Source organism: Roseivirga ehrenbergii (assembly GCF_001593005.1).
GTDB classification, from domain to species: domain Bacteria; phylum Bacteroidota; class Bacteroidia; order Cytophagales; family Cyclobacteriaceae; genus Roseivirga; species Roseivirga ehrenbergii.
Genome location: NZ_LQZQ01000023.1, coordinates 1 through 57671, shown reverse-complemented (window position 1 = coordinate 57671; position 57671 = coordinate 1). Strand labels below are relative to the sequence as shown.

General features: G+C 39.3%; 46 protein-coding genes and 1 tRNA gene (1 of these 47 running past the window's edge). 21 read left to right on the top strand and 26 right to left on the bottom strand.

Annotated elements, in window-relative coordinates; all coding sequences use genetic code 11:
- Positions 1-1207, top strand: partial view of a capsule assembly Wzi family protein gene (locus tag MB14_RS09365; protein ID WP_157716565.1) — the 3' portion only. It extends 212 nt beyond the left edge of the window; only the last 1207 of its 1419 coding nucleotides appear in the window; its start codon lies off the left edge, out of view; it ends in the stop codon at positions 1205-1207.
- A gap of 94 nt (positions 1208-1301) precedes the next feature.
- Positions 1302-2678, top strand: a complete 1377-nt coding sequence (locus MB14_RS09360) for an exopolysaccharide biosynthesis polyprenyl glycosylphosphotransferase (protein ID WP_132644135.1) — start codon at positions 1302-1304, stop codon at positions 2676-2678.
- A gap of 2 nt (positions 2679-2680) precedes the next feature.
- Here the strand turns inward: MB14_RS09360 and MB14_RS09355 are convergent, their stop codons facing one another.
- The 4 genes from MB14_RS09355 to galE form a co-directional block, all read right to left on the bottom strand.
- A complete protein-coding gene (locus MB14_RS09355; RefSeq protein ID WP_157716564.1) occupies positions 2681-4063 on the bottom strand; it encodes a capsule assembly Wzi family protein in 1383 nt (460 codons plus the stop codon).
- A gap of 44 nt (positions 4064-4107) precedes the next feature.
- Entirely contained in the window at positions 4108-5091 is a 984-nt protein-coding gene (locus MB14_RS09350; protein ID WP_062591296.1) for a UDP-glucuronic acid decarboxylase family protein, read from the bottom strand.
- A gap of 2 nt (positions 5092-5093) precedes the next feature.
- Complete coding sequence (locus tag MB14_RS09345; protein ID WP_062591295.1) at positions 5094-6407, bottom strand: UDP-glucose dehydrogenase family protein; 1314 nt, start codon at positions 6405-6407, stop codon at positions 5094-5096.
- A 107-nt stretch (positions 6408-6514) separates the two neighbouring features.
- Positions 6515-7534 (bottom strand): UDP-glucose 4-epimerase GalE, encoded by a 1020-nt coding sequence (gene galE / locus MB14_RS09340; RefSeq protein ID WP_062591294.1) that lies wholly within the window; start codon positions 7532-7534, stop codon positions 6515-6517.
- Positions 7535-7606: 72 nt separating this feature from the next.
- On the opposite strand from galE, the gene pheS reads away from it, so the two are divergent.
- Positions 7607-8626 carry a phenylalanine--tRNA ligase subunit alpha gene (gene pheS / locus MB14_RS09335; RefSeq protein WP_062591293.1) on the top strand — a complete coding sequence of 340 codons (1020 nt, stop codon included), beginning with the start codon at positions 7607-7609 and terminating at the stop codon, positions 8624-8626.
- Positions 8623-9486, top strand: coding sequence for a 3-hydroxyacyl-CoA dehydrogenase NAD-binding domain-containing protein (locus tag MB14_RS09330; protein WP_311316240.1), 864 nt, complete (start codon positions 8623-8625; stop codon positions 9484-9486). Before pheS ends, MB14_RS09330 begins: the two co-directional genes overlap by 4 nt.
- Here MB14_RS09330 and MB14_RS09325 read toward each other — a convergent pair.
- The 8 genes from MB14_RS09325 to aspS all read right to left on the bottom strand — a co-directional run bounded on the left by MB14_RS09325 (position 9483) and on the right by aspS (position 19222).
- Entirely contained in the window at positions 9483-10448 is a 966-nt protein-coding gene (locus MB14_RS09325; RefSeq protein WP_062591292.1) for an AAA family ATPase, read from the bottom strand. The two genes, MB14_RS09330 and MB14_RS09325, sit on opposite strands and share 4 nt — an antisense overlap.
- Before the next feature lie 5 nt (positions 10449-10453).
- Positions 10454-11797 carry a peptidylprolyl isomerase gene (locus MB14_RS09320; protein WP_165899498.1) on the bottom strand — a complete coding sequence of 448 codons (1344 nt, stop codon included), beginning with the start codon at positions 11795-11797 and terminating at the stop codon, positions 10454-10456.
- The gene (locus MB14_RS09315; protein ID WP_062591290.1) at positions 11772-12647 is read right to left on the bottom strand and encodes a peptidylprolyl isomerase; all 876 of its coding nucleotides are present in this window, start codon (positions 12645-12647) and stop codon (positions 11772-11774) included. The genes MB14_RS09320 and MB14_RS09315 overlap by 26 nt, the downstream gene beginning before the upstream one ends.
- Complete coding sequence (locus tag MB14_RS09310; RefSeq protein ID WP_084376031.1) at positions 12634-14550, bottom strand: peptidylprolyl isomerase; 1917 nt, start codon at positions 14548-14550, stop codon at positions 12634-12636. Before MB14_RS09310 ends, MB14_RS09315 begins: the two co-directional genes overlap by 14 nt.
- A 7-nt stretch (positions 14551-14557) precedes the next feature.
- Positions 14558-14977: an ATP-binding protein gene (locus MB14_RS09305; RefSeq protein ID WP_071387068.1), complete on the bottom strand. Its 420-nt coding sequence runs from the start codon at positions 14975-14977 to the stop codon at positions 14558-14560.
- Positions 14967-15311 (bottom strand): STAS domain-containing protein, encoded by a 345-nt coding sequence (locus tag MB14_RS09300; protein ID WP_062591288.1) that lies wholly within the window; start codon positions 15309-15311, stop codon positions 14967-14969. The genes MB14_RS09305 and MB14_RS09300 overlap by 11 nt, the downstream gene beginning before the upstream one ends.
- A gap of 17 nt (positions 15312-15328) precedes the next feature.
- Positions 15329-17371, bottom strand: coding sequence for a GAF domain-containing SpoIIE family protein phosphatase (locus MB14_RS09295; protein WP_260310656.1), 2043 nt, complete (start codon positions 17369-17371; stop codon positions 15329-15331).
- Between the two features lie 105 nt (positions 17372-17476).
- Positions 17477-19222: an aspartate--tRNA ligase gene (gene aspS, locus MB14_RS09290; RefSeq protein WP_062591286.1), complete on the bottom strand. Its 1746-nt coding sequence runs from the start codon at positions 19220-19222 to the stop codon at positions 17477-17479.
- Between the two features lie 155 nt (positions 19223-19377).
- Between aspS and MB14_RS09285 the strand changes: the two genes are divergently transcribed.
- The 4 genes from MB14_RS09285 (at position 19378) to MB14_RS09270 (ending at position 24493) form a co-directional block, all read left to right on the top strand.
- Positions 19378-19827 (top strand): nucleoside deaminase, encoded by a 450-nt coding sequence (locus MB14_RS09285; protein WP_246032650.1) that lies wholly within the window; start codon positions 19378-19380, stop codon positions 19825-19827.
- A gap of 29 nt (positions 19828-19856) precedes the next feature.
- Positions 19857-20462, top strand: coding sequence for a superoxide dismutase (locus MB14_RS09280; protein ID WP_062591284.1), 606 nt, complete (start codon positions 19857-19859; stop codon positions 20460-20462).
- A 206-nt stretch (positions 20463-20668) separates the two neighbouring features.
- Positions 20669-22582, top strand: coding sequence for a DUF3858 domain-containing protein (locus MB14_RS09275; protein ID WP_084376030.1), 1914 nt, complete (start codon positions 20669-20671; stop codon positions 22580-22582).
- A gap of 6 nt (positions 22583-22588) precedes the next feature.
- Positions 22589-24493 (top strand): transglutaminase family protein, encoded by a 1905-nt coding sequence (locus MB14_RS09270; protein WP_084376029.1) that lies wholly within the window; start codon positions 22589-22591, stop codon positions 24491-24493.
- Between the two features lie 81 nt (positions 24494-24574).
- Here the strand turns inward: MB14_RS09270 and MB14_RS09265 are convergent, their stop codons facing one another.
- From MB14_RS09265 to rfbC, 11 genes are all read right to left on the bottom strand, one after another.
- Positions 24575-25810 carry an aminotransferase class V-fold PLP-dependent enzyme gene (locus tag MB14_RS09265; protein ID WP_062591281.1) on the bottom strand — a complete coding sequence of 412 codons (1236 nt, stop codon included), beginning with the start codon at positions 25808-25810 and terminating at the stop codon, positions 24575-24577.
- 180 nt (positions 25811-25990) lie between these two features.
- Positions 25991-27289, bottom strand: coding sequence for an ammonium transporter (locus MB14_RS09260; protein ID WP_062591280.1), 1299 nt, complete (start codon positions 27287-27289; stop codon positions 25991-25993).
- A 181-nt stretch (positions 27290-27470) separates the two neighbouring features.
- Positions 27471-28241, bottom strand: a complete 771-nt coding sequence (locus MB14_RS09255; RefSeq protein ID WP_053222177.1) for a hypothetical protein — start codon at positions 28239-28241, stop codon at positions 27471-27473.
- A gap of 97 nt (positions 28242-28338) precedes the next feature.
- Positions 28339-30360 carry an excinuclease ABC subunit UvrB gene (gene uvrB, locus MB14_RS09250; protein WP_062591279.1) on the bottom strand — a complete coding sequence of 674 codons (2022 nt, stop codon included), beginning with the start codon at positions 30358-30360 and terminating at the stop codon, positions 28339-28341.
- 94 nt (positions 30361-30454) lie between these two features.
- Entirely contained in the window at positions 30455-31222 is a 768-nt protein-coding gene (gene aroE / locus MB14_RS09245) for a shikimate dehydrogenase (protein ID WP_062591278.1), read from the bottom strand.
- The gene (locus tag MB14_RS09240) at positions 31223-32161 is read right to left on the bottom strand and encodes a polyprenyl-phosphate transporter (protein ID WP_062591277.1); all 939 of its coding nucleotides are present in this window, start codon (positions 32159-32161) and stop codon (positions 31223-31225) included. It abuts the gene before it with no gap.
- Positions 32162-32163: 2 nt separating this feature from the next.
- Entirely contained in the window at positions 32164-32925 is a 762-nt protein-coding gene (locus MB14_RS09235) for a phosphosulfolactate synthase (RefSeq protein ID WP_062591276.1), read from the bottom strand.
- The gene (locus MB14_RS09230) at positions 32926-34329 is read right to left on the bottom strand and encodes a tetratricopeptide repeat protein (protein ID WP_062591275.1); all 1404 of its coding nucleotides are present in this window, start codon (positions 34327-34329) and stop codon (positions 32926-32928) included.
- Between the two features lie 96 nt (positions 34330-34425).
- Positions 34426-35406, bottom strand: coding sequence for an SDR family NAD(P)-dependent oxidoreductase (locus MB14_RS09225; protein WP_062591274.1), 981 nt, complete (start codon positions 35404-35406; stop codon positions 34426-34428).
- A gap of 4 nt (positions 35407-35410) precedes the next feature.
- Positions 35411-36151, bottom strand: coding sequence for a tyrosine-protein phosphatase (locus MB14_RS09220; protein ID WP_084376028.1), 741 nt, complete (start codon positions 36149-36151; stop codon positions 35411-35413).
- Complete coding sequence (gene rfbC / locus MB14_RS09215; protein WP_062591273.1) at positions 36148-36693, bottom strand: dTDP-4-dehydrorhamnose 3,5-epimerase; 546 nt, start codon at positions 36691-36693, stop codon at positions 36148-36150. Before rfbC ends, MB14_RS09220 begins: the two co-directional genes overlap by 4 nt.
- A 167-nt stretch (positions 36694-36860) precedes the next feature.
- Between rfbC and hflX the strand changes: the two genes are divergently transcribed.
- Both hflX and MB14_RS09205 read left to right on the top strand, forming a co-directional pair.
- Positions 36861-38060 carry a GTPase HflX gene (gene hflX, locus MB14_RS09210; protein WP_062591272.1) on the top strand — a complete coding sequence of 400 codons (1200 nt, stop codon included), beginning with the start codon at positions 36861-36863 and terminating at the stop codon, positions 38058-38060.
- 27 nt (positions 38061-38087) lie between these two features.
- A tRNA-Arg gene (locus tag MB14_RS09205) sits at positions 38088-38159 on the top strand.
- A 330-nt stretch (positions 38160-38489) separates the two neighbouring features.
- Here the strand turns inward: MB14_RS09205 and MB14_RS09200 are convergent.
- Both MB14_RS09200 and MB14_RS09195 read right to left on the bottom strand, forming a co-directional pair.
- Positions 38490-39395: a nucleotidyl transferase AbiEii/AbiGii toxin family protein gene (locus tag MB14_RS09200; RefSeq protein WP_062591271.1), complete on the bottom strand. Its 906-nt coding sequence runs from the start codon at positions 39393-39395 to the stop codon at positions 38490-38492.
- Positions 39376-40158 carry a type IV toxin-antitoxin system AbiEi family antitoxin gene (locus tag MB14_RS09195; RefSeq protein ID WP_062591270.1) on the bottom strand — a complete coding sequence of 261 codons (783 nt, stop codon included), beginning with the start codon at positions 40156-40158 and terminating at the stop codon, positions 39376-39378. The genes MB14_RS09200 and MB14_RS09195 overlap by 20 nt, the downstream gene beginning before the upstream one ends.
- A 287-nt stretch (positions 40159-40445) precedes the next feature.
- On the opposite strand from MB14_RS09195, the gene dinB reads away from it, so the two are divergent.
- The 6 genes from dinB (at position 40446) to trhA (ending at position 49266) form a co-directional block, all read left to right on the top strand.
- Positions 40446-41657: a DNA polymerase IV gene (gene dinB, locus MB14_RS09190; protein WP_062591447.1), complete on the top strand. Its 1212-nt coding sequence runs from the start codon at positions 40446-40448 to the stop codon at positions 41655-41657.
- A 22-nt stretch (positions 41658-41679) separates the two neighbouring features.
- Positions 41680-44685 carry a DNA polymerase III subunit alpha gene (locus MB14_RS09185; protein WP_062591269.1) on the top strand — a complete coding sequence of 1002 codons (3006 nt, stop codon included), beginning with the start codon at positions 41680-41682 and terminating at the stop codon, positions 44683-44685.
- 189 nt (positions 44686-44874) lie between these two features.
- A complete protein-coding gene (locus tag MB14_RS09180) occupies positions 44875-46749 on the top strand; it encodes a CBS domain-containing protein (protein ID WP_062591268.1) in 1875 nt (624 codons plus the stop codon).
- 12 nt (positions 46750-46761) lie between these two features.
- Entirely contained in the window at positions 46762-47718 is a 957-nt protein-coding gene (locus MB14_RS09175; RefSeq protein ID WP_062591267.1) for a M14 family metallopeptidase, read from the top strand.
- Positions 47719-47798: 80 nt separating this feature from the next.
- On the top strand, positions 47799-48617 hold the full coding sequence (locus MB14_RS09170) for an ion transporter (RefSeq protein WP_062591266.1): 819 nt from the start codon (positions 47799-47801) through the stop codon (positions 48615-48617).
- On the top strand, positions 48607-49266 hold the full coding sequence (gene trhA / locus MB14_RS09165; RefSeq protein WP_062591265.1) for a PAQR family membrane homeostasis protein TrhA: 660 nt from the start codon (positions 48607-48609) through the stop codon (positions 49264-49266). Before MB14_RS09170 ends, trhA begins: the two co-directional genes overlap by 11 nt.
- Here the strand turns inward: trhA and MB14_RS09160 are convergent.
- Complete coding sequence (locus tag MB14_RS09160; RefSeq protein WP_062591264.1) at positions 49263-49805, bottom strand: 2'-5' RNA ligase family protein; 543 nt, start codon at positions 49803-49805, stop codon at positions 49263-49265. The two genes, trhA and MB14_RS09160, sit on opposite strands and share 4 nt — an antisense overlap.
- Positions 49806-49959: 154 nt before the next feature.
- On the opposite strand from MB14_RS09160, the gene MB14_RS09155 reads away from it, so the two are divergent.
- The 5 genes from MB14_RS09155 to MB14_RS09135 all read left to right on the top strand — a co-directional run.
- Entirely contained in the window at positions 49960-50457 is a 498-nt protein-coding gene (locus tag MB14_RS09155; protein ID WP_062591263.1) for a hypothetical protein, read from the top strand.
- Positions 50458-50526: 69 nt separating this feature from the next.
- Positions 50527-51726 (top strand): hypothetical protein, encoded by a 1200-nt coding sequence (locus MB14_RS09150; protein ID WP_062591262.1) that lies wholly within the window; start codon positions 50527-50529, stop codon positions 51724-51726.
- Positions 51727-51805: 79 nt separating this feature from the next.
- Positions 51806-54340: a M14 family metallopeptidase gene (locus tag MB14_RS09145; RefSeq protein WP_062591261.1), complete on the top strand. Its 2535-nt coding sequence runs from the start codon at positions 51806-51808 to the stop codon at positions 54338-54340.
- A gap of 441 nt (positions 54341-54781) precedes the next feature.
- The gene (locus tag MB14_RS09140) at positions 54782-55603 is read left to right on the top strand and encodes a helix-turn-helix domain-containing protein (protein ID WP_062591260.1); all 822 of its coding nucleotides are present in this window, start codon (positions 54782-54784) and stop codon (positions 55601-55603) included.
- 128 nt (positions 55604-55731) lie between these two features.
- On the top strand, positions 55732-57671 hold a 1940-nt coding region (locus MB14_RS09135), incomplete at its 3' end, for a hypothetical protein (protein WP_157716563.1).

Here is a 57671-nt window from a genome sequence, read left to right as displayed (position 1 = left end):
CAAATTCAAGGACTGGGAATTTACTGCAGGAAGAGCCAAGAGAATTTATGGTGGGTTGGACTCTGGGCTTTCTTCTGGCTCTTTAGCCATGAGCGAGAACGCATTACCTCTACCTATGCTCGAAATTAGCCTGAATGAATATAAGTCTGTTCCTTTTACCCATGGTTACTTGAAGTTTAGAGGCTCTTTGAGGCAGAGTTGGATGGAAGAAGATCGATACATTTCAAAGGCATTGCTACATGGAAAGACCTTTTATGGGATGGCGGATTTAGACGATTTGATTGGTCTACAAATTTCATCGGGTATTGTTCATTTTGCTCAATATGGTGGCATTTCACCTCAAGGAGATAAACAGCCGAGTAGTTTGAATGACTATTTTCGGGTGTTTATGGGTAGAGGTATTCATAACCCCGATGGCAGTAGTGCCGGTGAGGGGAATGCTATTGGTAATCACCTTGGTTTAACAGAATTTACCTTCAGAAAAAGGTTAGGCACACATACCTTAAGTTTAAATTATCAAAAACCCTTCGAAGACGCTGGCAGCATTCAGTTTATAAGTTTAAAAGATTTTTTAATTGGGTTGGAGTGGGATTTGCCGAATGATGAATACTTGGTGAATAAATTTTATGTGGAGGTTGTAAGAACAAAATGGCAAAGCGGACGTGGCTTGCCAGACCCTACGGATGATATTCAGACAGAAGAAGACAATAGGGGCAACGAGTTTGGCGAAAGAGATGATATCTATAATAACTATCTCTATCGTTCAGGTTGGACTTACTATGATCAGGTGATCGGAAACCCATTGATTTTGACTTATCAGCATACACTTAATTTTCTGGCTCCATACCCTGATTATGGTGTGGCCATTGCGAATAATAGATTAACGGCATTTCATCTTGGGCTTGAGGGTAATTTTAACTCCAAAATTACCTATAAAGGGTTATTTACTTACTCAAAAAACTTTGGTACTTATGCTGGATTATATGAGGGCAGGTTTAACTGGGGAGGGATTGATCGAGATCCTAATTTTGAGTACGTTTTTCGACCAGCAAGAAAACAGTGGTATACTTCAGTTGAAGTTAATTATAACAAAGCGTTTAATGTAGAGCCATTATCATTAAATATTAGGCTTGCGAGCGATTTTGGCCAGTTGTATAATGCCTCTGGTTTTGAACTGTCATTGTTATATAGATTGTCAAATTATTAATTCGAGAAAGTTCTGGCAAAAGATTTGACTTGTTTTAATATCTTTGTCTCGGCATAGTTTTTATGGTTTAATTAAAATTTTCAAGATTCAGGAAGTGGGAAAAAGGTTTAATAAATACTTTCCTTATTTATTCGTTATAGGAGAGATGATTGTTCTGACAGTCATCTTCTTTATTTCCATTTACATTGCAGAAGGTAGAATGGCTTTAGAGAAGCCCTATTTATTGCTTCTGTCTATCTATTTGGCTGTTTGGCCTCTTATTTCTTATCTCAATAGGGATTATAAAATTGGGAGGGCTGTTAGCTATTATAACACTTTTAAGAAGGCCTTCTTTAGCGTTTTTATTTTTATATCGGTAATTTCTATTATCTGGGTATTCTCAGAAGCTCAATCACTAGAGCGGCATTTTTTAACTACTTTGGTTCTACTTCTATTCCTTTGGTTAACCATATATAGGGTTTCGGTACATCTTGTATTAGACAAGTATAGAGAGTTTGGTGGTAATATTAGGTATGCAATAATACTCGGTAATGACGATTTGGGATCTAAATTATTTGACACCCTAAAAAAGAAAAGTCACTATGGGATTAGGTGTCTTGGTTTTTATGGTGATCAAGGTAGTAATAGTGGAACTCATCCTTATTTAGGTAGTTTCAGCGATTTTATAAAAGCCGATTTAGATAAGGTCGATCACATATATGTTAGCGAGAGAGCCCCAAAGCATGTACTAGAAAGAGCCATCGAAATAGGGGAGAATAGCTTAAAGCGGGTAAAGCTTTTACCTGAGTTTAAGACCGAGGCGATTAAGAATTTTGTGTTACGTAGGTATGATGCAATCCCTGTAATAGATGTAAACAATCTACCACTAGACGCTAAGGTGAATACTTTTGTGAAGAGGGCCTTCGATTTGGTTTTTGCCGCTATCGTGGTTGTATTTTTACTTAGCTGGATGTACCCTTTATTTGGCTTAATTATAAAACTAGAGTCAAAAGGACCAATATTATTTAAGCAGCTAAGACACGGGAAAGGAAATACTCCTTTTTATTGTTACAAGTTTAGAACAATGGTTGAAAATAGTGAGGCGGATTTTACTTGGGCAAGTAAAAATGACCCAAGAGTGACCAAGTTTGGGGCATTTCTTAGAAGAACGAGTTTAGACGAATTTCCTCAGTTTTTTAATGTACTAATTGGTAATATGTCTATTGTAGGGCCAAGACCTCATCCTCTTTCCCTCAATAAAACCTATGAAAGTAAGGTTGAAAAATATGCCAAACGTCATGCTTATAAACCAGGGGTGACAGGGCTTGCTCAGGCGATGGGTTATAGAGGTGAAATTACCGACTATTATCAAATGAGTTCTCGTGTCCGATTAGATCGTTTTTACCTGCAGAACTGGTCTTTTGTTTTAGATGTTAAGATTATATTTCTTACCGTATACGCCTTAATGAAAGGTCAAAAGCTAGCTTATTAGGCTTACCTCTTTAAAACAATCTCTTTCTGAAACTCAACCTTGAAGCCCCAATTCTTGGAAGAGTAGTTACCCCAGTTATATTCGGAGCCGACTAAGAGTTTATTATTCTTAATATTAATACCAGTGTTTAGCGCGATAGAGTTGTGCTCTGTCGGTGCCGGAAGAGGCTCGAACTTTGTTCCCGTGTTCACGAACTGCCTAAAGGACAATGTATATTGTAAGTTCTGAATACGACCCTGCGAATATAAGCTGAGGCCAGTGATTACATTATTAATTGTATTGCCTTGGGTGTTTTCTGGATTGAGAATTAGAAAAATTGGGCTTCCAATAACTTGATTGTGATAGGTCCATCCACTACGGTAAACACCATTATTAAGGAAGTTGTCTGGCCCAGAACCAATACCGTCAAGAGAGCCACCTTGATTTGTGGTATTCACTATTTCAACCCCTAGTTGATTGACAATACCCGATTTGTTAATCTGGTTTAACGAAAAACCATATACCCCAGCGTTCCAGTTTTTTGGTTTTAATCCAGAGCCATCTTCCCATAACCATTGAATGTAATTAGTTACACTCCAATTGTCGCTTATGCCTGCTTTTATTTGTAAATCCCAGGTTCCTAGGTGATTTCCAAGAGCATTGAGTTTATCTGTTTCCAAAGCCCCTTCCCCTCCTTTACTGGCTATCATGATACGCATGAAATCCTTAATTTCTGTTGGTTGTTTAAAACTACCGTTTCTGCCTCCCCATTGGGCATTATGTGTTATTCCAAAATTGAATTGAACAGGAACATTTTTAGGATGGAACTTAAAATGAAGGTATTTCTGATGAAGAAAAGAATTTCTTTGAAATCTATTGGCCTCCAACCAGCCGTGGGCTATGTAGCCCTTTATGCTAACAAATGATTTAATTAAAGGAAACCAATCTTGAGTTTGAATAGAGAACTTTGGAATTGGACGAGCATTATTCCCATTCACAAGGTTCCCAAACCCTAGGGTGGAATTGTAACCTATAAACTCTTCTTTTTGCCCTAAGGTAAAAAGAAGGCGAGAATAACTAACTCCAATATAATTTTGAATAAAACTTCCGTTGGATTTACCCGATAAGGTGCCTAGCCACTCGATTCCATAGAAATAATCTAGGGCTCCCCTTTTATTGGCATCTTTATTTAATAGAAGCCCACCATATATAAAGTTTGCATCTCTTTTTTTAAAACGGTTACTATTATTGCCTTCCATCCAAAAAGGTAACTCCCTGGAGGAAGTCGTAATCAAACCTTGGTTTAATTTGAGCGTGTGTGTTTTTTGAATTGAATCACTTGGAATTTGGAATCCGAATAATTCTTGGCCTAAAAATAAAGACAATAGAATTGGTAGTTTTCTCAATAGCATATAATTGAGACACTAATCTATTCGCTTAAGTTGTAACCTTATTTAATATAATGTTCGAAATTTTTATGATCCTTGTCGAACAGCTTTTCTTCTGGCAGCGACTTGAAGTAACCGTAGGTTATTTTTAAACCTTCGGCACGCGATACTTTTGGTTCCCAGCCAAGTATTTCCTTGGCTTTATCAATGTTGGGTTGTCTTTGCATAGGGTCATCTTTTGGCAATGGCTTGTAAATGACTTTCTGCTGAGTACCCGTTAGTTTGATAATTTCTTCCGCAAATTGAGAAATAGTAATTTCATCAGGATTACCAATATTGACTGGTTGAGCATAATCTGATAACAGAAGACGATAAATACCTTCTACTAAGTCATCGACATAGCAGAACGATCTTGTTTGTGAGCCGTCTCCAAAAACTGTTAAATCCTCTCCTCGTAATGCTTGGCCAATAAATGCAGGTAAAACGCGGCCATCATTGAGTCTCATTCTCGGTCCGTAGGTATTGAAAATTCTAACTATTCTAGTTTCTAAATTGTGATAGGTATGATAAGCCATGGTCATGGCCTCTTGAAACCTTTTTGCTTCATCATAAACTCCTCTCGGCCCTACAGGGTTTACGTTGCCGTAGTATTCTTCGGTTTGAGGGTGAACCATAGGGTCTCCGTATACTTCAGAAGTAGATGCAATAAGCATTCTAGCACCCTTGTTTAGTGCCAAACCTAAGAGGTTATGAGTGCCTAAAGACCCCACCTTAAGTGTTTGAATGGGGATCTTTAAGTAATCAATAGGGCTTGCCGGTGATGCAAAATGAAGTATGTAATCGAGTTTTCCGGCTACATGCACAAACTTGGAGACATCATGATGATGAAATTCAAACTGTTCTAAGGGCATTAGGTGCTCAATATTGGATAAGTGACCCGTTATCAGGTTATCCATGCCAATAACGTGGTATCCTTCTTTTATAAAGCGATCACACAAATGAGAACCTAAAAATCCTGCTGCGCCTGTAATTAAAACTCTTTTCATAATTAAATACCTATACCGTAGTAATCGAAACCAAGGTTTGTAACCTCTTGCTTGTCGTAAATATTTCTTCCATCAAAAATTACCTTTGACTTCATGAGTTTGCCAACTACTTCAAAGTTTGGCACCCTGAACTCTGGCCATTCCGTTACCAAAAGAAGCGCGTCTGCATCAATAAGGGTGTCATACTCATCTTTTGCATAAGTAATGGTGTCTTTTAAGTCGTGCTTGGCTTCTTCCATTGCAATTGGGTCGTATGCTTTCACTTTTGCTCCCATTTCTAATAGCGCATTGATAATTACTATTGATGGTGCTTCTCTCATATCGTCTGTTTTTGGTTTGAAAGAAAGTCCCCAAACTGCAAAGGTTTTACCCTTAAGATCGCTTCCAAAATGAGATTTTACCTTGGTTACCATTACAGATTTCTGACGTTCGTTTACTTCTTCAACAGCTTTCAAAACAGACATGGTATATCCATTATCTTCAGCCGTTTTAATCAAAGCTTTTACATCTTTAGGAAAACATGAGCCACCATAGCCAACACCGGGGTAAATAAATTTATTTCCTATTCTGTTATCACTGCCAATACCTTTACGCACCATGTTTACATCGGCACCCATGATTTCGCAAAGGTTGGCGATGTCGTTCATAAAGCTAATCTTTGTAGCAAGCATTGAGTTTGCTGCATATTTAGTCATCTCAGCAGAGGGTACATCCATGAAAATAGTTGGGTGTCCATTAAGTAGAAAAGGCTTATAAAGCTTTTTCATTATTTCTTCAGCTTTTTCAGACTCTACACCCACAACGATTCGGTCTGGCTTTAAGAAGTCGGCAATGGCTGCTCCTTCTTTTAAGAACTCAGGGTTCGAAGCCACATCAAAAGGAATGTCTACACCTCTCTTTTTCAAGGCTGCTGCCACTTCTTTCTTTACTTTTTGCGCTGTTCCTACCGGTACCGTACTTTTGGTTACTACTACCATGTAATTGTTCATATTTTCGCCAATCGACTTGGCTACAGCTAGAACGTATTTTAAGTCAGCACTTCCGTCTTCTCCAGGAGGGGTACCTACTGCAATAAATGCTGTTTCACAATCTTGAATGCTTTCTGCCAAATTGGTTGAAAAATGCAGACGCCCTTTTTCATAGTTCTTTTTAACCATGGTTTCCAAGCCAGGTTCGTATATGGGCATTATACCTTCTTTAAGGCCATCAATTTTCTTCTGATCAATGTCAATACAGGTTACATCAATACCTACTTCGGCAAAACATGTTCCTGTTACTAGGCCTACATAGCCGGTTCCTACTACTGCTATTTTCATTACTTAATTATTTTTTGACAAAGGTTTGATAAATAAGGGTTGTATTAATTGAAATTAGACGAACATACCAATCTTACAGATGAGTGATACTTTTTGAACGATCAGCATTAAATATCTTTCTTTAGCGTTTTTTGCCAGTTCCAAGAATCTTTTAAAGAATCTTTTAACGATTTCTCAGTCTTCCAACCTAAGGTTTCAGAAGACTTAGTAACATCCGCATAAATTTTTTCTATATCTCCACTTCTTCTTTCGCCTATTCTATAGTTCAGCTTCACTCCAGATATTTCTTCGAAGGTATTCACAATTTCTAAAACTGTATTGCCTTTTCCAGTTCCAATATTAAAAATGTCGAAAGACAAATTAGCGTGTTTGGTTAAATATTCTAAGCTTTTAACATGGGCTTTGGCTAAGTCCACTACGTGAATGTAGTCTCTAATACAAGAGCCGTCTTCGGTATCGTAGTTATCTCCAAAAACCGTTAGTTGTTCTCTCCAGCCTGCCGCAGTTTGAGTAATAAAGGGAACCAAGTTATTAGGAACTCCTAATGGTAGTTCTCCTATTTCCGAGGAAGGGTGTGCTCCTACTGGATTAAAGTAGCGCAAAGCAATGGCCCTAAAGGACTTGTCCGAAATAGAAGTGTCTTCAATAATCTCTTCACAAACCTGCTTAGTATTGCCATATGGTGACTCTGCCGTTTTCTTTGGGCTTTGTTCAGTTACAGGCAGTTGGTCGGGCTGACCATAAACCGTACAGGATGAAGAGAAAATCAATTTTTCAACACCTTCTTCCTTCATTAATCGAATGAGGGTCATTAATGAACCCACATTGTTTTCGTAATATTCTAAAGGTTTAGCTACTGACTCACCAACTGCTTTATATGCAGCGAAATGTATTACGCCCGAAATATCGTGTGATTTAAAAACTTGCCTAAATGCATTCCTATCATTACAGTCTATTTGATAAAAAGTAAAATCTTTGCCAGTGATATTCTTTAGCCCTGTTAAAACCGACTTTCTAGAATTAGACAGATTGTCTACGATTATTGGGTTATATCCAGCATTGTGGAGTTCAACCACGGTATGGGAACCTATATAACCAGCACCACCTGTAACTAGGATATTCTGCATAACACAAATTTAGAAGCTTAGAGGGATTAATTAATATCAAACCCTATTTTTGTACCGAAATACTAATGCAATATGTCGAATTCGATCGAAGAAATTAAGAAAGAGGTAGAAGCTTTTGTGGTAAGTTCTGAAGCGGAACTAGAAGCTTATAGAATGAGGTTCATTAGCCGAAAAAGTATCATTGGAGAGCTTTTCGGTAATATGAAGTCCGTTCCGGCTGAAGAAAGAAAGGCATATGGCCAAGATGTCAATGCTTTGAAGAACCTTGCTGAGGAACGCTTTCAGTTTCATATTGATAGTTTAAAATCTGGGTCGAAGAAGGCGGAAGATCACCCAGACCTTACTTTACCGCCAATTGAAAGTCAGTTTGGAACAATTCATCCATTAACCGCCACGCGCCAAAGGTTCATCGAAATTTTTGAAAGAATTGGTTTTAATGTTTCTTCTGGGCCTGAAATTGAAGATGATTGGCACAATTTTACTGCACTGAACTTCCCTGAAAACCACCCGGCTAGAGAAATGCAGGATACTTTCTTTTTAGAGAAAAACCCCGACATCGCTTTAAGAACACATACCTCTTCTGTTCAGATTAGAGTAATGGAAAATGAGAAGCCTCCTATCAGAACGCTTTCTCCAGGAAGGGTTTTTAGAAATGAGGCGATTTCTGCCAGAGCGCATTGTGTATTTCACCAAATGGAAGGTTTATATATAGATAAAGGTGTTTCTTTTGCCGATTTGAAACAAACGCTTTACCATTTCGCTAAGGAAATGTATACCAAAGATACTCAAGTGCGATTCAGGCCTTCATATTTCCCTTTTACAGAACCAAGTGCAGAGATTGATATCTCTTGTCAGATATGTCATGGCGAAGGATGCAATATTTGTAAATACAGTGGTTGGGTAGAAATTGGTGGTGCCGGAATGGTAGACCCAAATGTGCTAGAAAACTGCGGAATTGATTCTTCCGTGTATTCTGGATTTGCCTTTGGAATGGGAATAGAGCGTATTACTATGCTCCGTTATGGTATTAAAGACTTACGATTGTTTACGGAAAATGACATTCGCTTTTTAAAGCAGTTCAATTCATTATGATGCAATTAGAGGACATTAAGAAAATAGGTGTAGTTGGGGCTGGAACTATGGGGCAGGGAATTGCTCAGATTTCTGCCTTGGCGGGTTATAAAGTTATACTGTACGACCTTCAGTCTTCGGCTTTAGACACTGCTAAAAAGAATATTGGCAAAAATCTAGATAAGGGAATTGAGCGAGGTAAAGTTACTGCTGAAGAAAAAGATCAAGCACTTTCTAGCATTGCTTTCAGTACCGATTTTGAATTACTAAAGGCCGACATTATTATTGAAGCCATAGTAGAAAGGCTTGACGTGAAAAAAGAGCTGTTTGAAAAATTAGAAAATCAGAACTCTGAAAAAACCATTTTAGCTTCAAACACTTCTTCCATTCCTATTACAAGAATCGCAAGAGACTTGAGGCACCCAGAGCGTTTTGTAGGAATGCACTTTTTTAATCCTGCCCATATCATGAAACTGGTTGAGGTAATTTCTGGGGTAGCTACTTCAGACGATACTTCAAAAGTAGTTTATGAATTGGCTAAAGTATTAGGTAAAGTGCCTGTTATGGCTAAAGATGCCCCTGGCTTTATTGTTAACCGAGTAGCGCGTAACTTCTATGTTGAAGGACTAAAAGTACTAGAGGAAGGAGTTTCAGATGTAAAAGGAATCGATCGATTGGTAGAGGCTTCGGGTTTTAAAATGGGCCCTTTTAGGCTGATGGATCTGATTGGTGTGGATACTAATTTTTCAGTAACCACCTCAATGTTCAACGCATTTCATCAAGATCCAAAATTCAGGCCTTCTCGTATTCAAGAACAAAAGGTTGATGCTGGCCATCATGGCCGCAAGTCTGGAAAAGGATTTTATGATTACTCGGCTTAGAGTAACTCTTCAATCAATTTGTCGATAGTAATACCTTCGGCTTCTGCTTTAAAGTTTCTTACGATTCTATGACGCAGAATTGGTTTTGAAACAGCCTTTACATCTTCAATGTCGGGCGAATATTTATTATTCAGCAAGGCATTGCATTTGGCAGCAATAATTAGGTTTTGCGAAGCTCTTGGCCCTGCACCCCATTCTACATACTCTTTGGTAATGGCAGGAGCTCTTTCTGAATCAAATCTGGTTTTGTGAACGAGATTTACTGCGTATTCAATTACGTTATCGGCAACAGGCACTCTACGTACCAAATGTTGGTAAGCCAGTACCTCTTCGGCACCCAGTACTTTATTCACTATTTTTTGCTCATCGGTAGTTGTTCCTTTTACAATGTCTACTTCTGATGCAAATGATGGGTATGACAATTGAATGTTGAACAAGAAACGATCTAGCTGCGCTTCTGGTAGGGGATAGGTTCCTTCTTGCTCAATTGGGTTTTGAGTAGCCAGAACGAAAAAAGGCTTTTGTAATGGGAACGTTTGTCCTGCGACTGTAACCGCATATTCTTGCATGGCCTCTAATAAAGCCGCCTGTGTTTTAGGAGGGGTTCTGTTAATTTCATCTGCCAAAATAATGTTAGCGAAGATGGGGCCTTGAATAAATTTGAAGTTTCTGTCTTTATCTAAAGTTTCAGCCCCCAAAATATCTGAAGGCATTAAGTCTGGAGTAAACTGAATTCGGTTGAATTTTAGGTCTAAAGCGGAAGAAATTGTGCTAATTAGTAAAGTTTTAGCCAAGCCAGGAACACCTACCAAAAGGCTGTGGCCCTGACAAAAAATCGAAGTCAAAAGTAGGTTAACTACTTCATCTTGACCAATGATTACTTTTGAAATTTCCTTTTTAAGAATGTTGAAATCCTCAAAAAATTTATTTGCAAGGGCTACTTCCGACTTTACTTCTTCCATTCTTATTAGTTGTTCGTTATACCGCAACGATTGAATTCTGGGTCAACCATCACATACACTTCCTTCATTTTTTCTTTAATATACTCACTTCTTTTTTGATCTTTCTTCATACCCAAAGTAGCTGCTCTCAACTTTTCGTAGTCGTCAGTCATGTTGGCCCTATGTGGCCCTACTTTAGATTTGTAATATATGATTCTTGCCGCTTTTGAACCATCCATCATTTCAATGATTTCTGGCTTAGAAATATCGCCCTCTGACATTTCATCAATGATAAAAAACATGGTTGGGTCTAAGTTTTCGGCTGAAATTTTATTGGTTCCAAACTGACCAGTCAAAAATCCACCATTTACCTTTGTACCCTCATCGTCTGAAAATTGTTTCGCAGCCGAGGCAAAAGTTATACTATCGGATAATATAAGGGTTCTAAGGCTATCTAATTCATTAGAAGTTCTTTGAATATCTTGCTCGGTTGGTTTAGGAGTAATCAAAATATGTCTTGAATCGTACTCGTTTCCACGCTTTTCTATAAGCTGAATGAGGTGAATTCCGAATTGGGAAACTACTGGCATAGAGATTTCGCCTGGCTTTAGCGCTAAGGCACCCGCTTCGTAAGCAGGATCCATCTGCCCTCTTTTAGCAAGACCTAGATTTCCGCCATTGGGACCACTTGGGCCTTCAGAGTTTTCAATGGCTAAGATTTCAAAATTTTCTCCATTCATAGCCCTTTCCCTAATTTTCATCAACTGATCTTTTACCTTTTGTACTTCGGCTTCGTTTGGTACAGGTTTTTTAACAATTACACCAATTTCAAATTCGGTATTAAAAAGAGGTAAACTGTCTTTAGGAATATTATTGAAGAACTTACGAATTTCTGCTGGGGTAACCGTTACTGAACTCAAAATGTACTCTTCTTGTGCACTTACTCTTAGTTGTTCTTCAACGTTCGGTCTTAACTCCTCCATCAGTTGATCGATAGACTTTCCATAGGCTTCTTCAATAGCGCGTTCCGAACCCATCTGCTGAACTATATTCTGCATTCTCATTTGGAGTTCGTAATCTACCCTTCCTGCATCTACATCTACAGAATCTATCTCAGACATAGCAAGCATGAGTTTAGTTTCGATCATTTGCTCCAAAATTAAACAACGGGCATCTCCTGTGAAATTTGCAGCCTCGCCACTCGATAAAAATCCAGCGTAAGCTTGTTCTATTTCACTTTTAAGAATTATATAATTATCCACTTTAGCGATAATCTTATCTACTACTTCTTGCCCAAAAGTTATGTTGAGTGAAAGCACTGTAAACAGTATTGCTGCCAATCCCTTATTTATAAATTTCGTAGTCCTCATTTTTTTTCGCTCTTTCATAAACTTTATTCTCCAGACTCTTGGCAATCTCTACCTTACGCTTGTTAATTATAATATTTTTGATGTCTTCCTTAACGTACTCCAATGGAGAAACCTGCTCAGACAGTTTGAATTCGTGAATTCTGAAAAGGTAAAGATATAGAGAATCTGATTCTTCAACGTATCGGTTTCTTCTTAGAAACTGAATCTTATTTTCAATGGTGGAAAACGGTGAGTTTTTAGTCAAATCATCAAAGTTAATCCACGTGGAATCTTGTAGAGAGAAGTCGCTAGCAAATTGAAATCCATAAGATTTAAGCGACTCTAAGTCCTCTGGTCTATCGGATTTCATCCACCTTCTTACGTCTGCTTTCTTTTGTGCGGCCTGCAATATTTTTAAATATCGGCCTCTTAAAATATTCTGCCTAAGCTGAAAATTATCAATATTGTCGCTGTAGTATTGCTTAATTTCTTCTTCGCTTACTTCTCGATTTAGCTGTTGCTCTACCATTAATTTTTGGTATTCATAAGAAATGAGCGTATAGCGGTAGGCTTCTACTTTTCTTTGAATTTCAGTCTGATCAATTTTACTATTGCTGGATGCTTCTCTAACGAACAGTTCCTTCTTTATCCAATTATCAATAAACCGTTCAGTGATTTTAGCACTGTCTTCTGCAGACATGCTGGGGTCGGTTAAATCACTAATGTCTGTTTTATATAAAAAGGTATTGCCCACCCTTGCCACGAGGTTTTCGGTGTTGTCCATTTTGCTTTCAGATTCCATACCAAGAAACTCGCATGAGCTAGCGGCAAGTAAAATGATAAGCAATATGTAGTATTTACCTTTTTTCATCAGAAGCAATTTGCTTCAATAGTTTTGTGTCAATTTCAATCCGATTGGCCTTTCTTAGAGATTTCACCCATTCTTTTTCCAACCAATCCTGATAGTCGGCCATAACAAGGCCTTTTATTTCTTCTAAACGATATAAACCTTTGGGGATTATTTCTTCAATGGCGTAAACTCGCTTTTCAGAAAGCTGACTGAAAAGAACCTGTTCTTTCCAGTTTTGTGCGAAATTAGGTAAATCCTCTCGTTGATATGTTCTTTTAGCAATTTTTAACGCACTAAATACTTCAGGCTCAAGCTGAGCTTTAAGTGCGTTTTCAAATGAAGTACTCTGATCCCATTTGAAAGTATCGACTACCTTTTCAAGACTTTCTGAATTGGCTGACTCAATAACCCAAACCGATGCCCTTTCTGGAGCTACATAGTTCTTTTTGTTTGAGTTGAAGTAGGAGTTAAGGCCGATGCTATCTTCTGCAGCTTTATTCCAAACCTCTTTTTCCATGATTTCGAAAAGCATTAAGCCTTCTTTGTACTCGTTAAGTAAAAAGCCATATTCCGAATATTTTTCTGGTGCTAGGCTGTCTTCATAAAGAATGATTTGCTCTCGTTCAAACAGCTTGTATCTGTTCCAAAGTGAGGTAACGGTAATTTGGTTAGCATTACCCAATGATCTAAAAAATTCAGAATACGGGATTTCTTTTGCGCCAATTTTAAAAACAGTTTGATTGTTGAGGCTGGCTAAATCTAAATTGGGTAAACCAACAGCAGCAATTTGGGCTATGGTATTTTGGAGTTTGGGTAAGTCTTGTTCAAACCCGTTTTCGTTTTTGAGTTTATTGACCAATACCTCTGGCGATAATTGATTTCTACCCGAACGCCTTATGTTCTCAGAAATTTTCGTTCTCATTTCTTCCAATGAAGGCATTTTTTCTATGGCATCAAGGCGGATAATGTGCCAGCCATATGATGCTTCTAAAGGTGGAGCAATATCGCCAGGGGTTTCAATGCTGTAAGCAACTTTTAAAAATTCATCTGGTAATTCCCCAGTTCCCACATAGGGTAGAGAACCTCCATTCAGCCGCGTTTGGCTATCATCTGTGTATTGTTTGCAGAGTGCTTTCCAGTCGCCACCGTTTTGAATGGAATCGTAAATCGTTTTAATCAATTGGTTTCCACTTTCTCTTGATCGGCCATTTTTAGTTAGAAAAATGTGTGAAGTTTTTACCCTGCCTTTGGCTAACCTCTTGTCGTTTACTTTAATGATATGATAACCGAACTGCGAACGGATAATTTTCGAAATACCACCTACGGGCGTTTCATAGGCCCCATTTTCAAAAGGGTAAACCATAGACATGGCAGTAAACCAACCTAGGCTTCCGCCATTTTTGGCCGACCCATCTTGTGAGTTGTTTATAGCCAAAAGCGCAAAATCAGCTCCGTTTAGGGCTAACCTTCTTAGGCTGTCTGTTTTCTGATAAGCAGCCAAGGTATCCATAGGGTTGGATTCATTGGCTATTCTGACAAGAATATGTGAAGCATTAACCTCATATTTTAGTCTATCATACACTTCTAAAATAAGGCTTTCTTCAGATACCGGGTTTTGTAAATATGGCTTTTGAATTTGGGAGACGTATCCGTTGTACTCATTCTGAAATGTTTCTGAATTACCAATACCAGCTTTTTTAGCCGCCAATACTTTCAGCTTAAAGTCAATATATTGGTTTAAATACTTTTCAAGCGAATCGTAAACTACAGGTGTATTTGCCTTATGGTTTTTATTAAAAGCATAAAGAAATTCGGCTTTAGAAATAGAAACGCCATTGAGTTTAGCTATGCTTTGGCTTTCTTGAAAAGCCATAATTGGGGCAAAGGAATAGAAGCAGAAAGTGAATATTGCTAGAAAACGCATGGCAGGGTTACTTTTCGAAAGTCACATTTTTGAACAAACGCAAGGTGTTTTGATTCGGGCTTGAATCAAATTCTATTTTGTCCATGATTTTCTTCACCAACATAATACCTACACCTCCCTTTTGTTTGGTACGGATTAAATCGCCCAAAATAGGTTCGTTGTATTTTATAATGTCGAAGGCAGCCCCTTTGTCGATAATGTCGAACCAAACGCCTTCTTTATTAAAGCTGATGGAAATCTTTACATAATCTTCAAGGTCTGAGCATTGGCCATGGATAATAATGTTTGCACATACCTCATCCACTGCCAACACCATCATATTGGTTTCAATATCAGGCACAGAATGCTCATGTAACACTTTGGTCACAAATTTTCGCATCAACCTGAGTTTGTTTTTGCTGTAAGGTATGTTAAAACTATAGGCCATTTATTTCTGCTAAAGCTTCTTCTTTTGTTTTTCTAAGTATAAGCAATTGGTCTAAACCGAGTATGCCAAAAACTTTGAGCACTTTTTCGGATAGGCCGTAAATAACAAAGGTGGTATTGGTTTGATTTATTTCTTCGATGTAGGACATGAATACGCCCAGTCCGGCAGAAGAAATATAGTTAAGGTTAGTACAATCTACTATGATATTACTATGGCTTTCGTCAAAAGCCGAGCGAAGCCCTTTGTCCAACTTTATGGAAGAACTGGCATCTGCATCTCCTGTTACGGCAATGGAGATATAATTGTTTTCATTGGTCTGTACAATTTCTAACATAAGCTTTTATACGTTCTTTATTTGAACTTGATCACCACCATAGTGTAGTCATCATTTAAATTTTTATCCTCACAAAACTCAAAGAGCTTTTTTATAAATGTTTTTTGAATTGAAACCGCATCGTATTTGGCGTTGTCGGTCAATATCTTTTTCATCCTCTCGTAACCAAATTCCTCGCCAGAATGGTTGGAAGCTTCTGAGATACCATCGGTGTATAATACTATGATATCATCTTTTTGGAAAGTTATTTTATTAACGAATACATAGTTTTTAAAACTGTCGTTACGTAAAATTCCCAACCCTAAACCCTTATTTTCAAGAAATTCGGCACTTGCGTTTTGGCTAGAATAGAAGAGCGTTGGGCAATGGCCTGCTCTAGAATACTCAACAGATCTACGCTCGGTATCAATCACAAAATAGGAAAGTGTGATGAATGAGGTTTTCTCTAAACAGCCACTCAAGGCCTTGTTAGCTTTGACCAAAAACTCATCGGGGGCAAGGTCTAGCTGAACCAAACTTTGAAAAATGCCCTTCATTTGCGACATGTGGAAAGCGGCTGAAGTTCCTTTTCCGGAAACATCTCCAATAACCACAACAAACTTATGATCACTCAGCTTAAAAGTGTCATAATAATCACCCCCAACTTCATCGGGTGCTTGGGTATAAGCATGAATCTGGAAACAAGAGTCGTGATCTAGGTTCTCGGGCAAAAGAGCTCGCTGTACTTTTTTAGCAATGTTGAGCTCCTTTTTATAGCGTTCATTTTCTAAAGCTTCGCCTAAAAGGCGGAAGTTTTCAATAGAAATACTGGCTTGGCTGGCAAAGGTGTTGATGATGTTAATCATCTCTTTGTTAAAGCCATCGCTCAGTTCGTTAAGCAAATACATGTGGCCTGCCACTTTTTCTTGAATTACTAAAGGAACAATAAGTACCGACCTGAAATTGGATTTCTTGAAAACAACTAAAGTTTGGTCTTGCTCAGTGGCCTTTGAAAGCGGGTTTTTAAGTACCGATTTTTGCTTACTTGTTTTGATTTGTTCTATTACCTCCAGTCGGTTTGTAGGGCTCAGATTTTTTCTTCTGACTTCCAACTCTTCTGTTCCCTGCTTATTACGATCGATTTCTAACCAGCCCGCATCAGCATATACTGCACTCATTGAGCTGGTTAATAGAATGTCGAAAATTTGGTTTTCGTTTTCTCCTTGTTGAATAGATTGGCTTAGGCGCTGGAAGTTAATGGCCTCTTCCATTTTCTTCTCAAAAACAGACGAAGTAGGAAGGTTAAATAGAATTACGAGAAGTGAAAAAATGCTATAAAAAAGCAAGAATACGAACAGCGAAATGACAAAGAGATTGTCAATGGATTTTAGGTTATCCATTGTGTCCTCACCTGGAACATAAATGGAGGCGAAAAAATAACCGAGGTAAATCGTAATCAGTAGAATGAGCAAAATGCTTTTCCACTTTTGCTTAAAGTTTAGGTATGCTACCCACTTTAAATTGGCCGATAGAATAAGCGCCATTAGCGTAATTATTCCAAAGAGAACTTTGAACAAATCACTGGTTTGAAGTTCTGCACCTGTGAGGTCGAAAAATATAGAAAGCAACACAATGCCTTCGAATACATTCCACCATAGAACCAGTCTTTTAGATTTTTGGTAGAGAATGAGCTTTTTCCATACAGTAAAAGTGGAAATCAGAAAAACAGAAACCATTCCGAACCTGATGCTAAAGAGCACCTCCTCTAAAAACGGGTTTTTGGCCAGTGCGGAATCGGCAATGGAACTGTTGAATAATCCAATAGCAACTGAAACCAATGTGGCTACAAGGCCAATGGCAAATACTCGCCAGAGGTAATCTATAAAGTCTGTGCTTTCTAATTTTGTGATTCTAAGGCGGTAATACAGCACCAGAAAAACAAAAAAGAAGTCCATAATAAGGACAGGAACGACAGGGGAAATACCTAAATCGACATCGCTTCTGAAGGCCAAAACCTGCAAAACATCCAACAGCGTCATGATTAGCCAGAGCAGCAGGGCTACCACTAGGCTAATACGCATATAGAATTTTTTTGTAAGCTTGGTTTTCATCAGTTTTTAGACGCGCCCGAATTTACGAATTTAACGATACGGCCAAATCTTAAAACTAAACTTTAAGTAAACGGCTTATCTCAGGTTTATACCTAACTCTTTGAGCTGTGCTTCATCAATAGTAGAAGGTGAATCAATCATTACGTCTCTGCCCGAAGTATTTTTAGGGAAGGCAATGTAATCTCTGATACTGTCTGAACCACCAAACATGGCGCAAAGCCTATCGAAACCGAAAGCGATACCACCGTGTGGAGGTGCACCATATTCGAAAGCGTCCATTAAAAATCCGAACTGGGCTTTGGCTTCGTCTTCTGTAAAACCTAAATGTTTAAACATCAGCTGCTGTGTAGCGCGGTCGTGAATCCTGATTGAACCACCACCAATTTCAACACCGTTAATGACTAAATCGTAAGCATTGGCCCTTACTTTTCCTGGGTCGGTATCAAGTAAAGCCATGTCTTCCGCCTTTGGTGAAGTGAATGGATGGTGCATGGCGTGGAAACGCTCGGTTTCTTCATCCCATTCCAACAGCGGGAAATCGATTACCCAAAGTGGTTGGAAAGTATTTTTATCACGTAAGCCCAATTCTTTACCCATGTGCAAACGCAATTCGCTCATTTGCTTGCGGGTTTCGTTAGTGGTTCCGCTAAGTACTAAAATTAAGTCGCCAGCTTTTGCTCCAGCTTTTTCTGCCCAAGCCTTTAAGTCTTCTTGAGAATAGAACTTATCTACAGAAGATTTGAAAGTACCATCGGTATTGCATTTCACATATACCAAACCCTTGGCGCCAATTTGTGGTCTTTTCACAAAATCAGTGAGGGCATCTAATTGCTTGCGGGTGTATTCGGCACAACCTTCGGCACAAATTCCAACCACCAATTCTGCCTGATCGAAAATGCTAAAGCCTTTGTTTTGTGCCAACTCGTTTAGTTCAATAAACTCCATCCCAAAACGGATGTCGGGTTTATCGTTGCCGTATTTGCGCATGGCATCAGCATAAGTCATGTGAGGGAAGTCGCCCAATTCTACACCTCTTACGGCAGAGAACATGTGGCGGGTCATGCCTTCGAATGTATTCAGAATGTCTTCTTGATTTACGAAAGACATTTCGCAGTCAATTTGAGTAAACTCAGGCTGGCGATCGGCCCTTAGGTCTTCATCTCTAAAGCATTTTACGATTTGGAAATACCTATCGAAACCAGAAACCATCAGCAATTGCTTAAAGGTTTGTGGTGATTGCGGCAGCGCATAAAACTCACCTTGGTTCATTCTAGAAGGCACCACGAAATCACGCGCTCCTTCTGGCGTAGACTTGATCAATACTGGTGTTTCAACCTCAATAAAGTCTTGTTCGGTTAAGTAATTACGAACGGCCATGGCCAACTTAGAGCGCAATTGCAGCTTGCTGCGCACCGCGTTTCTACGTAAATCCAAGTAGCGGTATTTCATTCTGAGTTCTTCACCGCCATCGGTGTCGTCTTCAATAATGAAAGGAGGAACCTTTGAGCCATTCAAAATTTCTAGGCTTTCAACTTTAATTTCGATACCTCCTGTAGGAATGTTGTCGTTTTTAGAATAGCGCTCTACCACGGTTCCTGTCGCTTTCACAACGAATTCACGCCCTAGTTTTCTGGCCGTTTCCAACACTTCTGCAGGAGTACTTCCTTCTTCAAAAGAAAGCTGAGTAATACCGTAACGGTCTCTTAAGTCGGTCCACATGAGGCCGCCTTTATCGCGCGACCGCTGTACCCAACCACAAAGTGTAACTTGCTCGTTGCTATTGCTTTCTCTTAATTCGCCACAGGTATGCGTTCTTAACATGGTATGCTTTCGTAAAATTGAGCCGCAAATTTAGTAATTGTTTTAGCAAATGGGGCTAATATTAGGCTTCAATCGAAAGAGACTTTTAATCTTTACTTATTCTGAAAAGATTTTCGCTTTCAATAGCCCCTTGGGGTAAATAAAACGTTTGAACTTTGGAACTATCAGTACATAAAGACGAGTTTTTCATGGGTGAGGCTTTAAAGCAAGCCCAAATGGCTTTCGACAGGGGAGAAGTTCCTGTTGGGGCTGTAGTAGTCGCTGAAAAACGAATAATTGCCCGAGCTTATAATCAAACAGAGCAATTGAATGATGTTACTGCTCATGCAGAAATGCTGGCACTGACTTCGGCCTTTAATTATTTAGGGGCAAAATACTTGAAAGAGTGCACTTTGTATGTTACGTTAGAGCCCTGCGTCATGTGTGCCGGAGCTCAATATTGGGCGCAGTTAGGTAAATTGGTGTACGGAGCCAAGGATATCCGAAGAGGATACAGCATTCACCAAAGAAACTTGCTACATCCTAAAACAGAAGTGGTAGGAGGCTTGTTAGCAGTAGAGAGTGAAGCACTAATGAAATCGTTTTTTTCTAAATTGAGACCATAAATTTTTGTTCAACATAAATATAAATAGACATGGCATTTAAACTTCCAGATTTACCATATGCATTTGACGCGCTTGAACCGCATGTAGATGCAAGAACGATGGAAATCCATCACGATAAACATCATGCAGGTTATACAAACAACCTGAACGCAGCAATTGAAGGTACTGAAATGGCGGGCAAAAGTATTGAAGAACTTTTGGCGAACCATACTGATAATGCAGCGGTAAGAAATAACGGTGGTGGTTATTATAACCACGATCTTTTTTGGACAGTAATGTCTCCAAACGGTGGAGGTAAGCCTTCTGGCGATCTAGCCGCAGCAATCGATTCAGCTTTTGGATCTTTCGATGGCTTTAAAGATGCTTTCTCTAAAGCAGCAGCGACAAGATTTGGTTCTGGTTGGGCTTGGCTTTGCGTTCACTCTGGTGGCAAAGTAGAGGTTTGCTCTTCTCCTAACCAAGACAACCCAATGATGCCAAATGTAGGCTGTGGCGGAAAGCCAATTTTGGGCCTTGATGTTTGGGAACACGCTTATTACTTGAACTACCAAAACAGAAGACCTGATTATATCAGCGCTTTCTTTAACGTAATTAACTGGGGCGAAGTAACCAGAAGATACAACGAAGGAAAGTAAGATTCTAAAATCTTGATGAATTCAAAACCACCTCTGCAAAGGGGTGGTTTTTTTGTCTCCTTAATGTTGTTTTTGACCGCAGTCAAAAGACACTATCGTTTGATTGATTGACTTATTTAAAATAATAGGGTGAATATATTAGGTTTTTCTTGCGTTGAAGGTAGGCTTGTCCTATTTTGATACGTTAACCTTATAATTTTTTGAAAATGGAACGAGTAATCTTGTGTGTCACTATTCTGTGTATGAGCTATTTTAATGTCACAGCACAGGTCGAATCCCACGAATTTGGGAAAATAGATAAAGCAGATTTGGAAATGACGGTGTATTCACCCGATTCAGGAGCGGCTGCGGTTTACCTAGTAGATAAAGGAAGAGCAATATTTAATGAAAGTAGTTTCGATGTGTACCTTACACAACTGGTGCGAATTAAGATATTGAAAGAAGAAGGTTTTAAATGGGCGGATATAAAGCTTGATTATTTAAAGGGGAATGGACTTAGCAAATTGAAAGCTGCCACATATAATTTGGAGAATGGAAAAATAGTAAAAACTGAATTGGGGAAACGGGATTGGGTTGATGAGAAAATCAATGATGACCTTTGGTCAAAAAAGGCTTCCCTCCCAGATGTTAAAGTGGGCTCTATAATAGAATATACTTATACGCGGAAAACTGGTGATTTCTCTCGTCTTCCAGCATGGATATTCCAAACGTCAATCCCCGTGAGATACTCTGAATACGAGATTGATATACCTAGGTATGGTGATTATCAAACGATGATGAAGGGCTATATCCAGCCTGCATTTGTTGACAATTCTGGTGGCAAAAATCACATCGTAATGAAAAATGTTTCCGCTTTAGACAATGAGCCTTACGTAGCAACCATGGAGAATTTCAGATCAAAAATTGAGTTTGAAATTAAAGCTATTGATATACCTGGTTACTTTAAGGAAGTATATATGGAGAACTGGGAGGCCATTAATGATGATTTACTAAAGGATGAAGTATTTGGTAAAGCATTAGAAGCCACAGGTCAAATTAAGAGGGCATATCCAGACGATAAGGGCTGGAAGAATGACGAAGCTAGCTTGATAGAAATCTATAATTTTGTGAGGGATAATTACGAATGGGATGAGAGAGGAGGTCTTTATATGCTTAATAGCCCTCGCCAGACTTGGGATGATAAAAAAGCTTCGGCTCCCGAAATCAACATGACCCTGATTATGTTTTTAAGAAATGCAGGCATAAGTGCTGATCCCGTTATTTTGAGTACACGTGGCCATGGTTATTTAAATACTTATGTCCCTATAATTAGTCAATTTAACAGAACCATTGCATCAGCAACTATAGATGGCAAAACCTACTTGATGGATGCTACCAATAAACTTAGACCCTATAACGTACTCCCAACAAGTTGTCTTAATGGGCAGGGGCTCAAGATTACATCAAGCGGGCCAGAATGGGTTGACCTGAGTATGAATAAGGAAACGGATACTGAAATAGTAACAGGTAATTTATGGGTAAATGAAGATGATGTTTTAGAAGGTAACATGAATGTTGTGTTCAAAGGGACAGCCTCTACTCTAACAAGGGACACTATTGAAGACCTTGAGAAAGAGGATTTAAATGATGTTTTTGAAGATTTTGATGGAGAGATTGAAAACGTTTCTTTTAAGGATGCTGATGAAGCTAAAGATACAGTAGAGGGTGAGTTTGACTTTACAAAAGAGAGCGGTGTGAGTTTTATTGGGGATAAAATATTTTTGAATCCAGTGTTGAGTAAGTTTATCAAGGAAAACCCCTTCAAACTTGAAGCCCGACTTTATCCAGTTGAGTTTTCTGCGCCCATAATTAATACTTATATGTTTAATGTTACTATTCCAGAGGGCTATGAAATAGAAGAGTTGCCAGTAAGTCAGAATATTGCTTTGCCTGATAATGGGGGTAGGTACACCTACCTCTCGGGCGTTCAGGGAGATAAGATTCAGGTTGTCATTCGCTTGAATTTGTATAAAACAAGCTACTTACCTGATGAATACCCTCTACTTAAAGAGTTTTTTAATCAAATTATAGCCAAGCAGGAAGGGCAGATAGTGTTTAAGAAAAAGGGAAGTAAACCATAATTCATTATGAAACGGATTGTTTTTGTAGTTGCTCTGTGCTTGTGTGTTTGTACATCAGTAGCTCAAGATTATGCAATAGATAAAATACCAAAAGAGCTCAAAAAGGGGGCTAATGCGGTGATCAGGACATGGGATACTGAATTCCATATTGAGAATGAAGAGATGTCTGTTTACCGTGAAAAAAAGGCGATTTCTATTCTAAATGAGGACGGAGAAGCTTGGGGTCAGTTTGTGGAATTTTATGACAAACTGGATAAGATTAAGAAGATAAAAATTACGCTTTATGATGCCGAAGGAAAGGTGGCGAAAAGAGTAAAGTCCTCTGAAATTGAGGATGTAAATATAACCAGTTCAGGCTCACTGTATGACTCTAATCGACTAAAGGGATATATCGCTACCGATATTAAATTACCATATACTATTGAGATTGAATTTGAAAAGGTGAAAACCTCTTCTTTACACTACCCCGTTTGGGGGCTACGAAGGGCTCCTAATTTGGCTGTGGAGGCAGGTAAATTAATGGTGTATAGCCCTCCAGCCTATCAAATTAGGTACAAAGAGAAGAATTATGAAGGAGAAGTAATTATCAAAACTGATGATACGGGCACAACCTATCAATGGGGAGTAGCGAATCTCCCGGCTATAGAACAAGAGTACCTCGGCTCTTCGGTATTCGATATGAGCCCACATGTGCTTTTGGCTCCAACCTCTTTTAGCATGGAAGGTTTTAGCGGTAGGATGGATACTTGGCAGGGTTTTGGTCAATGGATTAATAAATTAAATAATGGGAGAGAACAATTGCCTGCTGAACTAGAAGGAAAGTTGAAGGCTTTGGTGGCCAATGCGCTTAATGACAAAGAGAAAATTCGCCTGATTTATGAGTATCTCCAATCCAATACCAGATATGTGAGTATTCAACTCGGAATAGGAGGCTATCAGCCTTTTGAAGCTGCGGACGTTGCCAAAACTGGTTATGGAGATTGTAAAGCCCTAACCTATTTTACCTATAGCATGCTAAAGAGTGTTGGGATCAAATCTAATTATACGCTGGTATTGGCAGGGGAGGATGAAGGTGATATTATTACGGACTTTCCAAGCAGCCAGTTCAATCATGTAATTCTTTCTGTGCCTATGGAAAAAGATACTGTATGGTTGGAGTGCACAAGTCAGGATGCGCCCTTCAACTTTTTAGGAGGTTTTACTAGCGACAGACATGCATTAATGATTACTGAAGATGGTGGGAAATTGATCAAAACACCGAGCTATCCGATGGAAGTAAATACCCAAACGCGTGTTGGCGAAGTAACTTTTGACAAAGAGGGGAATGGTCAAGCATCCATAGAAACTGTATATAAAGGAAGACGCTACGATGATTATGCGATGGTAGTGAAAGCGGGCAAAGAAGATCAGCGGAAACATTTGTTAAACAGTATTGACATACCTGCATTTGATTTAGGTGATTTCAGCTTTGAACATGAAAAGTCGGAGAACCCTATGCTCAAGCAAACGCTTAGCATTGGTTTGAGAAAATATGCATCTCAATCTGGGGAAAGACTATTTTTTGTACCTAATCTACTTACTAGACAAGAGTACATTCCTCCAAAAATGGAAGATCGTGAATCGCCAATTGTACTTAAATATGCCTATGTAAATACGGACACTATAAAATTCAAGATCCCAGAAAGCTATAGACTGGAATTTCAGCCCGAACCAGTGATTCATAAGTCGGAGTTTGGGGAATATAATGTCAGCTATCAGTTTGACGTGGAAACCAATGAACTGACCTATATCAGGAGCATTCAAATGAAAAAGGGTACGTACTCAGCGGAGTCATACAACGATTACCGAGATTTTAGAAGAGAGATATCGAGAGCCGATAGAAGTAAACTGGTTTTGATTGGTTCGACTTAGAAAGCACTATAAATACTTATAATGATGAAAACCACCTCTGCAAAGGGGTGGTTTTTTTGTTGAAAAGAGGCCAAGGAAGTGTTATAAAACCTTCTCCAAAACCCCGATCAACCTATCCACTTCTTCCAATGTATTGTAATGCACAAAGCTTACGCGAACCGGGCCGCCTTTGGCTTCTAAGCTGAGGGATTGCACCAATTTTTTGGCATAAAAATCACCGAATCGAATACCGATACGGTGCGGGTCTACTTGCTTCACAATGGCTTCACTTTTTAAAGTGTCATGATGAAAAGCAATGGTAGATACTCTTCTTTTCTGACCTCCATTTTGCACGCCAAGAACTGTAACCTTGTCTTTTGTCTTTAGGAAATCCATAAAACGATTGGCCAGCGCTTCTTCATGGGTGGCAAACAAATCGAAGCTTTTTTGAAATTTTAATTGGTCATCTGCCTTAGTGTCATTTGGATAATGATGGTCGTGAACGCTTCTTAAATATTCCGTCAGTCCAGCCATGCTGTAGGTCAGTTCAAAGTTTTTATTGCCAGGCTGAAGCTTATAGGGTACTTCTTTAATAAAGTAGTGGTTAATACCTGCCATGGACTCAAGAATTTCGAGTTTTCCATACATGAGTGCGCAATGTGCTCCATACACTTTATAGCAGCTGAATACATAGAAATCTACATCCAAAGCCTGCACATCCACCAAACGATGAGGGGCCAAGGCAACACCATCTACACAGAATAGCACACCAGCATTGTGCACCACTTTGGCCACTTCGGCAATTGGGTTGATGGTGCCTAAAATATTGGATGCATGCACCATGGTCACCAGTTTAGTTTTGCCAGAAAGCAATTGCTTTAAATCTTCAATTTCAAATTCTAGGCTTTCTGGGTTTACTTCCCAAATTTTCACCACAATGCCTTTTTCTTCTAGATCTGTCCAAGGTGAACAATTAGATTCATGTTCAGAGTTGGTTGTAATTACCTCGTCTCCGACTTTCCATGCTTTAGAAAGCGTAAGACTTAAAAGCCTGAACATCATTGTTGAGGAATGCCCCATCACGATTTCTTTAGGGTCTTTGGCATTCACGAGTTTGGCCATTTCTGCCGTCCCAAAATCTACTTTTTCTTTGGCTAGTCGTGAAATTTCATAGGAGGCTCCGTGCTGTACATCGTAGTTCAGTAGGTATTCTGAAATTCTATCGACTACAGGTTTTAGGGTTTGGGAACCACCTGCATTGTCCATATAGACAAAACCACTGCTAAGCGCAGGGAAGTAACTTCTAACAAAATCGAGATCGAGTTGAGGGCTGTTCATAAATTGGTAATTAAACTGATAAGGTAAGAAAGGGTGGTGATCTCTGCTAGATTTAGTTTTTAAATGGTGGCTTAATTGAATGAAATTAAAAAAGGGATGCCTTTTGGCACCCCCTCTCTTACAAACAAAATTTGCAACCTAATCTATATGTTCTTTGGCGATCGATTCAATTTTGATTTTTTAACTAATACTTTCTCCGTGCTGACTCAGGTCTAAACCTCTTTCTTCATCTTCCATACTCACCCGCATTGGTAGTATCATGTGGGTTAATTTAAAAAGGGCATAAGACATTGTAAAAGTGAAAGTGCCTACCATAAAAATGGCAGCAATATGACGAAAGAATGTGGTGGTTTCACCGTATATAAGACCTACATCTTTTGCGAAAACTGCAGTTAGAATCATACCAACAATTCCGCCTACTCCATGACATGGAAAAACATCTAAGGTGTCATCAATTCCAGTTTTATTTTTGTAGTAAACCACAATGTTAGAAATGATAGCACTAGCTACACCTATAAAAATACTTTGACCCACGGTAACAAAACCTGCTGCTGGGGTAATGGCTACCAAGCCTACAACCGCACCGATGGAGGCTCCCATTCCTGAAATTTTACGTCCCATCAGCGCATCATAAAATACCCAAGCTAACATGGCGGCTGCAGAAGCTACTGTTGTGGTAGCGAAGGCCATTGCCGCACTGGAGTTGGCACCTAAAGCTGACCCAGCATTGAAACCAAACCAACCAAACCAGAGTAGACCGGTGCCAAGTAAAACATAAGGTACATTGGCTGGCTGGTGATCTGAAGCTCCATGGTTTTTTCTTTTGCCAAGAATTATGGCCGCAGCTATTGCAGCAAAACCAGCAGACATATGGACAACAGTTCCACCGGCAAAATCAAGTACCCCCCATTTTCTTAAAAAACCATCGGGGTGCCATGTCATATGAGCTAATGGTGCATAAATAAATATGCTGAACAGTATAATGAAAAGTAAAAAGCTAGAGAATCTCACTCTTTCTGCAAATGAACCCGTGATTAAAGCGGGAGTGATTATGGCGAATTTCATTTGAAAAAGAGCAAACAAAATAAATGGAATAGTAGGTGCTAAATCCGCTTGCGTAGCACCGCCAACCCCTTTGAAAAAAGCAAATGTAGTCGGGTTGCCAAAAATGCCCCCTATACTTTCGCCAAAGGCCAAACTAAAACCAAAAACTACCCAAATTAACGTAATTATACCCATGCAGATAAAACTTTGGAGCATAGTGGAGATCACATTCTTTTTATTTACCATTCCTCCATAAAAAAAGGAAAGCCCAGGGGTCATAAGTAATACCAAGCCCGTTGCGGCTAACATCCAAGCGGTATCTGCACCATTTATATTCGAATCTATAATTACTTCTCCATTGTCTACATCAAACATGCTAATGATAGCTACAAGAATTAGGAGAGAGAACCCAGGAACCCACTTTTTTTTAATCATTGCTTTTGTTTTATGTTTAAAAATGAACCTATAATTAGTTAATTAATGTAAAGAAGTGAAAAATTGGTTTCATAAACACCCTAATTTCAAATTAAATTATTTTTCGAGATAAATTTGGGGTAATAAAAAAGGGGTGATCGTTATGATCACCCCTTTCTCTCAAACAAAAATTCAAAACCTATCAGTGTAATTTCTTAGCTATCAAATCGATTTTGGGCTTTGCATCTTCTCTACCCAATTCCAGTGCTTTTTGATAATTTTCTAAAGCTTGTTTGTAGGTAGATTTTTTCTTGCTAGGCGCCAATTTTGTTCTCTGTGCAGCAAGTGCATAAGCCTCGCCTCTGGTGAAATAGGAGTCTGCCTCACTTATTTGGAAAGCCGATTTCATCGCTGAAATTTGCTGATCCAAAAGTTCTAATTCCATTGTTTTTGCTTCAATCATTTCATCTTGGCTCAAGATGGTTTCTGCCTGAATGCTATTCAATGCTACCAACTTTTGATTGTTATTGGTTTCTGTATCTAATCGAGCCTCTAAAAGAGCAATGTCATTCTTTTGCGACTCAAACTCGGCCTTTAGCTTTTTTAAGCTATTAGCATAATTGTTTTGAGCCGTTGTCGAGTTCTTTAACGACTTTTCTAAACTTGAAATCTGCAAAGAGGTTTGCGCTATGTAAGATTTCAGCTCAGTTAAATGAGCAATGAAGTCTTCTTGAGAATCACTATTCTCTAAAGTTACTCTGAGCATTTTTCTACCCAGATCAATTGAATCCATTAATGTCATGGCCTTGAATAAAGTAGCCGATGTTTTTTGACTACTTTTTATTTCTAAAGAAAGGCTGTCTATTTTGGCAATAAGGCTTGAGTTTTCACTCATCAATACTTCTTTCTCTTTTTCATTAGAGCAACTGAACAATGTCAAGATGAATACTCCAATGATAATTTGCTGTTTCATGTTTTATTTTCTGTGTTTGAGCCATTTGACGTAGTTTTTATCAAAGGTCACAGAAAGAGAATGGAAATATTTTTGAATGAAGGAAGGGTGGAGGTAATTATTTTTTTCTTAACAGTTCCTTCAGCTCTGCTAGTTCATCTCGCAACCTAGCAGCCTCGATAAAGTCTAATTCTTTGGCGGCTTTCTCCATCGATTTTTGGGTTTTCTGAATCATTTTTTCAAGCCCTTCTTTGCCCATATAAGCCACTACAGGATCGGCAGCTACAGAAATACTTTCGCTTTCAGAATAATAGTTCTTTTTCTGTTTTCTAGAATCGGCCACCGAAGTTTGATTCATAATGGCTTCTTTCGATTTTTTGACGGTGGTTGGAGTGATTCCGTGTTCCTCATTATAAGCTTGCTGAATCGCCCTTCTTCTTCGGGTTTCGTCAATAGCGCGCTGCATGGAAACCGTAGTTCGGTCGGCATACATAATCACCATGCCATTTTGGTTTCGGGCCGCACGGCCAATGGTTTGCACTAAAGAGCGTTCATTTCGCAAAAAGCCTTCTTTATCGGCATCTAAAATGGCCACCAATGAAACCTCTGGCAAATCAAGCCCTTCCCTTAATAAGTTTACGCCTACCAATACATCGAAAACGCCCAATCTTAATTCACGAAGAATTTCTACCCTATCCAGTGAACTTACTTCTGAGTGAATATAACGAACCTTTACGTTGGCCCTTTCCAAGTATTTGGACAGTTCTTCTGCCATTCTTTTGGTTAAAGTAGTAATGAGTACGCGTTCTTCTTTCTTTACCCGAATGTCAATTTCTTCCAGAATATCATCAATCTGGTTAGGGCTTGGTCGTACTTCAATAATAGGATCAAGTAAGCCCGTTGGACGAATTACCTGTTCCACTACTTCGCCTTGGGTTAGGTTGAGCTCATAATCGGCAGGGGTAGCACTTACGTAAATGGTTTGCTTGGCCAGCCCTTCAAATTCGTCAAATTTTAGCGGACGATTGTCCATGGCCGATGGAAGTCTGAAGCCGTATTCCACCAAGTTTTCTTTTCTAGACCTATCGCCTCCCCACATGGCACGTACCTGCGGTAAGGTTACATGGCTTTCGTCAATTACCATTAGAAAGTCTTCTGGAAAGTAATCGAGCAAACAGAAAGGTCGTTGCCCTCTTTGGCGTCTGTCGAAATAGCGTGAGTAATTTTCTACCCCAGAACAATAGCCTAATTCCCGCATCATTTCCAGGTCAAATTCGGTACGCTCTTTTAGGCGCTTGGCCTCTAGAAATTTACCGTCATCTTCTAGCTGGTGGAGGCGCTCTACCAAGTCATTCTGAATTTCATGAATGGCTTGGTTCAACACATCCTTTCCTGTTACAAAAAGGTTAGCAGGAAAAATAGTGATGATTTTTTCGTCTGAAATTTTCATTCCAGAAACAGGGTCAATCATTTGAATGGCCTCAATTTCATCGCCCCAGAAGTAAATTCGATAAGCGAAATCGCCATAAGCAATGAAAATATCTACTGTGTCGCCTTTTACCCGGAATGTTCCTCGTTTAAATTCTGCTTCGGTTCTGCTATAAAGAATGTCTACAAAAGCAAAGAGGAGTTTGTTGCGCGAAATCGTGTCGCCTACCTGTAGCGTAATTACATTTTTACCAAACTCTTCTGGGTTTCCAATACCGTAAATACATGAAACGGAAGCCACCACAATCACATCTCTTCGACCAGTAAGTAAAGATGAAGTGGCGCTGAGTCTCAGTTTTTCAATTTCTTCGTTTATGGAAAGATCCTTTTCTATATAAAGGTTACTGCCTGGAATAAAGGCTTCTGGCTGATAATAATCGTAGTAGGAAATAAAATACTCTACCGCATTGTCTGGGAAGAATTGCTTGAATTCCCCATAAAGCTGGGCGGCCAAAGTTTTGTTATGGCTTAAGATTAAGGTGGGTTTTTGAACCTCCTGAATAAGGTTGGCCACAGTAAAAGTTTTGCCAGAACCCGTAACACCCAAAAGTACTTGGCTGGCTTCGCCTGCATTAACGCCTTCGGCTAAGGCCTTGATGGCCGCAGGCTGGTCGCCAGTAGGAACAAAGTCAGAGGTAATCTTAAAGTCCATAGAGTAAAACTAAGGGAAAGAGTCAGCAAGAAAAACCTCTTATGACTGTTTTTAGTTCAGAAGTTTTGGAGTGATATTTCTTAAGGACTGAAACTTATCTATTCCAAATCTCCCAAGAAGCTTTTGCTTGTTTGTGTAGCATTTCCAATCCATTTTTTACCCAGCATTTAGCTTCAATTCCTTTCTGCATAAATGCTGTAACTAAAGGATTATACACCAAATCATAGAGGAAATGGTCGGTCGTCAATTGTTGGTAAGGTAAGTCTGGAAGCTCGTCTATTTTAGGTGCCATACCCAATGGCGTAGTGTTGATGATGAGCTGGTAAGTGTTGAGGTGCTGAGGTGTTAAAGTGTTGGAGTGCTGGGGTGTTGAGGTGCTGAAGTGTTGGTATGAAAATTCATCTGTTTGTGGATTGCGAGAGATCAGTTTGAATTGAATATCTAAGTCTGAAAGGACGGTTTGAACGGCTTTTGAAGCTCCACCTGTTCCTAAAATCAAAGCGTTTGAAGGCATGGGGTTGGCTCCAATAAACTTTACCAACGAATTTTTAAAACCAAGATAATCGGTATTGTATCCCTTCAGTTTTCCATTCTGAATTTTGATAGTGTTTACTGCGCCAATGGTGCTAGCTTTTTCATCAATTTCATCAAGAAATTTCATCACCGATTCTTTGTAAGGAATGGTAACATTAATACCTTCTAAGCCTTTAGTGTTTTTTACTAATGCAGGAAATTCCTCAATATCTTCAAGGGGGTAAAGCTCATATTCGGCCTTAATCCCTTCTTTTTCGAATTTATCTGAGAAGTGTTTTTTCGAAAATGAATGGCCGAGAGGGTAACCGATCAGTCCAAATTTTCGCATTTATTTTTTTGGGTTTAGTGCCGCTGCAACTCTATCCATTGCCAACACAACAAGGAAACCCGCAGCAGCAAATAAAATGGCTTCTAGAAAGAAAGGTTCGGCACCAGTTTTTACATAGTACTGGTTAGGCAAAACATTAGCTTGAACCAAAGGTTTTAAGTCACCATGGCGGTCAATATATGTTTCAATGGCTTCTTTCCAAGGCCAAACTTTATTCAAAGAGCCAATCATAAAACCAGACAAAACTCCTATTGTAATGTTATGATATTTTTTAAAGAGCCAACTTACTAAACGAGCAAAGCTTAATAAGCCTATTATACAGCCCAAGCCAAAAATGGCAATATCTAAAACTCTAAACTCTTTAACAGCCGAGAGAATGAACTCGTATTTTCCGAAAATAAGCAAAATGAATGACCCAGAAATTCCAGGTAATATCATTGCGCAAATAGCTACTGCACCAGCTATAAATAAAAACCAAGAAGATTCAGGCGTTTCGGCCGGAGTAGCCGAGGTAATAAAATAAGCAATAACAATTCCTAAGGCAATGGCTACAAAAACACCAATATTCCAATGTTTAATTTCTCTAAGAATAATAAGAGCCGAAATAACAATAAGGCCAAAGAAGAAAGACCAAACTTGAATAGGGTACTCAGCCAATAAATGGGTAATCACCTTCGCTAACGTAAGCACGCTGGTGGCAATTCCTGCTAATAGCGGTAACAAGAAGTTTCCGTTAACGTGTTTCCATAGTGCCTTGATCTGAAATTTTTTCAAGTACTGCAGCGCTTGAAGATCAACGCTGCGGATAGCGTTTAACAGTGTTTCGTAAATGCCAGTAATGAACGCAATTGTTCCTCCTGAGACACCAGGAACTACATCAGCACTACCCATGGCAATACCTTTGAAGTAGAGAAGAATGAATTCCTTAATATTCTTCATTCTTATTTGTCCAGAAAATGATTAAAAGTATCTCCTCTTAACCCTAAACGGATGGTTTCTAACGGAATTAACTCTTCTGGGGCAATATTGCCTAGGTTTACATTGGCACCAACCAACTTAATAAAATAGACTTGTTGTGCTTTTTGAGGAGCTTCCCAAATGATTTTTTCAAAAGGAATTTTGGTAAGAATCTCTTGAACCAAGCCCGAGCGAACTTCTCCTGTTGATCTGAAAAGACCAACGTTACCGCCTTCACGTGCCTCGCCAATTACTTTCCACGCACCAGCGTCAAGCTCTTTCTGCATCAGCTCGATCCATTTGTACGGAGGAATAATTTTTTCCTCGTCTTTAGATCCAACTTCTGAAAGTACAGTTACTTGCTTAGAAAGTTCAGTGATGTATTCGCACTTTTTATCATGATCCATTTCTACCGAACCATCAGATACTTCGGCAAAAGGTACTTTATATTTATCTAGTAGCTTTCTGTAATCGTCAAATTGATTTCTAACAGCAAAAGCTTCGAAAAGCGTTCCTCCAAAGTAAAAAGGAATTCCGGCAGCTCTGTAAACATCGAGTTTAGCTTCTAGGCTAGCGGTTACAAAAGAGGTAGCCCAACCCAATTTAATAATGTCTACATGGTTAGCGCTAACGCTAAGAAAATCTTCTGCTTGTCTAACACTTAGGCCTTTATCCATTACCATGGTGAAGCCTTTTTCTCGTGGTTTTTGTGTCCTTTCGGGCAGGTTATTTAAAAGGTAGTGCATTTAAATTTTGTTTCTGTGCTGATCAATGATCTTGAATAATGCCTTTTGGGTTTCAATTTTAGGAAAGAAATCAAAAAGTACTTCGTGATTTTCAAAGTCCAAAATTAAAGCATTTTCTAGATAAGTAAAGGCTTCTTTGTATCTACCTGCCGAGATTTGGTAAACTACCATTCTGTACATCAAGTCAGAGTTTTCTGGAAGCTCTTCCAAAGCCCTGTCAATCAGTTCAATGGCTTTAATGTGTTCGCCTTGTTCGTAATGAATAAGCGACCAATCGAGCCAAATCATTTCGTTGTTGGGTTCGAGCATTGCGGCCTCTTGATAGGCTTCAAAGCTAGAAACGACATTGCCTACATGCTGTTCGGCATCGGCTATGGCCAACCAATAGTTGGCATTTTCTGGGTCGAGTTTTAGTGCCTTATTGAAAAAATGAATGGCCTCGTAATATTTGTCTTGTTCAGACAAACAACAACCTATTCCATACCAAGCATCTTCATAAAACTGATCTAGTTTTGTAGATTTTCGGTAATACTTCATGGCCAACTCGTATTGTTCTAGCTTTTCATAAGCAGTACCAATACAACAATAGGTTTCTGCCGATGGGCCCTCGTTGGTTAGTGTGTTTTTGTAAGCCTCTAATGCCTCATCATACTTGTCGATGTTCATGTAGGAGTTACCCATATTGAACCAAGCTGATGAAAAAGTGTCGTCAATTACTAGGGCATAATCATAAGCTTTTATCGCTTCTTCGTAGCGCTCTAGCTTGTTTAATACAATTCCCAAATTGTACCAAGCATAGGTAGAATAGGGGTCCTGATCAATAAACTGTTTATAGTAATCAACGCTATCTTCCAGCTTGCCAGTTACATCTAGGCAGTAAGCAAGCTCATAGAGTGCGCTTTCGTGGTTTAAGTTTAGCTCGATAGCCTTTTTGTAATTACCAATTGCCTCTTCAAATTTTGAATTGGTTTGGTAGGTAAGGCCTATGTTATAATATACTTCCGATTTATCTTCGGCATAATCGAGCGTGTTGAGCAAGAGCTCAACGGCTTTTTCGTATTCTCCCAAAAAGGAATAGATAGTTCCTTTTACGGTGTTTAATTCCACATCATTTGGATGCAAATTTTGAGCTTCATCAATTACCCTAAGGGCTTCTTGATAATTTTCTTTACCAATGTAGCATTGCGCCATTAGTAAACTTATTTCTTGAGAAAACGGGAATTGATCGATGGCAAGTTTGCATGCTTTTAAACCCTTGCCAAATTGAAGGTGATCGATATAATACTGAATAATAGTTTCGTATTCAGTGATATCGAAAAAATTATATGTCTTTTGCTTGAGTTGCTCTTCGAATTTCTTGATCAGCCCACGTTCCTCTTCTCTGCTAGGATAGTCTTCTTGCATCTATTTTCGAAAGGTTTATTCAAAGTAAGGAATAAATGAATGGCAAACTATGTGGCCCTGTCTTTTTTTTCCTGATCTGTTTATAACCGTGTTTTTTTAAAGGTTGTGCATAGATTTAAGTTCTCTAACGCTCCAATCTAAAGTTTCGTTCATGGGGCGAAACTCAAAATCTAAAGCTTCTTTTACTTTATCATTTCTAAAGTGATAATGCATGCGCGACAGCCTTGCTGTATCGTTTGTGATTAGCGCACTTTGGCGCATAATTCTGGATCGGATAAATTCTAATTTCACAGCTACTTTGAGCATCCAATAGGGTACTGGTTTAGTAGGTGGTTTTTTGCCAAATCGGCTGGCTACTTCTTTAAAGAAATCTTTGAATTCTCTTGTGCCAGCATTTAGTACGAACCTTTCGTTTTGAATGTTTGAGTTAAGTAGCTTAACACATATTTCGGCCACATCGCGTACGTCAACAAAGTTGATGGTGCCTTCGGGGTGAAATGTTTTACTGTCGTATGCATATTTAAAAACGGAGGTGCTTCCGCTACCCCAAAGCCCTGGGCCTAAAACTACGGAAGGGTTTACGATTTTCACGTTTAAGCCTTCTTGAGCACCACGCCAAACCTCTAGTTCTTGCATGTATTTAGACCGGGCATAAATAGAATCGTATTCTGTGCCTTCCCATTTATCTTTTTCATCAATAAATTTCTGGCCGGGCTTTCTACCTAAAGCGGCTACCGAACTTATTTGAACGAAATTTTTAACTCCTGCCTTTAAGCAAGCATTTACCAAATCGGCTGTGCCTTGTACATTGGTTTTGTGCATTCTATCCTCATCTCTTTTATCGAATGAGATGATAGCCGCTCCGTGAATCACTCCATCAATATCCTTCAACGCTTCGAGAAGAAAGGTGGTGTCGTTCATGTCACCATTCACCCACTCAATCTGGTCAGCAATATCTTCGATCAAAGTCAGTTGGCTGCTTTCACGTCTTATAGCCCGAATGGGCTGGCCATTTTTAATAAGCTCTCTACAAATAAAGCTACCGAGCAGGCCAGTAGCACCAGTAACAAAAACCATAGTTCTAAAGGGTGTTATTTAGAAGATCTAAGTTCATTAATTTTTTAAAATACTTTGTTTTTACTGCCTCTTTCAAGAGATTAACATGCCCCATGTTGTGGCAGTCTGTACCAATAAGTTGCACAGCCTTCATGTCGATAAGCTTTTCTGCAAACTTTTGAACTGGCTTAGAATAACAACCCGTTAGGGAAATTATGTTCAGCTGTAAAATGATGTTTCTGTCCATCAACTCATCTAGTAAATAGTCACTTTGCATTAAGTATAAATAGCGTTCTGGATGAGCAAAGACAGGTTTGTAGCCTTTTAAGCTTAGTTTGAAGGTGACCTCTTTTAGCTGCGGGGGCATGTTCATAAATGGGGTCTCAAACAAAACGTATTTTTTGCCGAAGGTCATTAATGGAGCGCCTGAGTCTATCAGTTCTACGAATGATTCATCGAGGTAATATTCTGTGGCGGCTTCTAATTGAATATTGATACCTTCTTTTTTAATGGCTTCGCGCATGATTTCCAGCCCTGCATTAATATTCTCGGGCGAGTTATCATAAGTGCCAGGCATTGAATGCGGAGTTGTAATTACCTTTTCATAACCCAAGGCTTCCATTTCACGCAAGACTGTAAGCGATTCTTCAATAGATTGCACACCGTCATCAATCGCAGGGATTAAATGAGAATGGATATCTGTTTTGATTGGCAAAACGGAAGCTGGAGAAGTATCCTTTGGCTTTAAAAAAGAAAGTATACTCAAAATAGAGGTGCGTTTTTATACGCTGCAAAATTAGGTAAAAGTTTATCCTTTTCAGACACGATTGGGTTTTCTATTTGCCAATCAATATTTAATTCAGGGTCATTCCATAAAACACCCCCTTCAGACGCTTTATTGTAGTAGTTGGTACACTTATATGAAAAAACGCTGTCTTCCAAAGCTAAGAAACCATGCGCAAAACCAACGGGAACTAGAAACAGGTTATGTTTTTTGGCATCTAAAATAACGGTATGGTGTTTTCCAAAAGTTGGTGAATTTGGCCTTAGGTCCACGGCCACATCCATTACTTTACCCAAAGCAACTCTTACAAGTTTTGCTTGTGCATAAGGCTGGCTTTGGAAATGAAGCCCGCGTAATGTACCCTTCACCGAAAACGATTCATTGTCTTGAACAAAGTCTGTTTGTATTCCGAGTTCTTCGAAGGTCTTTTTTCGATAAGACTCAAAAAAGTATCCTCGGTCATCTCCGAAAACGGTAGACTCAATTTCGTATAGGCCATCAAAGCCAGTTTCTATAATTTTCATTGCGTAAAAAATTCCTTTCAAACTTAAGCCGTTAAGCTGTCTTATCAAACGATAAGGTAATGCAAAACTATTATACCCTTAAATGGTGTTTATACTTTTTAGTTTGATGAAGTGATTTCTAAGTTGAATTTAGAAATGGTTTCGATAAGTAGTAATTTTGATGCTTTATGGGAGGATATTTAACAACTGATACTGAGAAAGAAACCGCAGTTTTGGTAGCTTTAATTAATAGGGAGCAGCCAGAAGAAAAGGTAATCGAATATTTAGATGAATTGGCTTTTTTGGCCGATACAATGGGACTTGAGGTTAAAAAATCGTTTACGCAACGGCTTGATAAACCTGAGATAAGAACCTTTGTAGGAAAAGGTAAGTTTGAGGAAATCTATACTTATATTAAGGCTGAAGGTATACAAGTAATTATTTTTGATGACGACTTGAGCCCTTCACAGCTTAGAAATATAGAGAGAGAATTGCAGATCAAGATTTATGATCGAAGTTTACTTATTCTAGATATATTTTTGAAAAGAGCACAGACTGCTCAGGCTAAAACGCAAGTGGAGCTGGCAAGGTCTAAGTATTTATTACCTAGGCTTACACGATTGTGGACTCACCTCGAAAGACAAAGAGGAGGAACGGCTACACGAGGTGGTGCTGGCGAGAAGGAGATTGAAACGGATAGAAGACAAATCCGAAACCAAATTACCGTACTGAAAAAGAAACTGGAGAAAATTGAATTACAGAACGAAGTTCAGCGAAAATCCAGAACTAATATTGTGCGTGTGGCTTTGGTAGGCTATACCAATGTTGGTAAATCTACCCTTATGCGTTTAATGACGAAGGCAGATGTATTGGCGGAAAATAAACTTTTTGCTACTGTAGATTCTACCGTGCGAAAAGTAGCCATCGATGACATCCCTTTTCTATTGTCCGATACAGTAGGTTTTATCCGAAAGTTGCCAACACATTTGATTGAATCTTTTAAATCTACTTTAGACGAGGTAAGAGAAGCCGATATTCTTTTACATATCGTGGATGTTTCACATCCTTACTATCAAGATCAAATGGAAACGGTAAGCCAAACTTTGGTAGACCTTGGTGCGGCTGATAAACCAACGATCATTATTTTTAATAAAATTGACAAATTGCTTGAGTCTTTAGACCCTGAAATAGAAGAGGAAATGGAACATCCGCCCATGACGCTAGAAAGGTTGAAAAAAACCTACTTAAATGCTGAAGGTGAAAGCGTTGTGTTTATTTCGGCTGAGAAAAAAGAGAATATTGCTGAAATGCGTGAAGTGATTTTCGAAAAGGTGAAAAAGCAGCACATGACCATCTTTCCAAATTACTTGAAAGACACGTATTATTAATTAATTTTGCCTCTCTTAGAAAGGAATGGTCCCGTAGTTCAACGGATAGAATAGAAGTTTCCTAAACTTTAGATACAAGTTCGATTCTTGTCGGGATCACTTTTAACAATAACTAACAACTGTAAACAAGAGGTAAGCCACTGAAAAACAGTGGCTTATTTGCTGTTAAGGCCTGTTAGTTCTCTTGTCCTGTCTTGTTAGTTCCCGTAAATTGTTATACAAATTATGGGAGTCTCTTTTAAGCCAATTTTCAATCGAAACTATTAATGAACCACAAGGAATACGATAACTAAAAATAAAGAGGAGTCCTTAAGTTGGAATCTCCTGATTTTCCTTCATATGAGGATTTTGAAGTAGAGATCAGCTATTGTAATGCATGTGGTAATTGTTATTGGGATGGGTGTGTGAAGATGTGTGGGTGTGAATAGACTACAAACTATCCAAAAGTTCATTAAGCAGCTTGGAGAGCTCTAAGTGTTTTCTGGGGTTGTCTTCTTTTAACCGTTTCAGGTTTTGTGATTTCCATTGAACCGATGGGAATCGTTCAAAATTATAGATACTCCAGTTAGGGCTAAGTTCTTTAAGGCTTAATAGAAACTTCTTGTCTTGATCTTCCAAGTTGTTCTGAATAGTTTTTATCAATTCTAGTCTCGTTGCCTCATATTCTTCATAAGTGAATGGTTCAATGGTCATTCCTTCAAACTGATTGATAAACGCCTGACTTTGGTCGAGTAGGTTTGGGCTTAAAAGTTCATGAATAGGTCGGTTACTGCTAAGAATACAAAGAATCAATCCTTTTTTGATTTCTTCAGTAAGCCCTTCATTTTCCAACATTAGTTTAACATCAAACAAATCTCTGGGATGTTGCCTGTCAAGGGCAGCGCAGATTTTTCCGCCATAAAGCTGGCCGATAGAAACTACTTGCGTAGCACAAAAAGCATCGAATTCTTCCTGAGCACTATTACATAAAACCAGCTTGACAGGAGGCTCTAGTAGCCCTCGATTCGTTTGATTGACCTCTATCTTGATTTGAACACCTCGATTGACAACCTGAAGCTTTGAAATATCTTTTTGAAATTGAATATCTGCTGAAGGTAAAATATTTGTAATGTTTTCCTTTATGCGTAATAAGGCTTCAGCAATCCTTTGAAAAGAAGTATTTCTATCTTCAATAGGGATATAAGTGAGGTCTATATCTACCGAAAGCCGGGGCATGTCTCTTACAAAAAGGTTGATGGCCGTGCCTCCATGGAGTGCGAAACATTCTTCTTTGGCCACTTCAGGAAGTACTTGAAGCATTAGTGAAACCTGAGATTTATAGAATGGTTCCGCCATTACTTTCCAATGCTTTAGGTACTGTGATTTTGTATTTGCTTACATAAGCACCATTTTCTACAAGACTTCTTTTTCCGTGCCCTAGATCTATTTTCTCAAGGTTCAAGTACTCAAACCAGCTGTGCTTTGCTTTTTCGGCCATGTAGAGAAATAGCCGCTTTACTTTTACGGATGTACAACTTTCCAAAAGTTCTTGCACTTGGTCAGGCCTTAGATTGTTCAAAGGCTCAAATAATTCATAGCATTCTGTAAAGTCCTCATTGTTTGAGCTTAGGTAAAGGCATTCCATTAAAGCTCTAGCTGGACTGGATATTTTTATAGCGAACTCTTTGACCTGAAATTCAGTGAGCCCTAAGGTACTATCTAAAAACTTGGTAGAGAAGTATTCTATCTGGGTTCCCCAATTATGCTGAATGAACCAAGTGGGTAAGTTTTCTCCTTTGGTTCCAAATAGGTAAACCCTTTTACTTGAAAGCTCTAAATAATGGGCTTTGCCTTGCATAGCTAAGGCAGACTTGCCTCCAAAATGAGTTGATAGCCCCAGTTGAGTTTGAAGGGAATAGAGCGCGCCTGATATATTTACATGGTCGCCTGTGCGTATCATGGCTCCGGACCCTATGGACTCTAGCCATTGACTTTCTCGATACCTTCTCTGGAGATCGAAGCTATACCCTTTATCTACAAGCCAAGAGGCAAGAAGTACAGTTCCTCTAGGTTGTATTTTAAGAAGTTGGTTTATTTTAGATGTATTAACAGTACTCACAGTACGAATATATGATTTATTTTAAACCAACACCATTAAGTGGTTTATAAAAATGTACAGAGCAGTACTTATAGTACGACTATTAATGTCAAAATAAACCAATCACTCTTCTTCCAAGTAGAGTATTCTTATTTAAGATTTCGATAAACCGATAATATAGGTATCAAAAACTCCATCCCGCAGAACTAATAACCCTTAATTGTTTTAGTATTTTCAATCATAAAATCTAATAATTTTAGTTAACTAAAATTATTAGATTTGTGTTAACTTTTGGAAAGACTACTGAATTGGAAAAGACGATCCTTCATCTCGATATGGATACATTTTTTGTGTCTGTTGAACGCCTGCTCGATAATAGACTTATTGGCAAGCCTGTACTTATTGGCGGGGTTACCGATCGCGGGGTAGTGGCGGCTTGTAGTTACGAGGCGCGGGCTTATGGAGTGCATTCGGCCATGCCCATGAAACGAGCCAAAGAACTTTGTCCAGATGCCATCCAAATTCGGGGTAATTCCGCTACTTATACCAATTATTCCGAGGACGTAACCAACATCATAAAAGAAACAGTACCGCTTTACGAAAAATCATCTATCGATGAGTTTTATGCTGACTTGACAGGCTTAGATAAGTTTTACAATAGCTATACCATGGCTTTGGAGCTGCGTAAACGGATTATTAAAGAAACTGGGCTGCCCATTTCTTTTGGTTTATCGAAGAATAAAACCATTTCTAAAATAGCTACAGGCGAAGCAAAGCCAAATAATCAAATTATGGTAGAGTTGGGCACAGAAGTGCCCTTTATTGCTCCGCTTTCCATCAGTAAAATCCCGATGGTGGGTGAAAAAGCTCAACAAACACTGTACAGTTTGGGAGTAAAGCAAATCAAGACCATTCAGGAAATGCCTATGGAGCTGATGGAAAAAGTGCTGGGCAAAAATGGGGTGAGCATTTGGAAGAAGGCGCAGGCGCTGGACAGTTCGCCAGTGATGCCTTACAACGAACGAAAGTCAATTTCTACGGAAAGAACTTTTGACCGAGACACTATTGATGTAGTTAAACTTAAAGGTATACTGCTGGCCATGGCCGAAAATCTTGCTTTTCAGTTGCGCAGGGGTCAAAAGCTTACTTCTTGCGTTACTGTCAAAGTCCGCTATTCCGATTTCAATACTTATACGCTTCAGTCTCGAATTCCATATACCTCTGCAGACCATGTACTGATTGCGAAGGTATTGGAGCTGTTTAATAAACTCTACCATAAACGACTTTTGGTCAGACTGATTGGAGTCCGCTTTAGTCATTTGGTGGAAGGAAGTTACCAGATCAATCTTTTTGAAGACATAGAAGAGCAGCTCAATCTTTATCATGCCATGGACAAAATGCGCGACAAATATGGTGACCGTGTAGTGATGCGCGCAGCTGGTATGGAAGCTAGAACCATCAGTCGTTTCAATCCATTTAATGGTGAACCTCCACCATTGTTGCCGAACAGGAGACGATAATTGATAAAAAAATGGCCTTAGCATGTACCTCAACACCCATTCCTATTTTAGCTTTAAATACGGCACTATTAAAACAGCCGAGTTGCTTGCTCAAATGCAGAGAGCCGGGGTGCGTACTTTTGCTTTAACGGACATTAATAGCACGGCTGCCAGTCTCAATTTTGTACGGATGGCACCAAAATATGGAGTCAAGCCAGTTTTGGGAATTGATTTCAGAAATGGAGCCGACCAGCTTTTTGTAGCCATTGCCAAAAACAACGAGGGCTTTAAAGAGCTTAATGATTACCTCTCTAAGTTTCTTCATTCGGGAGAAAATGTTCCAGACCGAGCTCCAGCTTTTCAGCATGCTTTTGTGGTGTACCCTTTTCAGAAATACACCCATTTTCAGCTTCGCGAAAACGAATTTATTGGTATAAAGCCTGCCGATTTAATTAAGCTGGTTTATCCGCCACACCAGATGGAAAAGACCAAACTGGTGATGTTGCCAACCGCTACATTCAGAAGTAAAATTGATAAAGAGACTGGGGAAAGGGTTGTCCTGAAAAAGGACTTTAATGCCCATCGTTTGTTGCGAGCCATTGATAACAATACACTACTGAGTAAACTGCCTAAGACAGAAGAAGGCAGCGCAGAGGATTTCATTCGGCCTGTGGAGGAGTTAAAGGAACTGCATCGAGATCACCCCTATATGATCACCAATACCGAAAAGCTACTGGATGAATGCAGTATCCATTTTGATTTCGAAGGGGAAAACCTGAATAAAAATCAACGCACTTATTGCGGTAGTCCCGAGGCAGATTATCAAATGTTGGAAAGGCTTTGCAAAAAAGGTTTTGATTATCGTTACCCACAGCCTACCCAAGAAATTCTAAATCGTATTCAAACGGAATTAGAGGTGATCAAGCAACAGGGTTTTATGTCTTATTTTTTGATCAATTGGCGCATTTGTCAGTATGCCCGAAGCAAAGGCTATTTCTATGTAGGTAGAGGCAGTGGAGCCAACTCTGTAGTGGCTTATTTACTGCGTATTACTGATGTAGACCCCATAGAACTCGACCTTTATTTCGAGCGTTTTATCAATCTTTATAGAAAAAATCCACCTGATTTCGATATTGATTTTTCGTGGAAAGACAGAGAAGACATTACCAACTTCATTTTTTCAGAATTTAAGAATGTTAGCTTGTTGGCTGCTTATAGTACTTTTCAGTTTAGGGCCATTGTGCGCGAACTGGGCAAAGTACTCGGTGTGCCTCCGCACGAGATTGATTATATCCAGTCGGCTAAAGTGGAGGACTTGGACGAGCTACATTTGCTGGTTTTGCGTTATGGAAAGTACATCGAGAATTTTCCCAGCCACCTGAGTATTCATGCGGGCGGAATTCTGATTTCGGAGCAACCCATCCATTATTATACTGCTACCTACCTTCCCCCCAAGGGTTTTCCTACCACTCATTTCGATATGGTTGTGGCCGAAGATGTGGGCTTATATAAATTCGATATTCTGAGCCAGCGCGGTTTGGGAAAGATCAAGGAGAGCTTGTCAATTATTTCTAAAAATCACCCTGAAGATCCGTATTTTGATATTCATAATATTGCTCAGTTTAAAAAAGACCCAAAAATCAAAGCCATGCTGCGCGAAGGGCAGGCCATCGGTTGCTTTTATGTAGAATCGCCCGCCATGCGCATGCTGCTCAAAAAACTGAGGGTGGAAGAGTACCTGGGCCTGGTGGCGGCCAGTTCGGTCATTCGGCCTGGGGTGGCCAAATCGGGCATGATGCGCCAATATATTTTGCGCTTTCGCGAACCCGAAAAACGAAAAGAAGCTCACCCAACCATGTTAAGTATTATGCCCGAAACTTTTGGTGTAATGGTGTATCAGGAAGATGTAATTAAAGTGGCACATTACTTTGCCGACCTTACTTTGGCCGAAGCCGATGTGTTGCGCAGGGGTATGTCGGGGAAATATCGTTCACGTGAGGAGTTTCAAAGCGTTCGTGATAAGTATTTTGAAAATTGCGCGGCCAAAGGCCATTCTCATCAGTTGGCAGCAGAAATATGGCGGCAAATCGAAAGCTTTGCTGGTTATGCTTTTGCTAAAGGTCATTCGGCCAGTTATGCTGTAGAAAGTTACCAAAGCCTTTTTCTGAAAGCCTATTATCCGCTGGAATACATGGTAGCAACCATGAACAACGGTGGTGGTTTTTACAGTGTGGAGTTATATGCGCACGAGGCCTTTATGCACGGAGCTGATATTCAAGCGCCTTGTGTAAATCAAAGCGAACAACTCTGTACCATTTATGGTAACACCATTTTTATGGGCTTGGCATTTATTGGTGCGTTAGAACAAAACACGGTACAGGAAGTGCTCACAGAAAGGCAAAAGAACGGAGTATTTATGAGCTTCGATCACTTCTTGAAAAGGGTACAGATTTCGCTCGATCAGCTAAGCTTGCTTATCCGAATTAATGCTTTTCGTTTTACAGGCTACACCAAAAAGGAATTGCTTTGGGAGGCTTATCTTAAGCTAGGCCAGCAGAAAAAAACCAAACCAGCCAAAATGCTTTTCGATCCAGAAGTAAAGCACTATAAATTACCTGAACTCAACTATGATCTGTTGGAAGATGCTTTTGATCAGATTGAATTACTTGGCTTTCCGCTTTGCAACCCTTTCCATTTATTAAAAGAGCAGCCAGAAAAAGAGGTGATGGCAAGGGAAATGGAGCAGCATAGAAACAAGCTAGTGAAAATGGTGGGTTACTTAATTCATGTAAAGAGCACTACTACTTCGGGCGGAAAACGAATGCAGTTTGGGACATGGATTGACCGTGAAGGCCACTTTATAGACAGCACCCATTTTCCTCCAGTAGCAGCAAAGTACCCTTTTAGAGGGAAAGGTATTTATGAAATTACAGGCAAGGTGGTAGAAGAGTTTGATTTTTTCAGTCTGGAAGTGGTAGCTATGCAAAAGCTTCCATTTATCCATGATCCTCGCTTAGCATTGGCCTCAAGACATGCGAGTAATGGATAATCCTTGTGGAAAATCTACCCAACCTTCTACATTTTGTTTCGCTAACGCTACAAAATAGCAACGGATACATAAAACCAATTCCTTTACCTAAACTGGGCTATTTCATTTTAAAATAGGATAAATAGATAATTCACTTCAGTGAGGTGGGCTTGGAACAGATTTTTCTTTACAAAAGCAAAATCACCAAAAATGGATAAGCACCACCTACAAGAAATAAAGACACAAGAGCAGCACATGGCCTTTGAGAAAAGTGTTCTTGATGATATTGAGGCATTGAAATTCATGCTGCGCGAAGATTGGTTTGAAAACGATATTCAACGGATTGGTTCCGAACAGGAAATGGACATTGTGAATGAACTCTGCCGACCCGCCTTGGTAGGAAATGATATTGTGAACGAGCTAGATCGGAGTGATGTAGTAGAAGAATATGCTCGATTCAACCTAGAAATCAATAGTGATCCTATTGAATTGTATGGGGGCTGTTTCGATCAATTACATCGGCAATTAAAAGATAAACTGCATGTAATTCAAACCAAGGCCAAAGAGCATAAAAGCGCAGTGTTATTGACTGGAATTTTGCCTACGCTTCGAAACTCAGACCTTAGTTTAGGTGCATTGTCGCCTAGTTTGCGCTATAAAACAATGCTCAAGTTGATTAATCAGCGCAGGGGAGGAAACTACGAATTTCATATCGAAGGAATTGACCAATTGATTAGTAGGGAGAACCCAACGGTGTATGGAGGTTCGTTCACAAGCTTTCAAATCCATTTACAGATTCCCTCACCGGACTTTGCGGAGGCCTATAATTGGGCGCAGTTAATCTCAGGTCCAGTGATGGCGGCTTGTACCAATAGTCCTATTTTTTTAGGGAAGCGTTTGTGGCACGAAACCCGAATTGCCCTGTTTGGCCAAACTACAGACACTCGAAAACCTTATAAAAACCTAATTAATGAAAGGCCGAGAGCAGCTTTTGGCGATGACTATGTGACCAAAGGAATTGTTGACCTTTTCAAACGAGACATTACCAATTACAAGGCTTTTGTCATGACTAACTCGGATGCTAACTCGTTGGAAACTGTGAAAAACGGACAAGTACCTTCATTGGAGTCTCTTAAATTTCATAACGGAACTGTATACCGTTGGAACCGTCCATGTTTGGGTACCGAAGGCAAAAAGCCTCATTTAAGGATTGAGAACAGGTATATTCCTTCAGGCCCTACTTTGGTAGATGAAATTGCCAATGCTGCTTTCTGGATTGGCTTAATGGAGGGACGCCCTAAAGAGGTTAAAGATTTTTCTAAACTTTTAGCTTTTGATCATGTGCGTGCTAATTTTTCTAAAGCAGCACAATGGGGTTTAGAAAGTCAGTTTCGTTGGTTTGAAGGTGAACTCGTGCCCGCACAAGACCTTATTCTAGATCACTTGCTACCCATGGCAAAGGATGGACTAGAGAAAAAAGGGGTGTCGAAAGACTCTATAGATAAGTATTTGAATATTATTGAACATAGAGTGGCTAAGGCAAAAACTGGGTCGATTTGGATGCTAGATAGTTTTAGAAACTTGAGAAAAAATGCTTCAGTATCTGATGCTTCTCTTACCATTACTTCTTTCTGTAAAGAAAATTGCTTGCTCGAAACGCCCGTACACGAATGGCCAATTCTGACCAAAAAGTACGCCTATTTTAGCCCAATTAAGAGCAAAACAGCCGAAGACATTATGAACTCCGACATTTTCACCATAAGGAAACATGACTTGCTTGATTTTGGTGATCAGGTAATGCAATGGAAGAACTTGACGCACGTGCCAGTAGAAGATGAGAAGGGAAAACTATGCGGAATATTAGCCAAGTCAGATATTTCTGAAAAGTCGAATCGAGAATGTGCTGTGGAGGAAGTGATGCTTAAAGACTTTATAAGTGTTTGTCCTGAAACTTCTTTTTTAGAGGTGAAAAAACTCATGAAGAAGAATGGAATACACTGTTTGCCTGTCATGGTTAAAGGAACATTGGCAGGTCTTATTTTAGAAGAGGATGTAAAAAAAGTAAGTGAATTTGAGTCCTCATAAAACTAATGAATTATGAATGACACAGAACAAAGGGTACATCTTGCTCCATTAATAGAAGATATTGAACTGGAGCGAATTGTTGGTAAAATTGAAAACAAAGAGTCCAATCGATTAGGGGTAATTACTACTGGCGTTCACGGTAATGAGCCGAGTAGTGTTTTTGCCGCAAAGAAAGTACTTCGAAAAATAGAGCTTGCTAAACTGAAACTGAAAGGCACGCTTTTAGTATTGACCGGAAACATAAAAGCCTTACAACAAAACGTTCGGTTTATAGATGAAGATTTAAACAGGTTATGGGAAAGTAAACGGATTCGCTCTTTTATTAAAGCTCCTAAAACCTCAGAAGAAAAGGAGGCCAAAGAGATGTATGAAGCCATGGAGCCATACTTAGGTAGATATGCTGAGAGCTTTTTCTTAGACTGTCATACCACTTCCTCTCAAACCATGCCTTACATCAGTTCGGCAGATCAAGCAGATAGTTACCGCTTTGCGCAGCAATTCCCAGTACATACCGTGGTTGGGTTTTCCAATCATGTGGCGTGGTCGCTCAATGATTTTTTTATGGATGAAGGATTTACCGGTTTTACTTTTGAGGCGGGCCATCACCATGCTTTTACTTCTTTAGAAAACCATGAAGCCATGATTTGGCTCTTTCTGTGTAAGTCGGGCTTAATTGATCCCGATGACTTAGAAGACAAAGATGAGTGCCGAAGTAATTTGGCAAAATATGCGCCCGATGGCGCAAGCTTATTTCAAATTCAGTACCATCATAAACTTGTAGATAGAAATAGTTTTGTTATGAATCCGGGCTATGTCAACTTTCAAAAAATAAAGAAAGGTGAACATTTGGCAGTAGAGCATGAGAAGGAGGTAGTGTCTCATCTAGATGGTAGAATTTTGATGCCGTTATACCAAAAACTGGGGCAAGAAGGTTTTTTTATTATAACCCCGCACCATTATAATAATTAACAATAACAGGCCTTAGGCTTAGAATAATTACAAAGCATTTTTTGGAAACGACATTCTATAAATAATTACTACTTTTGAGAATGCACAAAAGCCTAAGGAAAAGGATTTACATCATCATATTTGAAGCCGATACACCTGCGGGTAAGGCCTTTGATGTAGCTTTACTTTGGGCCATTGTAATTAGTGTATTGGCAGTAATTTTAGAAAGCGTAAAATCACTTAACGAGCATTACGGTCAGCTTTTTAAAATAGTAGAATGGGTACTCACCATAGGTTTCTCTATTGAGTTTATTCTGCGTTTATATGTTTCTGAAACCCCCAGAAAATACGCCTTTAGCTTCTACGGAATCATTGATTTATTGGCAGTATTACCTGCTTATATCAGTCTGGTTTTTACCGGAACTCAGTACCTACTTATTATTCGTGCATTAAGATTGCTCAGGGTTTTTAGAATTTTAAAACTAGGGCGCTTTGTGGGTGAAGGCGAACAATTGGCCAGAGCTTTAAAGGCTAGTAGGCATAAAATAACAGTGTTTTTAGGTTCGGTACTTACGGTGGTAATGATTACCGGAACGGCCATGTACATGATCGAGGGAGGCGAAAACGGCTTTACCAGTATTCCAGTCAGTATGTATTGGGCCATTGTAACACTTACTACGGTAGGCTATGGCGATATTGCCCCGCAAACTGTAATTGGTCAGTCATTGGCTTCGTTTATTATGATTATGGGTTATGCAATTATAGCCGTACCTACAGGTATTGTAACCGCAGAACTGACCAAAGACAACGCTGAAAGAAAAAAAGTAAAGTGTCCGAATTGTCATCAAACAGGACATGAAGCCATTGCGCATTACTGCAAATTTTGTGGCACTGCGTTAATACTTCCAGATGAAAAATAAGCAGAAACTAGAAGCGTACTCTCCTGAAGAAGAATTAGCTAACGCATGGACACATGGAATTGCGACCGTTTTAGCGATCGTTGGGACGGTATTCTTATTATTGAAAACCCCAGCAAATGCTACTGAAAAACAAGTTGGGTTCTTGGTGTTTGGCCTGAGCATGGTTTTGCTTTATGCCGCTTCAACGGCTTATCACAGTGTCAAATCACAACAGCGAAAATCATTATATAAGAAGTTAGATCACATCGCCATTTACGTTCTAATCGCAGGAACTTTTACGCCATTTTGTTGGGTGGTGCTTCGCGAAGAAGCTTTGGGGATGAATGTGCTAGTCGCTGTTTGGGCAATTGCCTTTGCAGGCACCATTTTCAAGATTTTCTTTACTGGCAAGCTCGAAGTGTTTTCTCTCATTTCTTATTTGGGAATGGGCTGGTTGGGCTTTACTCTGTTCTCGCGTTTGTCAGAGTTGATTTCTCCAGAAGCTGTAAACTTGATGCTCTATGGCGGATTGTGCTACACGGGGGGCGTGATTTTTTACCTGATGCGTAAACTGAAATACCATCATGCCATTTGGCACATTTTTGTTACGGCTGGAACCGCATTTCATTTTGCAGCAGTCTATTTGTTTGTGCTTCCCTTCGGAAATTAATTTTTAGGTTTGAAAATAAATTCGTGAAACGGATGCCACTGTTTGCCATCATGTTTTAATAGCCAAAAAGAATTGACTTCGATTTCACCCTCGAAGCTTTTGTGCTCAAATTCGGGCCAAGCTTTGTAAAAACCTTCCTTTTTTAAGTCTCGAAAAGCCACGGTTATGTGCGGATGAAAGCCACGGTTATGTGTGGGGTTAAAAAGCTTCATTTCACGCCAAGTAAAGCGGGTAAGTTGCTCTTGAAATGCATTCAGTTCTGTAGAAGGCTTATTCTTAATGAAGATAGCTTTCGGGGGGAAAGCCCCAAAACCATCCAATTGAATTTTAAATGGATTTACATTAGTTGTTTGTGCAAGTAAATTAATCAGTTGAGCTTCTTTCTTTGCTTTCCATAGAAAAGGCATATGCAAAGTGAGGTGAGCTGGCGACCGTAAAGCACCTTTACTTCTGTAAGCTTCCACAAAATACTGTTTGACTTTCATGATTTCAGAAGCCAAAGGTTCGGTGGGAAGAATAGCGATGAAGTAGCGGTTCACGGTTCTGGGTTTAGTATTCAAAATTAGGCTTACTTTTTTTGAACAAGAGTCTTTTGGTGTAATAATTCTTTCTTAAAAAAAGAGAGGTGTCAAAGTACAGTTTTAAGGTTTATGGCATAACCTTTGGTAACGACTGCTTAAATTTGAAGCCTTTATGCAAGCACCTAAATACTTTTTAGTCATACTACTTTCTTTTACCTTTTTAATGGGGTGTAAAAACGATGATGACTCTCCAAAAATTAAGTTCTCAGCAGAACAATTAAAAGCGGTGTATGGTAACTCTCAAAAGTCATGGAGAGTAACGGCCTACTATACCAATTATAGCAATAATGAATTGAGTGATTTTAATGATTGCTATAAAGACGATGTCTACATTTTTAAAGCTGATAACCAAGAAGTTGAAGTTGTTTTAGGAGAATTGGGTTGTTATTGGCCTGAGCCGGACGAGCAAGTGGCTACGGTAAAGTATTTTTATGATGAACCCACTGGTAAATTTATCATAGAGCACAGTAGAGGTGAGACAAGTGGTGATCTTTTTGCTTCGCAATACTATTTGTTGGAACTCGAAGAAATGTCTGAAACCCGTTTACTTTTTGGCTCAGGCGAAAATGGAAAGTACTCCCGAGCAATTGTATTGGAGGCTGCTGAATGAGTGAATAGATTTTAATTTGTTTTTCTTCAGATAGAAAATAAGTTAATTTCCGAAGTTGAAATTGACTTTATGAAAAGATACTCGCTTTACCTTCTATTCGTATCGGCTTTTGGTTTGCTCATAAGCTGCGGTAGTACTAATGAAAAATCGGCTGATGTTGCTGCTGTTTACGAATTGAAAATTGTCGATTCCGTCCAAGTTAACCTCCTGTCTTCAGGCTTAAATATTGCCGATGTAAAGGACGAAACAGGTGAAATTTTGGCCTATCAAACGAGGCCTCCAGTAGCGTACATACTTAACCCAGAAGGTGAAGTGCTTAAAACTATGGACCGGCCATCAGCCGACCCACAAGCCGTGGGAGATTACTTACTCTCTGGTGAATTTTATGAGGATGGAATTGCTTTAATGGGGCGTACACAAGTGAAAACCTACGACATGGATTTCAACTTCAGAAAGTCAACAAAAGCTCACATAAACTATTCAGGTATGATTCATATGGGCCTGAATCAGGTTTTTGAAATCAAAGGCAAAGATCATAATAGATTACTGGCTTATATGGGGCCAGAAACAGATTTAGGAGCTCATTTGCCAGAGTTTTATAAAGAATTCAAAGTAGCGACTATTGTCGATCCTCATTTGGCTGGAGAAGAAAGCTTGACTCCTGAGAACTTAGATAATGAAGTGTACAAACCGATTGGTGGACTTACGGACGATAGCAGGTATGTTTCAGCAGGGAAGGCTTTCTACTTTATGAAACCTGTGATTGATGTAAGGGACAATATGCTTTACTATGCCTATGAGGATGATACTTCCTTATTTACAGTCTCACTTCCGAGTGGAGAGTTGGTAGAGAAAATCCGCATTCCGTTTGATAACTTTATTTTGTTTGAAGGCTATACCATGGGTGAAGCAGGCTTTAAAGAGCAAATGGAGCCTAGAGATTGGAGTGGGAAAATTAGTAAACTCTATAAGGTTGGTGATTTTGAAGTACTGATTTATTCTTCTGGAATAAAGTTAAAAGATGTTCAAGCCCTTGGTCTGGATTCGCCCGACTTTAGAGAAAAGATTTCAAAAGCCAATCCTCAAAAACACTTAATCTTGAAAAATGGAGTCAGAATGAATTCCAACCTGAGTCTTCCTGAAAAAATAACTTATTTCGATATGGCAGATAATGAGGGCTTTCTTTGGGCGCATCAAGACATTAGCAAGCTAGAAGAAGAACCCGACTTGATTACTTTTTATAAGCTCAAAGTGGTTGAGGTGAAGTAAACTCATTCAACCGATCAGGAAAATCAAGTTTGGCAAGAAATTAATTAGCCGTAAATTCCTCGCTGTTAACTCTACATTTATGAAAAGAACACTCCTCTGCCTGTGCCTTTTGGCATTCACACTTTTTCAAACCCAAGCGCAATCGCTTAAAAGCCCAGATGAATTCTTGGGATATAAATTGGGTACACGATTTACACCTAATTATAAAGTGGTAGACTACTATGAGTACGTCACCAATCAGCTGAGCAATGCAAAAATTCATCAGTATGGCCAAACCAATGAGCTGCGCCCTTTAGTTGCCGCAATTGTATCGTCTCAAGAAAATATCGATAACTGGGAAACCATTCGTACCGATAACCTGAAAAGAGCAAAACTGATGGAAGGCGAGCCTTCTGGAAAGAAAATCGGTATAGTTTGGTTAAGTTATAACGTGCATGGCAACGAAGCGAACTCTACAGAAACGGCAATGAAAACGCTTTATGAAATTGCAAGGCCAGACAATACAACCTCAAGAGAATGGTTGAAAAACACAGTCATAATTTTCGATCCTTGCATCAACCCTGATGGCCGTGACCGTTACTCTAACTGGATCAACCAAGTGGCTGGTACTACGCCCAACCCAAATCCAGAGGCTGCCGAACATAACGAGCCTTGGCCAGGAGGAAGAGCAAACCATTATTTGTTTGATTTGAACAGAGACTGGGCTTGGCAAACACAAGTAGAATCTCAGCAGCGTATGAAATTCTACAATACGGTAATGCCGCATATTCATGTGGATTTCCATGAGCAGGGTAGCAATAGTCCTTATTATTTCGCGCCAGCTGCAGAGCCAGTTCACGATCAGGTAACGCAGTGGCAAAGAGATTTTCAAGACATTATTGGTAAAAACCACGCCAAGTATTTTGACGAAAACGGTTGGCTATTCTTTACTAAAGAAAGCTTCGATATGCTGTACCCAAGTTATGGTGACTCTTATCCGATGTTCAACGGAGCTATTGGCATGACTTACGAGCAAGGCAGTAGCGATTTGGCCATTCTTACAGATGAGGGCGACACCTTGAAACTAGAAGATGCGATTGCACATCATTATACCACTGGAATGTCTACGGTAGAAACCGCTTCTAAATACAGCGAAAAAATGGTAGATGAGTTTGCTAACTTCTTTAATAAATCAGTGAACAACCCTAAAGCCAAGTATAAAACTTATATTGTAAGAGGAACGAACCACCCAGACAAACTTAAAAAGTTGACTGATTTTTTAGATAGCCAGCAAATTGTTTATGGCATTGGTTCCTCTAGCAAGGCTGTGTCTTCATTTAATTACCTAACAGGTAAAACGGAGAATGCTGGTGTTCAGAATGGTGATATTATCATTAGTGCTTTTCAACCTAAAGCAGTTTTGGTGCAGGCGTTTTTCGAACCAAATACTTTTGCCAGTACTTCCGATACCTATGACATTACCGCTTGGGCTGTGCCTTACATGATGGGATTAGACGCTTATGCTACTGAAACCAAAATGGACGTAAAGCCAGCTAAGTACTCTAAACCACAAGGTCAGGTAAACGTAGGCAGCAAACCAGCCGCTTATTTATTGAAGTGGGAGACTTTAGAGGATGCTAAGTTCTTAGGACATTTGCTTAAAAACGACATCAAATTGAGGTTTGCAGAAGAGCCGTTTTCAGTAGCAGGCAACTCTTATACACCTGGAACGCTAATCATTACCAGAAAAGGAAACATGCACATGGGCAGTAAGTTTGACGACATCGTGAAAAATGCCGCAAAAACTTACGACAGAAACCTTACTTCTACCCCAACTACTTTTGTGGAAACGGGTAAAGATTTTGGTTCAAATGGAGTGAAATTTTTGGACGCGCCTAAAATCTTGGTATTAAGAGGGGATGGCGTTTCTTCACTTGGTTTTGGTGAGTTCTGGTATTTTATGGAACAAGAGCTCAACTACCCAATCACTATGGTAGATGTAAACGACTTCGGGCGCATTAACCTCGACAACTACAATACTTTGGTATTGCCAAGTGGTTCTTACGGAAGTGCTTTGGGCGGTAGCCGCATGGATGATGTGAAAAGTTGGGTACGTGGAGGTGGAAAAATCATCGCTATCGAACGTTCAATAAACACTTTTGCAGGAAAAGATAGTTTCAGCTTAAAAACTTATGCCAGCGATTCTGACGAGAAGGATGCCAATAAGAAAACGGATGAACAAAAGGAAAAGGAAGCTTTAACACCTTATGCCGATAGAGGTGATCTTTTCGCAAGCTCTCGTTTGCCGGGCGCAATTTTTAAATTGAAAGTGGACAATACGCACCCGCTTGCTTTCGGATATCCTGATTACTACTTCACCTTAAAAAACAACAGCAGTCGTTATGCTTACTTAGCAGGTGGAGGTAATGTTGGAATTATCGAAGGAGTTGACTCTTACGTGAGTGGAGTAGCTGGAGATAAGGCCAAAGAAAGACTAGCCAAATCTGTAGTTTTCGGTGTTGAAGGCTATGGCAGAGGCTCTATTGTATATATGGCCGATAACCCACTTTTCCGTGCCTTCTGGCAAAACGGAAAGTTGTTTGTTGCCAACTCAATTTTCTTTGTAGGGCAGTAACGTATTGACTTATATTTAGAAAGCCCCCTAACTCAATTGAGTTATGGGGCTTTCTAATTTTTAAATGGTATTGTGTATGTTTTTGGCCTTTGAAATAAAAATGTAGATTTTTCTTTGTTGTTTTTTCGTCATGTAATTCAGTGTTATTTTTTGATACCCAGTGGTTTGTAAACTAGTGTGTTGCTTATAGTATAAGCATGAGCTCTGTTGGTTCTCCAATAAAATAATCGAACTGAAATTAATAATATTTCGAATTAATAATATGTTGCTTTGTTTATCTGGTTAAGACAGGAAAGTCAAAAATCAGCTTACAGAGACTCAATTTACTTCGTATATGTGCTATTTGTTATTTTCATTCGAAGATGACCGTGATTTTATTATTCAAGAATTTTCATTTCTAGGCTTCAAGCCATCGCCTGATAAGCTTTTAACACGTGTGTTATGAGTTTAAAGGTTTCTCATATTAAACCCAAGCATGAGCTTTTGAACGTAGTTCATTCATTCTTTGTAATGGAGTATGACCAGCAAACAGAACGCGCTGATTTTTTATTGCCAAGCGGAAGATCTGCTTTTTTTTATATAGAAACTGATGAAGAATTTTACGTTGAATATGACGGACTGAACCGTAAATCTTTGGTAGATAGCGGCTTTTATTTGGCTTGTATTGACAGTATGGCTAAGTATTCTCATAAGAAGGTTCGTGTGATTGGGGCTTCTATACATCCAATTTATTTAGGACTCCTTTTTCGGATAAAACCTAAGGATATCTTAAACAACTTCACAAGGCTCGATACTATTGATAAGCTGGAAGGGAATAAATTACCATTGCCTAATATTCAACTGAAGACTTTAGATGTAGTTGACAGAATGGAGGCATTTATGAATGAGCAACTTGGAAATAACCCGATACGAGTCGATGTTGAGCGAATTTATAAAAGAATAGTAAACACTAATGCATTTACGATAACGGTAACCGATTTGGCCGAATGGATGGGGTATACAGAACGGCATATTGTGAATATTTTCAATGAGTATGTTGGCCTTAGTCCAAAAAGATTTATTCAGTTGACGCGCTTTAACGAATCTCTTAAGCTGTTAGATAAGATGGAGGATACTGATAAGTTATCTGACGTTGCTTATCAGATGGGTTATCATGACCAGGCGCATTTCAGTAGTGATTTTAAGAAATTTTGTGGAAAAACACCTAAGCAATTAAGGAAAGAACGTTCCTCTAGCGCCTATCTTCTTCGCCAAGGCTTCTAATAACTGATAATAATCCTCATTTCCGATTTCTACAATTTACTTTCTTCTAAAGGCCGTTTTTTTGTCTCTGAAAAAATCTGCAACTGTGATTTCACCTCACAATTATAGTTGCACATAATTTTTATAACATGAGAATCACCAAATCCCTAGGCAAAAGCATACTACTCTGTTTTTTTCTACTTCTTTCTACTTCCTCGTTTAAGTTAAAAACGGAGGATGGTTCAGATGCACCTATTAGTAATACACTCACTCATGGCGATATAGCCTTTATTGGGGTAAATGAAGATCCAGGCCCAACGTCTGGCGGTGACCATAGCTTCACTTGGGTAGCCTTGAAAGACATACCGGCTGGAGAAGTGATATACTTTACCGAAGAGGGTTGGAGAACCAGAAATACAGACACGAGTGTAGACGCTAATTTTACTTCAAGTGGCTACTGGGTAGGGACTTCCGAAGGGCATTTTAAATGGACAGCTCCTGCCGGAGGTCTTTCAAAAGGTTCTGTAGTCCATATCTACGAAACAGGTACTGATGTGATGAATGTAATAGGTGGAGGTACTGTATCTGGTATTCTGTCTGGTACAGGATGGAATTTATTAGGAGGAGATCAGGTAATTGCATATCAGTCTTCTAGTGGTGTTAGACCAGCTGGAATAGTACCTACTTTTATTGCTGCAATTCATTTAGATGATGGACTAAGCATTGGCTATGATACCAACACAGGTTGGTCAGATCTAAATAATGCTGCTGGAGGTACAGCCTATAGTAATGTACCTCCTGGCTTAACTAATGGGTTTAACTGTATTGCACTATTCAACCCAAATAATCCTGATGATCATGAGAATGATAATGTAAGGTATAAAGGGATAACTACAGGAACTAAAACTCAGTTGATGAGAGCCATTAACAGTGACTATGCTTTGGGTGCTGGTAATTGGGAAGGAAATAACTCAGCAGCGTACGATATCACTTCCTCTGGTTATAATACCTTTACCGTTTCTCCAAATAGCTCCTCATCTACAGGTTCTCTCGCAGGAGCAGCTGTCGAGTTTGTAGAGCTAACTTCTACTAAGACTATAAATAATTCAGACGATAATCTTTTAGGTGCAGCAGCTGATTATAGTGTTGAATTTGAAATTGGTTCAAATAAAAATTTATATGTAGATTTTGATGAAGCTACATTGACGTTGGCAGGTAGAAATAGCAGCACTATTAATGCTAATGTCATTAATTTTAATTTTTCTGGGGGTACGTTTGGCACAATTACAGGTGCTTCAATTAATACATTAGAATCTAGCATTAACACTACGGGACTATCAATTTCACATACTGCCAATAGCATTGCTATTTCTGGGCTACTTAACTTTGATTTCTCTAATAATGTAACCATTGGCGCAGTAGTCTTTAATATTGTGACCAGTGGTGCCGTGTCTGACAACACTGCTCCAAGCTTCGAAAACAGTACTCCAAGTTCTTCTTCAGTTACCCAAACAGGCTTTACTTTAGGCACAGACATCGATGAAGCTGGAACCATCTATTATATAGTAGTGCCCGATGGTGCAACCGCCCCAACTTCAGCAGAAGTAAAAGCAGGTACAGCCTCAGGAGGAGGTGCTGCAGTAACTAGCGGGAATGCGGCAGTAACTACAGGAGCTTTTACAAATAACTTTAGCGTTACCGGCCTAACATCTAATACAGCATATGATGTATATGTAGTTGCTCAAGATGATGAAGGAACCCCAAATTTACAAGCAACTCCGACCAAGGTGGATATTACAACAGCAGCAGATGTAACCGCTCCAACCGTAACAAGCGTTTCTGTTCCCCCTAACGCAACATACATTGCCGGCCAGAATTTAGATTTCACGGTTAATTTCTCTGAGAACGTAACTGCAGTAACAACAGGCGGAACCCCCCAATTGGCAGTAACAATAGGTTCTACCACCCGTTGGGCAACATATCATAGTGGTTCAGGAACAAGTGGCTTACTCTTTAGATATGTTGTACAGTCAGGAGAAACAGATTCTGATGGCATTTCTGTGGGAACCCTTGCCGCTAACGGAGGCAC

Excerpts from the sequence above, each read along its gene's own strand:
- MB14_RS09350 (WP_062591296.1), bottom strand. The coding sequence starts at position 5,091 with ATGAAAAGAGTTTTAATTACAGGCGCAGCAGGATTTTTAGGTTCTCAT.
- MB14_RS09345 (WP_062591295.1), bottom strand. The coding sequence starts at position 6,407 with ATGAAAATAGCAGTAGTAGGAACCGGCTATGTAGGCCTAGTAACAGGA.
- galE (WP_062591294.1), bottom strand. The coding sequence starts at position 7,534 with ATGCAGAATATCCTAGTTACAGGTGGTGCTGGTTATATAGGTTCCCAT.
- pheS (WP_062591293.1), top strand. The coding sequence starts at position 7,607 with ATGTCGAATTCGATCGAAGAAATTAAGAAAGAGGTAGAAGCTTTTGTG.
- MB14_RS09330 (WP_311316240.1), top strand. The coding sequence starts at position 8,623 with ATGATGCAATTAGAGGACATTAAGAAAATAGGTGTAGTTGGGGCTGGA.
- MB14_RS09325 (WP_062591292.1), bottom strand. The coding sequence starts at position 10,448 with ATGGAAGAAGTAAAGTCGGAAGTAGCCCTTGCAAATAAATTTTTTGAG.
- MB14_RS09320 (WP_165899498.1), bottom strand. The coding sequence starts at position 11,797 with ATGAGGACTACGAAATTTATAAATAAGGGATTGGCAGCAATACTGTTT.
- MB14_RS09315 (WP_062591290.1), bottom strand. The coding sequence starts at position 12,647 with ATGAAAAAAGGTAAATACTACATATTGCTTATCATTTTACTTGCCGCT.
- MB14_RS09310 (WP_084376031.1), bottom strand. The coding sequence starts at position 14,550 with ATGCGTTTTCTAGCAATATTCACTTTCTGCTTCTATTCCTTTGCCCCA.
- MB14_RS09305 (WP_071387068.1), bottom strand. The coding sequence starts at position 14,977 with ATGGCCTATAGTTTTAACATACCTTACAGCAAAAACAAACTCAGGTTG.
- MB14_RS09300 (WP_062591288.1), bottom strand. The coding sequence starts at position 15,311 with ATGTTAGAAATTGTACAGACCAATGAAAACAATTATATCTCCATTGCC.
- MB14_RS09295 (WP_260310656.1), bottom strand. The coding sequence starts at position 17,371 with ATGCGTATTAGCCTAGTGGTAGCCCTGCTGCTCTGGCTAATCATGACG.
- aspS (WP_062591286.1), bottom strand. The coding sequence starts at position 19,222 with ATGTTAAGAACGCATACCTGTGGCGAATTAAGAGAAAGCAATAGCAAC.
- MB14_RS09280 (WP_062591284.1), top strand. The coding sequence starts at position 19,857 with ATGGCATTTAAACTTCCAGATTTACCATATGCATTTGACGCGCTTGAA.
- MB14_RS09275 (WP_084376030.1), top strand. The coding sequence starts at position 20,669 with ATGGAACGAGTAATCTTGTGTGTCACTATTCTGTGTATGAGCTATTTT.
- MB14_RS09270 (WP_084376029.1), top strand. The coding sequence starts at position 22,589 with ATGAAACGGATTGTTTTTGTAGTTGCTCTGTGCTTGTGTGTTTGTACA.
- MB14_RS09265 (WP_062591281.1), bottom strand. The coding sequence starts at position 25,810 with ATGAACAGCCCTCAACTCGATCTCGATTTTGTTAGAAGTTACTTCCCT.
- MB14_RS09260 (WP_062591280.1), bottom strand. The coding sequence starts at position 27,289 with ATGATTAAAAAAAAGTGGGTTCCTGGGTTCTCTCTCCTAATTCTTGTA.
- MB14_RS09255 (WP_053222177.1), bottom strand. The coding sequence starts at position 28,241 with ATGAAACAGCAAATTATCATTGGAGTATTCATCTTGACATTGTTCAGT.
- uvrB (WP_062591279.1), bottom strand. The coding sequence starts at position 30,360 with ATGGACTTTAAGATTACCTCTGACTTTGTTCCTACTGGCGACCAGCCT.
- aroE (WP_062591278.1), bottom strand. The coding sequence starts at position 31,222 with ATGCGAAAATTTGGACTGATCGGTTACCCTCTCGGCCATTCATTTTCG.
- MB14_RS09240 (WP_062591277.1), bottom strand. The coding sequence starts at position 32,161 with ATGAAGAATATTAAGGAATTCATTCTTCTCTACTTCAAAGGTATTGCC.
- MB14_RS09235 (WP_062591276.1), bottom strand. The coding sequence starts at position 32,925 with ATGCACTACCTTTTAAATAACCTGCCCGAAAGGACACAAAAACCACGA.
- MB14_RS09230 (WP_062591275.1), bottom strand. The coding sequence starts at position 34,329 with ATGCAAGAAGACTATCCTAGCAGAGAAGAGGAACGTGGGCTGATCAAG.
- MB14_RS09225 (WP_062591274.1), bottom strand. The coding sequence starts at position 35,406 with ATGGTTTTTGTTACTGGTGCTACTGGCCTGCTCGGTAGCTTTATTTGT.
- rfbC (WP_062591273.1), bottom strand. The coding sequence starts at position 36,693 with ATGAAAATTATAGAAACTGGCTTTGATGGCCTATACGAAATTGAGTCT.
- hflX (WP_062591272.1), top strand. The coding sequence starts at position 36,861 with ATGGGAGGATATTTAACAACTGATACTGAGAAAGAAACCGCAGTTTTG.
- MB14_RS09200 (WP_062591271.1), bottom strand. The coding sequence starts at position 39,395 with ATGGCGGAACCATTCTATAAATCTCAGGTTTCACTAATGCTTCAAGTA.
- MB14_RS09185 (WP_062591269.1), top strand. The coding sequence starts at position 41,680 with ATGTACCTCAACACCCATTCCTATTTTAGCTTTAAATACGGCACTATT.
- MB14_RS09180 (WP_062591268.1), top strand. The coding sequence starts at position 44,875 with ATGGATAAGCACCACCTACAAGAAATAAAGACACAAGAGCAGCACATG.
- MB14_RS09175 (WP_062591267.1), top strand. The coding sequence starts at position 46,762 with ATGAATGACACAGAACAAAGGGTACATCTTGCTCCATTAATAGAAGAT.
- MB14_RS09170 (WP_062591266.1), top strand. The coding sequence starts at position 47,799 with ATGCACAAAAGCCTAAGGAAAAGGATTTACATCATCATATTTGAAGCC.
- trhA (WP_062591265.1), top strand. The coding sequence starts at position 48,607 with ATGAAAAATAAGCAGAAACTAGAAGCGTACTCTCCTGAAGAAGAATTA.
- MB14_RS09155 (WP_062591263.1), top strand. The coding sequence starts at position 49,960 with ATGCAAGCACCTAAATACTTTTTAGTCATACTACTTTCTTTTACCTTT.
- MB14_RS09150 (WP_062591262.1), top strand. The coding sequence starts at position 50,527 with ATGAAAAGATACTCGCTTTACCTTCTATTCGTATCGGCTTTTGGTTTG.
- MB14_RS09145 (WP_062591261.1), top strand. The coding sequence starts at position 51,806 with ATGAAAAGAACACTCCTCTGCCTGTGCCTTTTGGCATTCACACTTTTT.
- MB14_RS09140 (WP_062591260.1), top strand. The coding sequence starts at position 54,782 with ATGAGTTTAAAGGTTTCTCATATTAAACCCAAGCATGAGCTTTTGAAC.